52 protein-coding genes, 1 rRNA gene and 1 pseudogene are annotated in these 55204 nt (G+C 66.9%); 29 read left to right on the top strand and 25 right to left on the bottom strand.

What is annotated here, in order from left to right:
• The 8 genes from AB4Y40_RS15280 to AB4Y40_RS15315 form a co-directional block, all read right to left on the bottom strand.
• Nucleotides 1–217 (bottom strand): 16S ribosomal RNA (locus tag AB4Y40_RS15280); the annotation flags it as partial.
• Between the two features lie 511 nt (nt 218–728).
• Nucleotides 729–1283, bottom strand: a complete 555-nt coding sequence (locus tag AB4Y40_RS15285) for a phosphonate degradation HD-domain oxygenase (protein ID WP_368688427.1) — start codon at nt 1281–1283, stop codon at nt 729–731.
• A gap of 73 nt (nt 1284–1356) precedes the next feature.
• The gene (locus AB4Y40_RS15290; RefSeq protein WP_368688714.1) at nt 1357–1968 is read right to left on the bottom strand and encodes a GntR family transcriptional regulator; all 612 of its coding nucleotides are present in this window, start codon (nt 1966–1968) and stop codon (nt 1357–1359) included.
• 157 nt (nt 1969–2125) lie between these two features.
• A complete protein-coding gene (phnV, locus tag AB4Y40_RS15295; RefSeq protein ID WP_368688428.1) occupies nt 2126–3001 on the bottom strand; it encodes a 2-aminoethylphosphonate ABC transport system, membrane component PhnV in 876 nt (291 codons plus the stop codon).
• Nucleotides 2991–3905: a 2-aminoethylphosphonate ABC transporter permease subunit gene (locus AB4Y40_RS15300; protein WP_368688429.1), complete on the bottom strand. Its 915-nt coding sequence runs from the start codon at nt 3903–3905 to the stop codon at nt 2991–2993. Before AB4Y40_RS15300 ends, phnV begins: the two co-directional genes overlap by 11 nt.
• Complete coding sequence (phnT, locus tag AB4Y40_RS15305) at nt 3883–4992, bottom strand: 2-aminoethylphosphonate ABC transport system ATP-binding subunit PhnT (RefSeq protein ID WP_368688430.1); 1110 nt, start codon at nt 4990–4992, stop codon at nt 3883–3885. The genes AB4Y40_RS15300 and phnT overlap by 23 nt, the downstream gene beginning before the upstream one ends.
• Nucleotides 4993–5070: 78 nt before the next feature.
• Nucleotides 5071–6153 carry a 2-aminoethylphosphonate ABC transporter substrate-binding protein gene (phnS, locus tag AB4Y40_RS15310; RefSeq protein ID WP_368688431.1) on the bottom strand — a complete coding sequence of 361 codons (1083 nt, stop codon included), beginning with the start codon at nt 6151–6153 and terminating at the stop codon, nt 5071–5073.
• Nucleotides 6154–6584: 431 nt separating this feature from the next.
• Complete coding sequence (locus AB4Y40_RS15315; RefSeq protein ID WP_342918881.1) at nt 6585–7340, bottom strand: DeoR/GlpR family DNA-binding transcription regulator; 756 nt, start codon at nt 7338–7340, stop codon at nt 6585–6587.
• Nucleotides 7341–7530: 190 nt separating this feature from the next.
• Here AB4Y40_RS15315 and AB4Y40_RS15320 point away from each other — a divergent pair, with 190 nt between their 5' ends.
• The gene (locus AB4Y40_RS15320) at nt 7531–9105 is read left to right on the top strand and encodes an ABC1 kinase family protein (protein WP_368688432.1); all 1575 of its coding nucleotides are present in this window, start codon (nt 7531–7533) and stop codon (nt 9103–9105) included.
• 201 nt (nt 9106–9306) lie between these two features.
• Nucleotides 9307–10221, top strand: a complete 915-nt coding sequence (locus AB4Y40_RS15325) for a DMT family transporter (RefSeq protein WP_368688715.1) — start codon at nt 9307–9309, stop codon at nt 10219–10221.
• Nucleotides 10222–10262: 41 nt separating this feature from the next.
• On the opposite strand, the gene AB4Y40_RS15330 is transcribed toward AB4Y40_RS15325, so the two are convergent.
• Nucleotides 10263–11444, bottom strand: coding sequence for a L,D-transpeptidase (locus AB4Y40_RS15330; RefSeq protein WP_368688716.1), 1182 nt, complete (start codon nt 11442–11444; stop codon nt 10263–10265).
• Nucleotides 11445–11717: 273 nt separating this feature from the next.
• Here AB4Y40_RS15330 and nadE point away from each other — a divergent pair, with 273 nt between their 5' ends.
• Nucleotides 11718–12596: an ammonia-dependent NAD(+) synthetase gene (gene nadE / locus AB4Y40_RS15335; RefSeq protein WP_368688433.1), complete on the top strand. Its 879-nt coding sequence runs from the start codon at nt 11718–11720 to the stop codon at nt 12594–12596.
• Nucleotides 12597–12613: 17 nt separating this feature from the next.
• Here nadE and AB4Y40_RS15340 read toward each other — a convergent pair whose 3' ends face one another.
• Nucleotides 12614–12883 carry an RNA-binding protein gene (locus tag AB4Y40_RS15340; protein ID WP_368688434.1) on the bottom strand — a complete coding sequence of 90 codons (270 nt, stop codon included), beginning with the start codon at nt 12881–12883 and terminating at the stop codon, nt 12614–12616.
• A gap of 354 nt (nt 12884–13237) precedes the next feature.
• Nucleotides 13238–13792, bottom strand: a complete 555-nt coding sequence (locus AB4Y40_RS15345) for a hypothetical protein (RefSeq protein WP_368688717.1) — start codon at nt 13790–13792, stop codon at nt 13238–13240.
• Nucleotides 13793–14185: 393 nt separating this feature from the next.
• On the opposite strand from AB4Y40_RS15345, the gene AB4Y40_RS15350 reads away from it, so the two are divergent.
• The gene (locus AB4Y40_RS15350; RefSeq protein WP_342918887.1) at nt 14186–14692 is read left to right on the top strand and encodes a DUF1993 domain-containing protein; all 507 of its coding nucleotides are present in this window, start codon (nt 14186–14188) and stop codon (nt 14690–14692) included.
• A gap of 88 nt (nt 14693–14780) precedes the next feature.
• Here AB4Y40_RS15350 and AB4Y40_RS15355 read toward each other — a convergent pair whose 3' ends face one another.
• Complete coding sequence (locus tag AB4Y40_RS15355; RefSeq protein WP_368688435.1) at nt 14781–15407, bottom strand: LysE family translocator; 627 nt, start codon at nt 15405–15407, stop codon at nt 14781–14783.
• Nucleotides 15408–15543: 136 nt separating this feature from the next.
• Here AB4Y40_RS15355 and AB4Y40_RS15360 point away from each other — a divergent pair, with 136 nt between their 5' ends.
• From AB4Y40_RS15360 to AB4Y40_RS15370, 3 genes are all read left to right on the top strand, one after another.
• Nucleotides 15544–16008: an Lrp/AsnC family transcriptional regulator gene (locus AB4Y40_RS15360; protein WP_368688436.1), complete on the top strand. Its 465-nt coding sequence runs from the start codon at nt 15544–15546 to the stop codon at nt 16006–16008.
• A 38-nt stretch (nt 16009–16046) separates the two neighbouring features.
• A complete protein-coding gene (locus AB4Y40_RS15365; protein WP_069261806.1) occupies nt 16047–16280 on the top strand; it encodes a hypothetical protein in 234 nt (77 codons plus the stop codon).
• Between the two features lie 100 nt (nt 16281–16380).
• On the top strand, nt 16381–16785 hold the full coding sequence (locus AB4Y40_RS15370; RefSeq protein WP_368688437.1) for an NUDIX hydrolase: 405 nt from the start codon (nt 16381–16383) through the stop codon (nt 16783–16785).
• Here AB4Y40_RS15370 and AB4Y40_RS15375 read toward each other — a convergent pair.
• On the bottom strand, nt 16782–17969 hold the full coding sequence (locus AB4Y40_RS15375; protein ID WP_368688438.1) for a pyridoxal phosphate-dependent aminotransferase: 1188 nt from the start codon (nt 17967–17969) through the stop codon (nt 16782–16784). The two genes, AB4Y40_RS15370 and AB4Y40_RS15375, sit on opposite strands and share 4 nt — an antisense overlap.
• 196 nt (nt 17970–18165) lie before the next feature.
• On the opposite strand from AB4Y40_RS15375, the gene AB4Y40_RS15380 reads away from it, so the two are divergent.
• On the top strand, nt 18166–18912 hold the full coding sequence (locus tag AB4Y40_RS15380) for an IclR family transcriptional regulator (RefSeq protein ID WP_368688439.1): 747 nt from the start codon (nt 18166–18168) through the stop codon (nt 18910–18912).
• 35 nt (nt 18913–18947) lie between these two features.
• On the opposite strand, the gene AB4Y40_RS15385 is transcribed toward AB4Y40_RS15380, so the two are convergent.
• Complete coding sequence (locus tag AB4Y40_RS15385; RefSeq protein ID WP_368688440.1) at nt 18948–19943, bottom strand: LacI family DNA-binding transcriptional regulator; 996 nt, start codon at nt 19941–19943, stop codon at nt 18948–18950.
• A 302-nt stretch (nt 19944–20245) separates the two neighbouring features.
• On the opposite strand from AB4Y40_RS15385, the gene AB4Y40_RS15390 reads away from it, so the two are divergent.
• On the top strand, nt 20246–21079 hold the full coding sequence (locus tag AB4Y40_RS15390) for an oxaloacetate decarboxylase (RefSeq protein WP_368688441.1): 834 nt from the start codon (nt 20246–20248) through the stop codon (nt 21077–21079).
• A 5-nt stretch (nt 21080–21084) separates the two neighbouring features.
• Here the strand turns inward: AB4Y40_RS15390 and AB4Y40_RS15395 are convergent, their stop codons facing one another.
• Nucleotides 21085–22056, bottom strand: a complete 972-nt coding sequence (locus AB4Y40_RS15395) for a LysR family transcriptional regulator (RefSeq protein ID WP_368688442.1) — start codon at nt 22054–22056, stop codon at nt 21085–21087.
• Between the two features lie 103 nt (nt 22057–22159).
• Here AB4Y40_RS15395 and AB4Y40_RS15400 point away from each other — a divergent pair, with 103 nt between their 5' ends.
• On the top strand, nt 22160–22846 hold the full coding sequence (locus tag AB4Y40_RS15400) for an NADPH-dependent F420 reductase (RefSeq protein WP_368688443.1): 687 nt from the start codon (nt 22160–22162) through the stop codon (nt 22844–22846).
• 202 nt (nt 22847–23048) lie between these two features.
• Here AB4Y40_RS15400 and AB4Y40_RS15405 read toward each other — a convergent pair whose 3' ends face one another.
• Nucleotides 23049–23483, bottom strand: coding sequence for a hypothetical protein (locus AB4Y40_RS15405; protein WP_069261799.1), 435 nt, complete (start codon nt 23481–23483; stop codon nt 23049–23051).
• 145 nt (nt 23484–23628) lie between these two features.
• A complete protein-coding gene (locus AB4Y40_RS15410) occupies nt 23629–25110 on the bottom strand; it encodes a methyl-accepting chemotaxis protein (protein ID WP_368688444.1) in 1482 nt (493 codons plus the stop codon).
• A gap of 262 nt (nt 25111–25372) precedes the next feature.
• Here AB4Y40_RS15410 and AB4Y40_RS15415 point away from each other — a divergent pair, with 262 nt between their 5' ends.
• A complete protein-coding gene (locus AB4Y40_RS15415) occupies nt 25373–25954 on the top strand; it encodes a cytochrome b (protein WP_368688445.1) in 582 nt (193 codons plus the stop codon).
• A gap of 12 nt (nt 25955–25966) precedes the next feature.
• Here the strand turns inward: AB4Y40_RS15415 and AB4Y40_RS15420 are convergent, their stop codons facing one another.
• Nucleotides 25967–26866 carry a LysR family transcriptional regulator gene (locus AB4Y40_RS15420; RefSeq protein ID WP_368688446.1) on the bottom strand — a complete coding sequence of 300 codons (900 nt, stop codon included), beginning with the start codon at nt 26864–26866 and terminating at the stop codon, nt 25967–25969.
• Nucleotides 26867–27000: 134 nt separating this feature from the next.
• Between AB4Y40_RS15420 and AB4Y40_RS15425 the strand changes: the two genes are divergently transcribed.
• The 6 genes and pseudogenes from AB4Y40_RS15425 to AB4Y40_RS15450 all read left to right on the top strand — a co-directional run.
• The gene (locus tag AB4Y40_RS15425) at nt 27001–28455 is read left to right on the top strand and encodes a M20 family metallopeptidase (protein WP_368688447.1); all 1455 of its coding nucleotides are present in this window, start codon (nt 27001–27003) and stop codon (nt 28453–28455) included.
• A gap of 26 nt (nt 28456–28481) precedes the next feature.
• A complete protein-coding gene (locus AB4Y40_RS15430; protein ID WP_368688448.1) occupies nt 28482–29762 on the top strand; it encodes an MFS transporter in 1281 nt (426 codons plus the stop codon).
• 232 nt (nt 29763–29994) lie between these two features.
• Nucleotides 29995–30318, top strand: a complete 324-nt coding sequence (locus tag AB4Y40_RS15435) for an ArsR/SmtB family transcription factor (RefSeq protein WP_368688449.1) — start codon at nt 29995–29997, stop codon at nt 30316–30318.
• A gap of 108 nt (nt 30319–30426) precedes the next feature.
• Complete coding sequence (locus AB4Y40_RS15440) at nt 30427–31488, top strand: alkene reductase (RefSeq protein ID WP_368688718.1); 1062 nt, start codon at nt 30427–30429, stop codon at nt 31486–31488.
• 270 nt (nt 31489–31758) lie between these two features.
• On the top strand, nt 31759–31959 hold the full coding sequence (locus AB4Y40_RS15445) for a DUF3562 domain-containing protein (RefSeq protein ID WP_368688450.1): 201 nt from the start codon (nt 31759–31761) through the stop codon (nt 31957–31959).
• 264 nt (nt 31960–32223) lie between these two features.
• Nucleotides 32224–32454 (top strand): annotated as a pseudogene (locus tag AB4Y40_RS15450) (DUF2866 domain-containing protein); the annotation flags it as partial.
• Nucleotides 32455–32653: 199 nt separating this feature from the next.
• Here the strand turns inward: AB4Y40_RS15450 and dapA are convergent.
• Nucleotides 32654–33508: a 4-hydroxy-tetrahydrodipicolinate synthase gene (gene dapA / locus AB4Y40_RS15455; protein ID WP_368688451.1), complete on the bottom strand. Its 855-nt coding sequence runs from the start codon at nt 33506–33508 to the stop codon at nt 32654–32656.
• Between the two features lie 451 nt (nt 33509–33959).
• Between dapA and AB4Y40_RS15460 the strand changes: the two genes are divergently transcribed.
• On the top strand, nt 33960–35255 hold the full coding sequence (locus AB4Y40_RS15460; RefSeq protein WP_368688452.1) for an aspartate carbamoyltransferase: 1296 nt from the start codon (nt 33960–33962) through the stop codon (nt 35253–35255).
• Nucleotides 35256–35330: 75 nt separating this feature from the next.
• Here AB4Y40_RS15460 and AB4Y40_RS15465 read toward each other — a convergent pair whose 3' ends face one another.
• Nucleotides 35331–36410 (bottom strand): zinc-binding dehydrogenase, encoded by a 1080-nt coding sequence (locus AB4Y40_RS15465; protein WP_368688453.1) that lies wholly within the window; start codon nt 36408–36410, stop codon nt 35331–35333.
• Nucleotides 36411–36474: 64 nt separating this feature from the next.
• Here AB4Y40_RS15465 and AB4Y40_RS15470 point away from each other — a divergent pair, with 64 nt between their 5' ends.
• Together AB4Y40_RS15470 and AB4Y40_RS15475 are read left to right on the top strand one after the other, a co-directional pair.
• Entirely contained in the window at nt 36475–37443 is a 969-nt protein-coding gene (locus tag AB4Y40_RS15470; protein WP_368688454.1) for a LysR family transcriptional regulator, read from the top strand.
• 161 nt (nt 37444–37604) lie between these two features.
• Entirely contained in the window at nt 37605–39257 is a 1653-nt protein-coding gene (locus tag AB4Y40_RS15475) for an FAD-dependent oxidoreductase (protein ID WP_368688455.1), read from the top strand.
• Nucleotides 39258–39390: 133 nt separating this feature from the next.
• Here AB4Y40_RS15475 and AB4Y40_RS15480 read toward each other — a convergent pair whose 3' ends face one another.
• Nucleotides 39391–39591, bottom strand: coding sequence for a hypothetical protein (locus AB4Y40_RS15480; protein WP_368688456.1), 201 nt, complete (start codon nt 39589–39591; stop codon nt 39391–39393).
• A gap of 20 nt (nt 39592–39611) precedes the next feature.
• Here AB4Y40_RS15480 and AB4Y40_RS15485 point away from each other — a divergent pair, with 20 nt between their 5' ends.
• The 6 genes from AB4Y40_RS15485 (at nt 39612) to AB4Y40_RS15510 (ending at nt 46099) form a co-directional block, all read left to right on the top strand.
• Nucleotides 39612–40328 (top strand): (2Fe-2S)-binding protein, encoded by a 717-nt coding sequence (locus AB4Y40_RS15485; protein WP_368688457.1) that lies wholly within the window; start codon nt 39612–39614, stop codon nt 40326–40328.
• Nucleotides 40329–40344: 16 nt separating this feature from the next.
• Nucleotides 40345–41361, top strand: a complete 1017-nt coding sequence (locus tag AB4Y40_RS15490; RefSeq protein ID WP_368688458.1) for a xanthine dehydrogenase family protein subunit M — start codon at nt 40345–40347, stop codon at nt 41359–41361.
• Nucleotides 41358–43589, top strand: coding sequence for a xanthine dehydrogenase family protein molybdopterin-binding subunit (locus AB4Y40_RS15495; RefSeq protein ID WP_368688459.1), 2232 nt, complete (start codon nt 41358–41360; stop codon nt 43587–43589). Before AB4Y40_RS15490 ends, AB4Y40_RS15495 begins: the two co-directional genes overlap by 4 nt.
• Before the next feature lie 154 nt (nt 43590–43743).
• A complete protein-coding gene (locus AB4Y40_RS15500; RefSeq protein WP_368688460.1) occupies nt 43744–44331 on the top strand; it encodes an NTP transferase domain-containing protein in 588 nt (195 codons plus the stop codon).
• A 126-nt stretch (nt 44332–44457) separates the two neighbouring features.
• Nucleotides 44458–44607, top strand: coding sequence for a hypothetical protein (locus tag AB4Y40_RS15505; protein WP_176732810.1), 150 nt, complete (start codon nt 44458–44460; stop codon nt 44605–44607).
• Nucleotides 44608–44869: 262 nt separating this feature from the next.
• Complete coding sequence (locus AB4Y40_RS15510; protein WP_368688461.1) at nt 44870–46099, top strand: PepSY-associated TM helix domain-containing protein; 1230 nt, start codon at nt 44870–44872, stop codon at nt 46097–46099.
• Nucleotides 46100–46116: 17 nt separating this feature from the next.
• Here AB4Y40_RS15510 and AB4Y40_RS15515 read toward each other — a convergent pair whose 3' ends face one another.
• Nucleotides 46117–47217 (bottom strand): porin, encoded by a 1101-nt coding sequence (locus AB4Y40_RS15515; RefSeq protein ID WP_368688462.1) that lies wholly within the window; start codon nt 47215–47217, stop codon nt 46117–46119.
• A 443-nt stretch (nt 47218–47660) separates the two neighbouring features.
• On the opposite strand from AB4Y40_RS15515, the gene AB4Y40_RS15520 reads away from it, so the two are divergent.
• From AB4Y40_RS15520 to AB4Y40_RS15530, 3 genes are read left to right on the top strand one after another with little or no spacing between them, the layout of a single operon-like run.
• Entirely contained in the window at nt 47661–48548 is an 888-nt protein-coding gene (locus tag AB4Y40_RS15520) for an N-formylglutamate amidohydrolase (protein WP_368688463.1), read from the top strand.
• An 8-nt stretch (nt 48549–48556) separates the two neighbouring features.
• Nucleotides 48557–49327 carry an IclR family transcriptional regulator gene (locus AB4Y40_RS15525; protein WP_368688464.1) on the top strand — a complete coding sequence of 257 codons (771 nt, stop codon included), beginning with the start codon at nt 48557–48559 and terminating at the stop codon, nt 49325–49327.
• 23 nt (nt 49328–49350) lie between these two features.
• Nucleotides 49351–50808 (top strand): YfcC family protein, encoded by a 1458-nt coding sequence (locus AB4Y40_RS15530; protein ID WP_368688465.1) that lies wholly within the window; start codon nt 49351–49353, stop codon nt 50806–50808.
• A 72-nt stretch (nt 50809–50880) separates the two neighbouring features.
• On the opposite strand, the gene AB4Y40_RS15535 is transcribed toward AB4Y40_RS15530, so the two are convergent.
• From AB4Y40_RS15535 to aepX, 3 genes are read right to left on the bottom strand one after another with little or no spacing between them, the layout of a single operon-like run.
• Entirely contained in the window at nt 50881–51948 is a 1068-nt protein-coding gene (locus AB4Y40_RS15535) for a 2-aminoethylphosphonate aminotransferase (RefSeq protein ID WP_368688466.1), read from the bottom strand.
• Between the two features lie 10 nt (nt 51949–51958).
• The gene (gene aepY / locus AB4Y40_RS15540) at nt 51959–53158 is read right to left on the bottom strand and encodes a phosphonopyruvate decarboxylase (RefSeq protein WP_368688467.1); all 1200 of its coding nucleotides are present in this window, start codon (nt 53156–53158) and stop codon (nt 51959–51961) included.
• Nucleotides 53155–54846 (bottom strand): phosphoenolpyruvate mutase, encoded by a 1692-nt coding sequence (aepX, locus tag AB4Y40_RS15545; protein WP_368688468.1) that lies wholly within the window; start codon nt 54844–54846, stop codon nt 53155–53157. Before aepX ends, aepY begins: the two co-directional genes overlap by 4 nt.
• Between the last annotated feature and the right edge of the window lie 358 nt (nt 54847–55204).

Below are 55204 nucleotides of genomic sequence, written 5' to 3' on the forward strand. Positions count from 1 at the left end.
TAGCGCGAGGTCTTGCGATCCCCCGCTTTCATCCAAAGATCGTATGCGGTATTAATCCGGCTTTCGCCGGGCTATCCCCCACTACTGGACATGTTCCGATGTATTACTCACCCGTTCGCCACTCGCCGCCAGGATTGCTCCCGCGCTGCCGTTCGACTTGCATGTGTAAGGCATGCCGCCAGCGTTCAATCTGAGCCAGGATCAAACTCTTCAGTTCAATACCTGTTACTGTTTTCGGTCTCTCTCGAGACCGGTCGCTCACTCAAAGCTGACAGGAATTTGAATTGCTTCAAAAACCTGACTTACTTTAGTGTGAGACTCTTGATACTTTTGCTGCTCCTGATTCCGCTCCGAAGAACGACATCAGGTCGCCACCGCATCAAGCGCCCACACTTATCGGCTGTAAATTTTTAAAGATCGATCGCGAAAGCGCCGTTAAAACATCGAACTACCCGGCGTTTTCTGCGTTGCTGCGTCAGCAGCAGAGAAGCGAGATTATGAAGACTGCCCGGCGATCTGTCAACAGGTTTTTTTACTTCGTTCAACCTGCCGCTCAACTTCCAATCACCCGCAGACCCAGTCGCCACAAGGCTTTCGCCCCAAGCTTCCCGTCTCCCCGCGCCTTCATCGAAAGCGCGAAAGACCGGAATTCTAGTCACGCAGATGACATCTTGCAAGCGGTTTTTTGACTCGCGTGAAAATCGGAGAAACGCGTCAGCGCAATCGCCTCAAACGTGGCGTTGCATGACGCGTTCGACGAGCTGCAGATAGTGGTCGAGATCCGGTGTCGGCTTGCCGGCCACCTTCGCGAGGTCGTCCCAGCGGCGCAGGCGCACCGCGTCTTCCGCGTGGGGGCGCGCAGCGAAATCGCGCGCCTCATCGGCATTGAAGATGCCACCCTGCAATTCGAGGCTGCGCACCGAGTCTGCGGAAAGGCAGCCGAAATACGCTTCGTCGACGGCGCAGAGGTAGCGCTTCGCATCGACATGCAGGCGGATCGGTTCCAGCACGCTATCGGGCAACACGGGCCGCAGGAACGGCAGCGCATAGTACTGGTGCAGATCGTCGATGCCGCGTTCGGTCGGCGTTTCGCCCTGACGATTGAGCAGGTGGCCGAGATCATGCAGGAACGCCGCGGCGGTCAGTTCTTCGGTCGCGCCATCTTCTTCTGCCAGCGCACCGCTTTGCAGCGCGTGTTCGAGTTGCGTGACCGGTTCGCCGCTATAGGCCAACGCGCCATACGTCTCGAACAGCCCACGAATATCCGCGAGGCTCAGTGCCATCTTCTTCAACTCCTCTATGACGTGAATACGGCGACGCCCCACATCAGAGCGTCGCCCATCGTTCCATCTGCTCTCAGTCGCAGCACGATTCGCGCATGCGCCTGGCCGATTCGTCGGCGTCGCGCGACGCGAGCGCGCTCAACAGCGCCCGATGCCCTGCATACGATGCATCCATAGCGCTGTGCGTCGGCGCTGCACACTGCGAAGAGAGCCGCAATTCGCTCACGGTCCCCTCATAGGTCTCGCGCAGCCTCGCGTTGCCAGCCGCTGCGAAGAGCGACGCGCGAAACGCGTCGCGCGCTTGCAGAAACGCCTCGCCCTGCTCGGCGACCACCGCGTCGCGCATCGCGTTGAGGTGCTCGCGCAACTCCGCGACCTGCGCCGCGTCGATGCGCGGCGCCAGCATCCGGCACGCCGCTTCGCGCAACGCCGCGCACACTACGCCCAGTTCCTGGGCCTCAGCCGCGCCGACACTGCGCACGAACACACCGCGATGTTTCTCGTTGCGCACGAGGCCTGCCTGCTCCAGCGCGCGAAACGCTTCGCGTACCGGTCCGCGTGAGACGGCGAGGCGTGCTGCCCAGTCGGCTTCGTTGAGCTTGTCGCCGGGTGCGAGCACGCCCGCCGCGATGCGTCGCTCGATCTCGTCGCGCACCAAGGCGGTCAGCGAATGCTGGCGCACCATGGCAAGCGGCGTCGTGTCGGACAACCCCTGCGCATCGCGATCAGGATCGCCCGCGTTGCCGCTACTCGCATGCTCATCGCTCATCGGATCTTGCACGTCCTGCCTTGGCCGTCTGTTGCGCGGCTGCGGCGCATCGAACCGCATGGCATCCATCCGCTCAGTCCGCTCGCCGGCGCGGCACACGCGCCGCGATCAGCAGCAGCGCCCCCAGCGAGACGAGCAACAGGACCAGCGAGAGCGCCGAAGCCGGCAGGTAGTAACCGCGCTCGACTGCGCCCACCACGACGATCGGCACCGTTGCAAAACCCGGCGGATACACCGTGAGCGTCGCGCCCAGTTCGCCGAGCGACAGCGCGAAACCCAGCGCGAGACTCGCGCGGATCGCCGGCACGAGCTGCGGCAGCACCACGCGGCGCAGCACCATCGAAGGCGGCGCACCGAGACTCGCTGCCGCTTCGCGCAGCACGGTCAGCTCGGGACGCAGCGCGGCCGAAGCGCATCGATAGCAAAACGGCAGTACCAGAGCGAGCTGTACGAACACGACGATCGCAGCCGAACTCGACAGATCCACGGGCGCCTTGTGATAGGCGATCAACACCGCGAGGCCGAGCACCACGCTCGGCACGCCGTTGGGCACCATCGCGAGCGTGTCGACGACTGCACCCAGACCGCGCCGGTCACGCCCTTCGAGCGCGAGTGCGAGCCACAGACCCAGCGCGGTGCCGAGCACCGCCACGCCGAAGCCGACTTCGAGACTCGTTGCGAGCGCATCGAAGTCGGTAGAGCCGAGGCGCTCGAACCAGCGCGTACTGAAACCGTCGGGCAAGATCGTGCCCGACCAATGCGACGCGACGCTCGACAGCGCGACGACGATCACCGGCAACACGAAGAGCCAGAAGCACAGCAGCGCTGCGAAGCCAAGCAGTGTCGCGCTGACGATGCGCGTGAAGAGGCTGCGCTCGACTGGCCGCGCGCGAAGATGCTTGGGCGGCAGCGCGATACGGTCGGAACCGGCGGCAGGATTAGTTGACATTGCGCGCGCCTCCATGACTGCGGCGATTCACGCGCCGATACAGCGCATACAGGGAAAGCGACATCGCGAGCATGACCACGGCGCCTGCGGCGGCCGTCGGCAGATCGAGGTCGACCGTGGCCGAACTGTAGATCGCCACCGGCAGTGTGATGAGGTGCGCGCTGCCGAGCACGAGCAGAATGCCGAACTCGTTGAACGTCAGCAGAAAACACAGGATCGTGCCCGCGGCGATGCCCGGCCACGCGAGCGGCAGAATCACGCGCAGGGCGACCATGCGGCTATTCGCACCGAGACTGCGTGCGGCTTCGATCAGGCGCATGTCGAGCAGCGCGAACGCGGCGAGCGTCGGGCGCACGACGAACGGCGCGTAGAACACCACTTCCGCGAGCACCACCCCGCCGATGCCAAACAGGAAGTCGAGCGGCGGCGCCTGCAAATGAAAGAGCCGTTGCAGCCCGATACTCACGGAGCCCTGCGAACCGTACAGAAAAATCAGCGTGAACGCGACGAGGAACGACGGGAACGCCACGAACAGCTCCAGAAACCGCGTGACGAGCTGCGCGCCCGGAAACGGTTTGAAGAACAGCAGCGCGGCGAGCGCGACGCCGAGCACGGAAGCCAGACCCGCGCTCAGGAACAGGATCCACAGCGTCGTGGCGATCACGCCGCGCGAATCGGGATTGCCGAAGAAGGTCTCGTACGCGTGGAAACTCAAGCCATGCGCGCCCGACAGGCTCAGCAGCACGAGCCGCACGAGCGGATAGACCACGAGCGGCCCGAGCACGAACACGAGCAGAAACGCGATATGCCATTGCGCACGCCGTTCGCGGCGGCGCACGGCGGCCGCGTGCGCGTCGGCGCCGGGCAGCCCCACGGCGGAATCAGGGGTTGATAAGGACGACATCGTCAGCCTCGTAACGCAGGGACACACGCATGCCTTTTGCCGGCGTCATGCCGTGGCCGCGCTGCATGGTGACGAGCACCGGTTCGTTCGGCATCGCGTCGAGCAGCACCGGCACCGAGAGCACCGAGCCATACCACTCGACCGATTCGATCGTGCCGTGCAGCGAGCCTTCGCCGAGCGGCACGATGCGCAGGCTTTCGGGGCGCAGGCACGCGAGCTTGTCGCGCACGTCGTGGCGCGCGTCGCCCACCGGGAACGCGACGTTCGGCGGCAGCAGGTTCGCCGCGCCCAGATAACGGGCCACGTAGGCGTCGTTGGGCGTGTCGTAGAGTTCCTGCGGCGTGCCGAGCTGCGCGATGTGGCCATCGCGCATCAGCAGCGTGCGGTCGGAGAGCACGAGCGCGTCGTCCTGATCGTGCGTCACGCAGACGATCGTCAGGTCGGGCAGGCGCTCGTGCAGCGCCTTCAATTCGGAGCGCACCGAAGCGCGCAGATTGGCGTCGAGTGCCGAGAGCGGCTCGTCGAGCAGGAGCACGTCCGGCTCGATCACGAGCGCGCGCGCAAGCGCCACGCGCTGCTGCATGCCGCCCGAGAGCTGCGCGGGCATGATGTGCCCCGCGTCGCCGAGCTGAACGAGCTTGAGCGCGTCGGCCACGCGCCGCGCGATGTCGCGCGACGGCACGCGGCGCGCCTTCAGCCCGAACGCGACGTTCTCGAACACCGAGAGATGCGGAAAGAGCGCATAGCTCTGGAACAGCAGACCCAGGTTGCGCTGATGCGGCGGCACATGGGTCAGATCGTGGCCCGCCACGGTGAGCGTGCCTGCGAGTCCATCGGCTTCGATGAAGCCGGCGATGAAGCGCAGCAAGGTGGTCTTGCCGCAGCCGCTGCGGCCCAGCACGGTCAACAGTTCGCCGCGTCGGATCGTGAGCGACAGATCGTCGAGGACAGTACGCGCGCCGAAGCGCACGCTCAGGTGGTCGATCTGCACGCCCGCAACGCCGGAGGCGTCCGTGGAGTCAGTCAGTCCGGACACATCCGGCAGCGCGCGGGCCATGCCGGCCGGCGCGAGGCTTGCGGTATTCACCGGGTTCATCTCCTGTCGACCAGAGCAGGCGTTTTAACGCCTTACTCTGGTCCCATACAAAGTTGCAGATACAGTTGCTTACTTCGGCTTCACGACTTCGAGCTGCTTGCCCGACGAGCCGATCACTTCGTTCTTCCAGCGCGTCGTCCAGTCGGCCTTCTTCGCCATCACCTGGTTCCAGTCCACCGGAATCAGCTTCACGCCCTGGATGGCCTGCTTGACGGCTTCGCCGTTCTTGCCCGTGAGCGCCACGTCCGTGCGGCCCGGAATACCGAAGATATCCGGCACCTTCGACTGCACGTCCGTCGACATCAGGTAGTCGATCAGCTTCTTGCCTTCAGCCTGGTTCGGGCCGTTCTTGATCAGGCCGATTGCGTACGGCAGCTGGAACGTCGTGGGATGTCCGCCGGCGTCGGCCGCGAGGAAGATCGGCTTGAGCGAGAGGCCGCCGTTGGCTGCGTCGTCGAGATCCATCTGCAGGTCGCCGTTGGCCACCGCGATTTCGTTGCGCGAGAGCAGCACGTCGAGGTAGCCCGTGCCCTTGGTGTGGAACTTCGCGCTCTGCTCGAGCTTCTTGAGGTAGTCGAACGCCTTGTCTTCGCCCATCAGCGAGGTCGTGAGGATGATCACGGCCATGCCGTCGCCAGCCGTGGCCGGGTTCGAGTACGCGACCTTGCCCGAGTAGTCCGGGTGCAGCAGGTCAGCAAACGTCTTCGGCTCGTTCTTCACGACATCGGGATTGATCGCGAACGAGAAGTAGTTGTTCACGAACGTCGCCCACGAACCGTCAGTCGCCTTCGCGATGGCCGGCACGTTCTTGTAGTTCACGCTCTGGTACGGCTGGAGCAGCCCGCTTTGCTGCGCCGTCTGGATGAACGGCGGCAGCGTGACGATCACGTCGGCCTTCGGCGAGTCCTTCTCGACGTTCGCGCGGTTCACCACTTCGCCGCTGCCCGCCGTGACGATGTTGACCTTGACGCCTTCCTTCTTCTCGAAGGCCGGCAGCACGTCCTTGTAGAGATTTTCGAGGCCGTCGGCCGTGTACAGCACGACGGCGTCGGCGGCGTGCGCGCTCGCTGCTGCGCCCAGCAGCGCCGCGGCGGCCGCGATCGGCAGCAGCTTGCGTGCAAAACCCGCGCGATGGGAATTCGTGTGGTTCATGTCACTCTCCGAAGGCAAAACCAGGTGCTCGGGATACCCGATGCGTTTGTGATTGAATGGATCGAACTGAGCTGAACAATCCGAACTTCGGCGGACTGCGCCGCCTGTCATTGCCCGCCTCGCAGTGGTCTCGTATCGCGGATTGCAGATTGTCTACAATCTGCCACTTTCCACCTGACCCGGCCGGCCCGGCGAAGCCGCGGAATTGCCGCTCGCCTCGCTGACCGGCCCATCTGGACGGGCCCCGCAAGAATCACAGGTTTTGATGACACGCGCATGACGATTGTGGCGTTTGTCAAAAAATTCCACAATTCGCCAATATTCGACAAGCCACATATGCGTGCTGATTCCGCCGGCAAGGTGTCGACGGCAGCCATGCAGACGTGTAGACGGGCGAGCGCAGCGCGCGCCACGCCGCGCCGCAGGAAGACTCAGGCGATGACGAGTTCGGGCCCGCGCGCCGTAATCGCGCGCGCGATGCTTTTTTCGGGCGCAAGCTCGGTGATGACGTAGCGCGCCTGCTCGAAGCCGTTGATGCGCACGGGCGTGACGCGCCCGAACTTCGAATGATCGGCGACGACGATCGCGCAGGCCGTGGCCGCGAGCATGCGGCTGCGCACCTCGGCGACCATGCGCGAGTAGTCGGTGAGCCAGCCGTCGGTGGTGATGCCGCCCGCGCCGACGAACGCGAAATCGGCATGGTACTGGGCGAGTTGCTGCACGGTGTCGAGGCCGAAGGTCGCTTCCTCGTGGTCGGACAGCTCGCCGCCCAGCAGCGTGACGCGGTTTTCGTTGCGGCGGCCGAGCAACAGCGCGATGCGCCAGTCGTTGGTATAAACCGTGAGCCGATGGCGATCCGTGAGCGCGCGCGCGAGCGCATGCGTGGTGCTGCCCGAATCGATGATGACCGAGGCGCCGTCGGGCACGAACTCCGCCGCACGTTCGCCGATTGCGCGCTTGGCGCTCGCGTTGGCGGCTTCGCGCACGTCGAGATCGGGCTCGCGGCGGTCGCTCGAGAGCGCGCCGCCGTGGGTCGTGACGAGCAGCCCGCGCTCCGCGAGCGTATTGAGGTCGCGCCGGATCGTCTCGCGCGAGACGCGCAGTTCGCGCACGAGATCCGCCACGGAAAGCGCGCCCGTCCGGTTCACTTGCGAGAGGATGTATTGGTGACGTTGTTCTGCGAGCATCTCGATGGGTGCGGGTCGTACGTGGAAAAAACGCAGGTAAGGAAGTGAATCCGACGTGAATCCGGAAAAGCCGCCGTATTGTAGTACGCATGCGCTGAACGAGCCTGCCCTGCCATCGCGTGCGCATCCCTGCTAATCTCGTGGAGACCGCGCGCTCACGCGACGCTCGCTTCGCCGAACATTGGAATTCATGCGTTCACGACTTCGTCAATTGCGCCTGCTGTTTTGTGCACTGCGTTATGGCTTCAGGCTGATCTGGCTCGCCGCGCCCGAGCATCACAAGCTGCACTGGTTCCTCACGCTCGCCTCGAATCTGCACGGCGACCCGCGGCTCGCCTCGCGCCTGCACGGTTCGCTGCCGCGTCTCGCACCGCTCGCCGCGGCCTTCGCGCAAACGCTCGCCACACGCCCCGAACTCGCGGGCGCGACCTTGCACGACGCGATCGACGCCATCGAGCATTTCGAAGAGCCCCTCGCGGGCGAGGCGCTCGACACCACGCTGCGCGCCGCACTCGGCAAGCCGCCCGAGACGGTGTTCACGTGGATCGACCCCAAGCCGGCCCATAACGGCTGGTGCGAGCAGACGCACATCGCGCGGCTCGCGCTGCCGGTGAACGGCCATCAGACGATCACACTGCGCGTGCTGCGCGCCAAACAGGTCCAGGAAGTCGACGACGACGCCGCGCTCCTGTGCGCCGTGGCCCGCTGGATAGAGCGCTTTTCGCGCGCCGCTCGCAAGCTGCAGCTGCACGCGCTCGCGCAGGCGCTGCGCGACGATCTGAACCGCCGCTTCGACCTGCGCGCCCAGGCCGCGAACCTGAGCCAGAGCGGCCATCAGCTCGGCGATGACCCGCGCATCGTCGTGCCCGACGTGATCTGGGACCTCTGCACCCCTCAGACGATCGCGGTGCAGCACATCGACACCGTGCGCGCGACCGATATCGCCGGGCTTGCCGAGCACCACATCAACGTCACGCAGGTGGCGGCCCATCTGATCGAAGTGGTCACGCGCCAGGCGTTCGAGCACGGGTTCTTCCATGCGGCCCTCGACGCCAGCCGGGTCGCGGTGAGCGTCGAACCCGAGACGCGCGGCCGCCTCGTGCTCGCGAGCGCGGCGCTGATGACGAGCCTTTCTTCGCCTGAACGCGAATTCTTCGTGCACGGCGCGACCGCGTTGTTCGAACAGGACTACGGGCGGCTCGCCACGCTCCATCACGTGGCGGGTCATGTGCCCACGCATGCACGCACCGAGCAGATCGAGGCCGAGTTGCGCACGCGCAGCGAAGCGCATTTCGCGAGCGACACCGACGAGCGCAGCGCGGGGGCGCTATTCCATCATCTGCTGCACTCGGTGCAGCCGTTCGGGGGCGAAGTCTCGCCGCGCCTCGTGGCGGCGCAGCGCGCGTTCGGCCAGGCCGAGCAGCTGGCCCGCACGATTCATCCGGGCGTCGACGCATGGGGCATCGCCCGGCACACGCTCGCCGACATCGCGCGGCAGGATCTCGGCCACCACGGCTGGATCCGGCGGCTCTCGCAAGAGTTGCCTCATCTCGCGCAAATCGCCCCGCGCGTGCCGCAGATGGTGTTCCGCTTCCTCGAGCATCACGCGAAGGGCGGACACGGTCCCGCCGCGGGACAGGCCGCGCAGCAGGCCGCCTTGCTCGATGCCTGGCGCCGCGAGCATCGGCGCACGCGCGCGCTGCTGCTCGCCTGCGCGGTCTGCGGCGGCTTGATCGGCGTGACGGCGGTGTTGTTTGGAAGCTAGCGGACGCTAGTGTTTCCGGTCTGGCGATGCTTGCATTGGCTGGCGCCGCACGGGCTGGGCGGTTAGTTGCGTTCAAATCATCGAGCGGCACACGTCGTGGCCAGTGCAGTCCTGAACAAGACCGCCACCTGCGCGTCGCGCGATACTTCGAGCCTTTCGTGTTCCTCCGCGCGCAGCGTCAGCGCGCCCTCTTCGACACCGATGCTCGCCACCTTCGCACCCACCGTTTTCGTCTTCCTGTGGTCGACGGGTTTCGTCGTCGCGCGCGCCATTGCGCCCTACGCCGATCCCAACCTTTTCCTGCTCGCGCGCTTCGCAGGCACTGCGGCGCTGTTCACGATCGTCGCGCTGGCGATGCGCGCGCCCTGGCCGCGCGGACGCGAAATCGGCAAGCACCTCTTCGCCGGCGCGCTCCTGCAGGGCGTCTATCTGGGCGCGGGCTACTGGGCGGTTGCGCAAGGCTTGAGCGCGGGGGTGATGGCGCTCCTCGGCGCTCTCCAGCCGCTCCTGACGGCTGCCGTCGCGGCACGCATGTTCGGCGAGCGCCTGCCGCCGCGGCGCTGGTCCGGCATGTCGCTCGGCCTTGCCGGCGTCGTGCTGGTGCTGAGCCCGAAGTTGTATGCCGCCATGCACGCCGCCGGCGGCGCGATCGCCGATGCCGCTGCCGCTACTACAGCCACGCACGCTCACGCGAGCCCGCTGCTCGTGGTGGTGGTTGCGGTGGTATCGGTCGGATCGATCACGGCGGGCACGCTTTACCAGAAGACTTCGCTCGCGCAAGCCGACATTCGCAGCGCGAGCGCCGTGCAAAACCTGGGCGCGGCCATCGTCGCCGCCGTACTCGCGCTCGTGCTCGGCGAGACGCGCTGGATCTCAACGCCGACCCTGTGGTTCTCGCTGGCGTGGGGCATCGCGATGCTCTCGGGCGTGGGCGTGACGCTGCTCGTCTGGATGGTGCGCCACGGCGACGCCGCCCGCGCCACGGCGCTGCTCTTTCTCGCGCCGCCGCTCGCGGCGCTCGAAAGCTGGCTGCTGTTCGGCGAAACGCTCACGCCCGTGCAGATGGCGGGCTTCGGCGTCGCGCTCGCGGGCGTGCTGCTCGCGCGGCGGGCGTAGCGCCGGCGCATCCGCTGGCGCGCCCTCGCCGGTTTGCGCGCTCAGTCCGCGGTGTCGGCGCCGGCCGGCACCTTGGCGCGCGCCTTGCCGCCGGGTGCGGGCGTCCACGCCGGGCGCGTCTTGCGCTCCGAATCGACCACCACGACGAAGCGGCCCGCCCACGGCGTGATCTCGCGGTCCGAGTGGAGCACCCAGAGCGACTTGCCCGCATCGACCAGCGCCTGGTATTCGGCGTCGATGATGCCGTAGTGGTCGATGAACGCGTTGAGCGTCGCCGGAATCCGCACGCAGCCCTTCGAGTGGCGGATGCCGAGCAGCGGCTCGAGGCGGTCGGGGTCGGTGGCGTGCATCTGGAAGCGCATCTGCGAATAGCCGCCCTTGCCCCAGCCGCGTTCGCCGTCCACCCAGCCGAAATCGTAGATGCGCATGTCGCGCCGGCCATAACCGCGAATGTTGTTCTGGTTCATGGTGCCTTCCGCGCGGAAGTCCATGTTCAGCGGCGTGTGCTCGAACACGCCGAGTGGCGTGAGGAAGTGGTCGTACTCGCCGGGGCGTCCCGTCGCGACCGGCGACGCGCCGATCATGAGCCACGGCTCGTCGGGCATCGCGCGGAAGTAGATGAAGAGCGCCTGCACGTTCGCGCTGCGATCGACGAGGATGACGAACTCGCCCGCCAGCGCACCGAGGTTCTTCTCATCGAGCGCAGCCTGCAGGCGCTGGCCGTAGGCGCGCTGCTCGGCCAGCGGCACATGCAGGCGCCGGTTGACGTCGCGCGCGAAGCGCTTGCGCATTTCGAGCGCGCCGCGGGTTTCTTCGGCGGCCTCCTCCGGCGTGAGCATCCGGTGAATCGGCAGCACGAGCGCGGGAGGCGCGGAGGCGGCTTCCGCGGCCGAGGCCGCGGAAGCCGGCTGAGCCGACGAAGCGGCAGACGCACTCGAAGCGCCGGAAGCCGCTGAAGCCGGTGCGGGCATGGAAGCAGCGGATGCCACTGAAGCCGCCGGGGCCGCCGAGGCCGCTTTGGCAACCGGCCGGGCGGCCGAGGCGCCCGCAGCAGCGGATGCAGCCGATGCGCCCGGAGCGGCGGGCTTCGACGCCGCCTGCGCCGGCGCGCTGCGCACGGCACCTGAGGCAACGTGCGCGCCGGAAGCCGTCACGGCGTCGGAAGCGTAAGCGGCGCGAGCCGCCCACGAAGCGCAAAACCAGCTGCAGAGTGCGATCGCTATTGCGCGGCGCGCCGGCGCGCCCGGCCACCGCGTTCTATGATGGGGAAGTTTCGGGGCGTCGCCCCGGACGCCACCGCGTACGCGAGCGCCCTTGCGCCGCGAAAAATTGTCATTCATCGTGAGTCCGGCCGATTGTGCGTCTTGTCTGAAGTCGGATACGTCGGGCGCCGTGCCGTGCGGCGTCGCTGACAGCGCCACGACCACCCGACATTAGACCAGACAACGCAGACTGCGCGCATATGTCGCGCGCGCAGCCAATTTGAGGAACCGCCCATGCCCACCCGATCGGACGCCAACCCCGAAACCGACCGCCTCGCCCGCCAGCACCGCATCATCGCGGAACTGAACGTCGCCGGGCACTTCGACGCACACGCCGAAATCGAGCGGCGCGTGCGCTTTCTCGGGCAGCGCCTCCAGGCGAGCGGGCTGCACACGCTCGTGCTGGGTATCAGCGGCGGCATCGACTCCGCGACGGCAGGGCGCCTCGCGCAACTGAGCGTGGAAAGCCTGCGCACGCAGGGCCAGACGGCGGCACGTTTCATCGCGATGCGTCTGCCCTACGGCAGCCAGCGCGACGCAGCGGACGCCGCCGCCGCGCTCGCCTTCATCGCCGCGGACGACATCCTGACTGTCGACATGCGCCCCGCCGCCGACGCGATGCTCGCCTCGCTCACGGCGAGCGGTCTCGCCTTCGCCGACGAGAGCGTGCAGGACAAGGTTCAGGGCAACATCAAGGCGCGCGAGCGGATGGTCGCGCAATACGCGGTGGCCGGCGCGCGAGCGGGACTGGTGATCGGCACGGATCACGCGGCGGAATCGCTAATGGGCTTTTTCACGAAGTTCGGCGACGGCGGCGCCGACGTGCTGCCGCTCGCGGGCCTGAACAAGCGGCGCGTGCGCGCGCTTGCGCGGGCGCTGGGCGCTCCGGCCACGCTGGTGGAGAAGACGCCCACTGCGGATCTGGAAACGTTGCGCCCGCTGCACCCTGACGAGGACGCCTACGGGATCGGCTATGACGAGATCGACGACTTTCTGGAAGGCAAACCGGTGAGCGAACGCGCCTACGAGACGATCTTTCGCTTTTACGAGTCGACGCGCCACAAGCGGGCGCTGCCCTATACCCCGTACGACACCGCCGACGACGGCCGCTGAAGCGCGGCGCGAACGGCTCAGCCGCGTTGCGGCGGCTCTTCGTCTTCGAACGGAGGCGCGCTCACCCTCAGCGCAACGCCTGCGAGGCGACGGGATTGAAGTTCGCGCGCCACGGCGTCGGCCACATAGGGCACTTCGGAATCGAGTTCGAGGTCCGCGTGCGCGTTGGGCGTGCCCGCGTCATAAACGGTGATGCCCTTGGCGTACTTGCCGAGTTCGCGCTCGAAAAAGCTGCGCACATCCTGCTCGCTGCAGGTTTCGGGAACATTCCAGACAGTCAGGTGCATGACGGCCTACCTCGCGGGATATTCGGACCCGGCGTGCTGCGTTTAGCGGAACCGGCGGGGTTGCGTCGCGCGTACGCGCACGGGCTGAAGGCTCGCACGAGCGCGAGCACGGGTCCATGCCACCTGGCCGAACACGGCAGCGACGCCAAGCAATAAAAGGCTGGACGTAAGCATTGTTGTGACTCCCTGTTGTTGATGAATGTCAGCATAGTCGCATTTGCTGAGCAGTGCGCTGCGGCATATTGTCTGGCGGCAGATGGCTAACCGATGGCCGCCCGACTGCCTGCTGCGCATATGTGATCCGGGCCGCAATCGGCGTGCCCGAGGCGGCAAAGGTGCGCGCGAAACGGCGCGTCAGGACCCGTCGTCGCGGCTCGCCGAGGTCGTCTCGTCGGCCGACCCGCCGCAGTCCATGCGGGTGAGGCGATCGTACTGGTGCACCCAGTTGCCGCTGATCGCGGCCTGCGCCTGGGCCAGCGTCATGCGCCCTGCGCACACGCAGCGCTTCAGGCGCACCGTGAGCAGCGACTTGCGGCGCTCGCCGGCGTGGCCGCCCCATGGGATGAGGTCGAAGTTGGCTCTGGCGTCCGGCGACCCGCCGAGGACGATCGGCACGTGCCGGTCGAGCGCGTAGCCCACGCCGTCGTCGGCGTCGATGCCGCGCGCCGCGAGCATGCGGTCCTTCAGCGCCATGGTCTCGTCGAACGGCGGCGCCACGGTATCGGCGTAGCCCGGACGACAGATCGTGTCCGTCACCGACTCCTGCGTGACGCGTGTATCGAGTAGCCGTGGATCTTGCGCGGATGCGGCCTGCGCCGCGCTGCCTGCAACGAGCGCCAGCAGCGAAACGCGCACCACTCGCGCGCGCCACCGCGGCGCGCCAGTGCGACAAACAATGCCTTCTGCCATGCGGCGCGCGATGCGGCGTATTGCTGCCTTTTCTGCGTTCATGGTTGAGCGCATCGTGCAGCACGATGCGGAATGGATGGTTGGTGCCGGGCTATTAAACCACAATCAAATATTGTCAGGGCAATTGCGCACATCGGGCCGCAGGCATGCAGTCGCGCGTATCGCGCGCCGCGCGTCACTCGCTCGCCGCAAGCGCTCGCAACCTCAAGGTTTCACAAGGAATTTTTGCTCTGTAATCCCAGGTAATTGATGCGCCTGGCGAGAGGCCTGATCGTCGCGCTCATGCTGGCCATTTGGCCGATGGCAGCGCGCGACGCGATAGCGCATAATGGGCCGCCCGGTCAGCTCCAAAGCGGAGTGCATCGCGCGCATTCGAAGAAACGAGGAAACCCCATGTCCATTTCCATGTATCAAGCATCGGTGCCCGTGCTCGTGCGCGGCCTCACCAATCTGCAAAACATCATCGGCAAGGCGCAGGCGCATGCGGCGGAAAAGCAGATCGACCCCTCCGTGCTGACGGGCGCGCGGCTCTTCCCCGACATGCTGCCGCTCATGCGTCAGATCCACATCGCCACCGACACCGCAAAGGGCTGCGCGGCGCGCCTCGCCGGTGTGGAAGCCCCGAAATTCGACGACGTCGAAGTCACCTTCGACGAATTGCACGCCCGTATCCAGAAGACCATCGACTATCTGAACGGGTTCAAGCCGGAGCAGATCGACGGCACGGAAGCGCGCAGCATTACGCTCAAGATGCGCAGCGGCCCGATCGAGTTCACGGGCCAGAGCTATCTGCTGGGCTTCGTGCTGCCCAACTTTTTCTTCCATGTCACCACGGCCTACGACATCCTGCGTCACAACGGCGTGGAGCTGGGCAAGCTCGACTACCTTGGCGGGCGCTAACGCGAGCCGCTAAACGCGAGCAATAAAAAAGCGTGCGGCGCCTTGCGCGCCGCACGCCTTCTCGCAACCGTCTTTCCCGGCGGCGGCGTCAATCGAGCGAGAGCCGCAGCGCGAAGCCGATCAGCGCGGACGAAAACGCCCATTTCTGAACCGTCTGCGCGAGCGGATTGCCGCGCAGCCACACGGCGATGCGCGCCGCGCCCAGCACGTAGATCACGTCGAAGAGCGCGCATATGGCAACCAGCAGCACGCCCAGCACGGATACCTGCAGCCAGACCGAGCCCGCCTCGGGCCGGATGAACTGCGGCAGCAGCACCGAGCAGAACAACAGCGCCTTCGGGTTCAGCAGGTTCGTGAGCAGGCCCTTGGCGAAATCGGCGCGGCGCGGCCGCGCGATGGTCACGCCCTCCTGCTCGGGCATCGCGAACGCCGGCGCACGGAAGATCTGCACGGCGATCCACGTGAGATACGCCGCCCCCACATAGCGCACGACTTCGTACAGCCACGGCGCGTTGCGCAGCAAGGCCGCGAGACCGCAGGCCGACAGCGTCACGTGGGTCGCGCGCGCGAGTCCCAGGCCGCAGGCCGCCGCGAAGCCGCTGCGCGTGCCGCGGCTCATGCTGGTCTGCATCACGAGCGCCATGTCGGCGCCGGGCAGCGCGCAGACGATAATCAGGGCGACAATGAACATCAACAGCAGGTGGGCGGAAATCATGTTGGCCTCGCGTGAAAGAGGCTCTATCTTGCCGCTACATGCAGAGCGATTTCTGGCGATTTTCATACCACTTTAGCCGATGATTGGCGGAATGCGCTAATATTTCCGAATCCGCACCAGAACTCCCCTAACCGCCATGAGCGACCTCGACAAACTCGACCGTGCGATCCTCGGCGCGCTGCAAACCGACGGGCGCATGCCGAATGCACGGCTCGCCGAAACGGTGGGCCTGAGCGAAACGCCGTGCGCGCGGCGCCTCAAGCGCCTCGAGCAGGACGGCTATATCGAGCGTTACCGGGCCGTGCTCTCGCGCCGCGCGCTCGGCTATGGCGTGGTGGGATTCGTCTCGGTGCGCTTCGCCGTGCACGACCGCGCGCTCGCCGACCGCTTCGAGCGCGAGGTGCTGGCGATCGAGCGCATTCTGTCGTGCCACAACGTAGCCGGCACGGCGGACTATATTTTGCAGGTGGTGGCCCGCGATCTCGACGACTATGGCACCTTCATGCGCGACCAGCTGCGCAGCTTGCCCGGTGTCACCTCGGTCGAATCGGCGCTGTCGCTGCGCGAAGTGAAGGCCGAGGGCGGACTGCCCCTGCCCTGAACACACCCAACCCCATTCACGTAACAACGGAGCTTTCGATGACCCCAGAACAGGCACGAGCCGAAGAAGCCGCCGCCATGGAGCGCGTCCTGACCGCGACCCAGCGCGTCAAGTCGGCGTTCACCTCGCTGCAGTCGCAGTTTCCGCCGGAAGGCGATGGCAAGCCGTCGCAGTTCGCGCTGCAGACCTTCGACATGGCGCTCCAGGAACTGGAAGACGCCCAGGCCGCCTTCGACGAGATGCTCAACGATCTCTTCGACGGCGAACGCTGAGCCTGCGCGCGTTTGCTGCGCGCCCCGCAAAAGCAGAACGGCGTGCAGCACGCGACCGGCTTCACCCATGATTCGGATTCCAGATCAACATCGACACGGCATGACCGATGACATGAACGCGCCCGTCACCGTGCTCGGCGTGGGCGTCGTCGTCCGTAACGGCGATGCGTGGCTGCTCGGCCTGCGCAAAAGCACATGGGGACACGATACGTGGGCGTTCCCCGGGGGCAAGGTCGACCCCGGTGAGGATCCGCTAACCGCGGCCGCGCGCGAGCTGCGCGAGGAAACCGGTCTGGAAATGATCGAGGCGCAAGCCGCCGGCTGGGCCAGCGGCTGGCTCGAAGCCGGCCGCGTGCGTCATGTGACGCTGTTCGTCGAGGCCGCCGCGCCGGGCACGCCCGTCGTCGCGGAGCCCGACAAGTGCGCGCGGTGGGCGTGGTTCACACGGGATGCCTTGCCCGCCGATCTGTTCGAGCCCACGCGCCTCTACTTCGAGACCCGCTAGCGCGTCGCGGCTGCGGCGCCCTCCCGTGCGAACGCCGCGATCCGCTCGCAGGCCTCGACGAGCCTCGCTTCGTCCACGACGAAACCCAGCCGCACATAGCCGTTTGCGGTCTCGCCGAACGCGCTCGCGTCGAGCACGGAAACCTTCTGCGCCTCGAACAGCTGCCAGGTGAACGCGTGCGTGTCGAGGCCCGTGCCGCGGATGTCGATCATCATGAACATGCCCGCTTCCGGTAACAGGCACTTGAGCCCCGGCACGCCCGCCAGCCGCTCGTAGACGATGTCGCGCCGGCGGCGATAGATCTCGCGCATTTCAGCGACGATCTGCGCGCGGTTGTCGAGCGCCGTGATCGCCGCCTCCTGGATGAAACCGGGCAACCCGTAGAGCATGCAGAGCGCGAGCCGCGCCAGATGCGCGATCATCGTTTCCGGCGCGACCACCCAGCCCAGGCGCCAGCCCGGCATGGCATGCGACTTCGAGAGGCTGCCGAGCGTGACCGTGCGCTTCGCCATGCCGTCGAGCGCGGCGATGCTCACGTGCTCGCGCTCGAACGTGAGGTCGGCATAGACCTCGTCGGAGAGTACCCACAGGTCGTGCCGCTTCGCCAGCCGCGCGACGCGTTCGAGGTGCGCGCGCGGCATCACCGCGCCGGTGGGGTTGCACGGCGTCGCGAAGAAGATCGCGCGCGTGCGCGGCGTGACAGCAGCATCGAGCGCGTCGCAGTCGAGATGAAAACCGTTCCCGGGATCGACGGGCACCGGCACGAGCGTCGCGCCCGACGCGCGGATCGCGGCCTCGTAGGTCAGGTACATCGGCTCGGGCACGAGCACTTCGTCGCCGGCCTCGAGCAAACAGAGCGACGATGCGAACAAGCCGTTCTGCGCGCCCGCGCAGAGAATCACGTTCTGCGCGCCGACCGCGCGCCCGCTTAGCTGCGCATGCTCGCGCGCGATCGCCTCGCGCAGCGGCTCGCGGCCCATGATGGCCGAGTAGTGCGTATCGCCTTCACGCAGCGCGGCCACGGCGCGCTCGACGATGGGCGCAGGCGTGCCGAAGTCGGGGTCGCCCACGCTCAGCACGATCACGTCCTCGCCACGCGCCGCGGCCTGCACCGCTGCGTGATGGATCTCCCATGCCGTCGTGCGACGGCCCTGCAACCGCTCGACCAGATTCGAATACTTCATCTTGCGCGACTCTCCCGAACATACGGCGCGCTGCGCGCCGTGGCGTTCAAACCGTTCCCGTTGATGCGTGTGTGCAACGATACCAAGGAACGCTGCCGCTGAGAAATGTCGATGCGCGCCAGCGCGTATCCAACGTGGTGTTAGTATTTCCAGCCTGTTGGATGATCTTTTGCCGGCAAACCCGGCGCGCAGCTCCATGTCCTCACCCTACGAAGTCCCGGCGCTACGGCGCATACACGACATTCTCGACGTGCTCGCACACGCTCAAGGCCCGATGCGTGCGGCGGCAATCGCACAGGCCACCGGCCTCTCGCGCAGCACGCTCTATCTGATGCTCGACTCGCTCGAACGCCGGCGCTGGATCGAAAAGCGCGCCGACGGCTATATCGTCGGCCTCACGTTGTTCGAGCTAGGCAGCGCCTACGTGCGGCACGATCGGCTCCAGGAAGTGTTCCGCCAGGAGGCGACCGTATTCGTCGCGACGCATAACGAAGTGGTTCAGCTCGCGGTGCTGGACGGCGCAGAGGTCGTGTATCTCGCGCGCGAGGACCCAGCGCGGCCCGTGCGTCTCGTCTCCGATCTCGGCTCGCGGCTGCCCGCGCACTGCAGCGCGCTGGGCAAGGCGCTGCTCGCCAGCCTTACCGACGATGAGGTCAACGCCATCCTGCCGCGCCAGCTTCCCGCTGTGACGGCCAACACCATCACGCGCAAGCAGGACCTCATAGCGGCGCTCGCCGCGATACGCCGCTCCGGCCTCGCGCACGAGCGGGAAGAAGTGACGGCGGGTATCGCGTGCTTCGCGGCGTTCGTCGGCGTGACGGCGCTCGGCAAGCGTGTGGCGGTCAGCGCGAGCCTGCCGCTGGAGCGGCTGGACGCACGCCGCGAGAAGCGGCTCGCCATCGCGGTGGTCGAGATGGCGCAGCGTATCGCCAAGGGGCTTTGACGACGCGAGCGCTGGTGCACACTCGCGTCGCGTGCTCAAGCGCTCTCGCGCGGCATGACGGTGTACTGAATGCGTGTCTTCACGGGATGCGACGCGCTCGCGCCGTCCGCTGCCGCGAGGGCGGCGATGATCGCCTCGCCGGTGCGCTGGCCAATGCCGTAGGCATCGACCGAGATCGTGGTGATCGCCGGATGGCAGCACGCCGCGATCTCGAAGTTGCCGAAGCCGGCAACCGCCATATCGCGGGGCACGCTCAGGCCGCGCCGCTGGCACTCCATGATCGCGCCGAACGCCGACATGTCGCTCACGCACATCACGGCCTGGGTGTCGGGCCAGCGTTCGAGCAGCTCGGCCATGGCGGGCGCGCCGTGGCTCATCGTGACCGGCGAGTCGCCGAGCTGCACGACGCGGTGCCTTTCGAGCGCGAGCGCCTTCATCTCCATCTGAAAGCCCTTGAGGCGGTCGAGGCCGCGCCGGTCCAGGTCGCCCGCGCCGCCAAGAAAGCCGATGCGGCGATGGCCCTTGTCCGCGAGATAGCGCACCATCTCGCGCGCGGCGCTCACGTTGGAAAAGCCCACGGCCATGTCGATCGGCTCCGTCGGCAGGTCCCACATCTCGACGACCGGTACGCCCGAGCGCTGCAGCAGCGTGCGCGTGGCGTCCGTATGCTGCGCGCCCGTGAGCGCGATGCAGCGCGGCTGGTGGCGCAGCATCTGGCGCACGAGACGCTCCTCGCGATCGAGGAAGTAGTCGGTGTCGCCGATCAGCAGTTCGAGCCCTTGCGGTTCGAGCACGGCGGTGAGGCCGCTCACGGTGTCCGAGAAGTTGGAGCTGGAAAGCGACGGCACGAGCACCGCGACGAACGACGAGCGCCCCGAGGAAAGCGCGCCGGCCGCCGCGTCGGCCACGTAGCCCAGTTCGTCGATGGCGCGCTGCACGCGCTCGCGGGTCGCCTCCGACGCGCTGCGCCCCGCCATCACGCGGGACACCGTCATCTTCGAAACGCCCGCGAGACGGGCGACATCGGACATGCGGGGCGGCGTGGCTTTCGGAGCGCTGGTTTTTGACATCGCGGCTGGGCGGCAAAATAAAAAGAACGCATATCATAACGGCTGCGCCCTTCTTTTCCTCGTTTCGCGCGGTTGCATGTCATCGCCATCGTAGGCGTTCATTTAATTCGCTATCCTTAGCGTCGTGCGAAATCGCTGCGCAAGCGAGCGCCGTTCGATTCGGGAATCCAGGAATTCGGTCACAATCGATGACCGGCGCCAGAGGATGCGCACGCCCGCGCAGACGCCCCGCCGCCCACCCACGAGCCAGGAGGAAACTTGCCATGTCAGGACCCGCCCGCACGATTGCCGAGAGACGCGCCGAGTTTCGCGCGCTGCACGCCGCCGGTTGCTTCGTGCTGCCGAACCCGTGGGACGTGGGCAGCGCGCGCTATCTCCAGAGCCTCGGCTTCAAGGCGCTCGCGACCACCAGTTCCGGGTTCGCCTGGTCGCGCGGCCACGCCGACAACAGCCTGCCGCGCGACGCGATCCTCGCGCACCTGCGCGAGATCGTCGCGGCCACCGACCTGCCCGTGAACGCCGACTTCGAAAGCGGCTTCGGCGCCGATCCCGAAGGCGTCGAAGCAAGCGTGGGCCTCGCCGTCGAGACCGGCGTCGCCGGGCTTTCCGTGGAAGACTCGACCGGCGACGACGCCGCGCCGCTGCTGCCGATCGAGGTCGCCGCCGAACGCATGCGGGCGGCGCGGCGCGCCATCGACGCGCGCGGCGGCGACACCGTGCTAGTTGGCCGCGCGGAGAACTTCGTGGCGGGCGTGCCCAACCTCGACGACGCCATCGCGCGCTTGCAGGCGTACGCGCAGGCGGGCGCGGATTGCCTCTATGCGCCCGGCATCCAGACACGCGAGCAGATCGTGGCCGTCGTCACCGCTGTCGCGCCGAAGCCCGTGAACGTGCTGATCGGCGCGAAGTCGGCCTTCACGCTCGACGATCTCGCCGCGCTCGGCGTGCGCCGCGTGAGCGTGGGCGGCGCGCTCGCCCGCACCGCGTGGGGCGCTTTCATGCACGCGGCGCAACGGCTCAATGAAGGGCGTTTCGACGGTTTCGAAGGGGCGGCCCCCGGCGCGACGCTCAATGGCGTCTTCCGCAGCGAGAGCTAATCACGCTACTTGCGTGGCGCGCGCGGCTTGCGCGCCGAACGACGAACACGCGGCGACGCCGGCGCCCGCGCGCCGGTGACGCTGCCGCCTTCGCCAAAGCACGCCAGCGCCCACGCCACGAACGCGCGCTGCTTGGGGGCCTGCGCGCGGCGATCCGCGTAAAGCAGATGCATGGGCCGCACCGGCGCGGCATACGCCTCGAGCAGCGGCACGAGCCGCCCCGCCGCCACCGACGGCGCGAGGTTCGGCTCGCCCGCCAGCACGATTCCCACTCCCGCCTCCGCCGCCGCGATCAGCGCGCGGGTGTCGTTGCTGCGCAGCTGGCCGCGCGGCTCGACTTCGATCTGCGTGTCGCCGTCCTTGAAGATCCACGTCTGGGGCGCCGGAAAGCTGTCGAACGCGTAATCGAGGCACACGTGCTGCGCGAGTTCGCGCGGGTGCGCCGGCGCTCCGTGTGCGGCGAGATAGGCCGGCGCGGCGCACGGCACGAGCCGATAGGGCGCGAGCGGCCGCGCGACCAGTTGCGAGTCGGGCAGCACGCCGATGCGAAACGCGACATCGAAACCGTCCTGCAAGAGGTCGAACTGCCGGTCGCTCAGCACGAGATCGACCTTCACGTCGGGGCAATCCGCGAGAAACGCCTTGATTTCATGTGCGAGCCGGAATGCGCCGAACGAGACGGGCGCCGTCACGCGCAGCGTGCCTTGCGGGTGGGCGGTCTGCGCGAGTGCGACGGCCTCGGCGGCGGCCGCCTCTTCGAGCACGCGGCGGCAGGCTTCGAAGTAAGCGCGGCCGGCCTCCGTAAGCGCGTGCTTGCGCGTCGAGCGCTGCAGCAGGCGCACGCCTAGCGTCTTTTCCAGCGCGTCGACATGCTTGCCCGCCATCTGCGGCGTCATCGCGAGCATGCGTGCCGCCGCCGTGAACGAACCGGATTCGGCGGTCTTCACGAACACGGTCATGCTGGTCAATTTGTCCACGATTGGAAATCCACCGTTTCGAGTCTTTCACCTGGATAGCAGATTATCGCATGGGAGTTTCGGCGCTACGCTGGAGTCTCCATTGCAAACCACGGGGCTTCCCATGAACGAACATCGATTGGCTGTCGGCATTCTCGGCGCGGGCGAGATCGGCTCGACGCTGGGCAAACTGCTCGCGCAGGCGGGGCATGAGGTGATGCTCTCGTCGCGCGATCCGAAGGCGCGCGCGGCAGAGGCGGCGGCGCTGGGCTGCAGGATCGGCTCGCTGGAGCAAGCCGCGGCGTTCGGAGAGATCGTGATCGCGGCACTGCCGCTGGCCGCGCTCGGCGAGATACCGGTCAAAACGCTCGCCGGCAAGGTCGTCATCGACACCATGAATTACTATCCGGCGCGCGACGGCGCCATTGCGGCGTTCGACGAACACCGCGAGGCGACGAGCGAGCGCGTTGCGCGGCAACTGGATGGCGCACGGGTGGTCAAGGCCTTCAGCGCGATTCTTGCGTACGACCTGCCGCGCGAAGAGCGTCCGGCTGTCGAAGGCGGACGGCGCGCGCTACCCGTCGCCGCAGACGACGAAGCGGCGAAGGCGCTCGTGGCCGCGCTGCACACACAGCTCGATTTCGACGTGCTCGACGCGGGTTCGCTTGCCGATAGCTGGCGTTTCGAGCGCGCGAAACCGGCCTATTGCATTCCACTGAACCACACGCAGCTTCTTGTCGCGCTCACCGCGGCAGAGCGCGACAAGGAGCTGCCACACGGCTCATGGCGACGCAAAGCGCGGCAGGATTGAGGTTCACCGATACCGGTGAAATCGCCTGGCATACCGAATCAAGCAGCGCGAAGCCGCCGCGATCCGACACCCGGATGAGGTCTAACTCAAGCAGGGAGGAAGTTACGCGCGTGCCAGAACGGCCCGGCGAGCGCCGCCGGATGCGGCGGCGCGAAATGACGAGGCGCAGCGGCGCGCTGCCGTTGCGCCCGGCAAACCGTGCTTAGTCGTAGTGACGGTGCTTGTGGTGCTTGCCGTGATAGCCGCGCGAATAGTCGTCGGCATACGAGTTCGAACGCGAGACATTGCCGCCGAGCGCCGAGCCTGCGCCGCCGCCCACGGCCGCGCCGATCAGGCCGCCCGTGCGGCCCCCCATGGCGTTGCCCGCCGCCGTGCCAGCGCCGCCGCCGAGCGCGCCGCCGATGATGGCGCCCGTGCGCTCGCGACGGTTCGAGGTGACCGCGCCACCCGCGCCGCCGCCCACCGCGCCGCCGATCACCGCGCCGGTGCTGCCGCCCACGGCGCCGCCCAAAGCCGCGCCGGCGACGCCGCCGAGCGCGCCACCCAGTGCGTTGTTCATATCGCCGGCGAGCGCCGGCAGCGAGGCCGCAGCAGTCAGCGCGGCAACGGCAACCATCTGGATGATTTTCTTCGACATAGTTGTTCTCTTACGTTTTTGAGACGGAACCGAGTATAGCGGCCAACGCGAAAGGGCTTTGTAACGCCACAGGCCAAGCCCCGTAAGAGGTGTAACAAAATGGTCTGCCTCGGGGTCGCGCCCCGAAAACGCGTCGTGATGCCCCTCAATCCAGCCTGAACACCTTGACCGCGCTGGCGAGCAGCTCCGTCTGGCGATGCTGCTGCCTGACCTGCTCGACCGTGTCGGCGACATGCGCCGCGTTCTCGCGTATCGCCGCGTCGATGCCGGCGATGTTCTCGCCCATCTGGTCGATGCCTGCGCGCTGCGCGCCGGTGGCCGTCGCCATTTCGTGAACGATGGCCGACAGGCGCGTGACGCTTTCGAGCACCTCGCCCACCGTGTTGCCCGCGCTTTCGACGAGACCATTGCCCGTGCGGGCGCGCTCGACCGACTCGCCGATCAGCGCCCGGATCTCCTTCGCCGCCGAGGCGCTGCGCTGGGCCAGCGTGCGGACCTCCTCCGCCACCACCCCGAAGCCGCGCCCCTGATCGCCCGCGCGCGCGGCCTCGACCGAAGCGTTGAGCGCGAGAATGTTGGTCTGGAACGCGATGCCGTCGATCACGCCGATGATGTCGGTGATGCGTTCGCACGAGCGATAAATGTCGCCCATGGTCTCGATCACTGCCTTGATCGCCCCGCGCCCCTGGGTCGCGACCTCGCTCGCCGAGCCCGCCAGCGCGCTGGCCGCCATTGCGTGATCGACGCTCTCGTGCACGCTTTGCTTGAGCTGCTCCATCGCCGCGACCATGCTTTCGAGCGAGCGGCGCTGCTGCCCGGTCCGCTCCGAAAGGACAGCGTTACGCGCGCTAGTTCCTGCTACGGATTCCGAAACTTCACTCACGCTGTCGCGCACCTGCAGCAGCGTCTTGCGCACGGCCGCAAGCGTGGCGTGGAAGGCGCCGGCCACATCGCTCGCGGACCGGCTCGCCTGCTCGCTCAGCGTGATGTAGCCCGAAGCCTGGCCGATCCCCTCCGACATGGCCGCGAGTTCGCCCGCAACGTTCGCGTCGCGCTCCTGGCGCGCGGAAATCGCCGCGATGAACAAGGTTTGCAGCCAGAGGAACGCCCAGTGCTGCGCCACGACGTCGAAGCCCGTTTGCGAAAATACCCGGACCGGCCAGCCCCACGCCTGCAAATAGTTGAACGCGAGTTGCTGGACGGAGATGAAGCCGGTAGCGAGCAGCACGACCTGCACGTCGCGATAGGCGAGCAGCAGCGAGAGCAGGATGAATACGACGAAGTGAAACTCGTCCTGCCCGCCGCCCACGTCGATCAATAGGGCCGCGCCGCCCATGAAGGTGAGCGCGGAACCCATCCTGGTGAACTTGTGCCCAGGCAGGGCAAGTGCGAGCAGCGTGGACACGAGCGCGAGCGGCAATCCGACGACGAGCACCGGCGTGAGCGCGTCGAAATGCCAGCCTATCCCCAAGGCGGCCGCCAGAAGAATCCAGTTGACCAGCGCGCAAGCCCTGTCGGCTCGTTTGCGCGCGTTCATGAGCGGGCTTTCGACGGCCGCTCCCCGGCGAGCGGCATTGGCCGGGGCGTACGCCCCGCCAAACGGGGCTTCTGCGAAATTGCTGGACATGGAATTCCCGACTCCTGATTGACAATGCAACTTACGGCCAAGTCGAAGCAGACGGACCGGATCACATTCCGCAGTTATCGGCAGGTCAACCGGCAGCTAGATAAGGGAAATCCATTGAAGAATTATTGTTGACTTATCATCCAATGTCATTTTGGTGACAGCCGTTGTAACCTGAGCTAACAAAACGGCATCGGCCGAGGATGTTCCGCACAGCCGTTTTTGTGGCAGGCTTGGTCAATTCGACCGCGAAAAGGCCTTTACCATGTCCCGAAGCCCACACTCCATTTCTGCGTTGTCGTTCGCGCGTCCCACCTACGGCTTGACACTGCGCGTGCTGCATTGGCTGACCGCGCTATGCATGTTCGTGGTGATCCCGGTGGCGTGGTACATGACGACGATGGACCGTCATGACCCGTCGCACGGCAGTTGGGTGAATTTTCACAAATCGATTGGCCTGACTGTCCTGTTGCTCACGCTGATCCGCGTGGTGACACGGCTTGCGGGCAATGCGCCGCCGCTGCCGCAACGCATTCCGGCGTTCGAGCAGAAGCTCGCGCATATCGGTCATGGCTTGCTGTATCTGATTCTCTTCGCCATGCCGATCAGTGGATATATCAACTCGTATGGCGGCGGCCATCCGGTGAACTGGTTCTGGCTGTATCAGGTGCCTGCCGTCGTGCCGGTCGACAAGGCGCTCGGCCATCTCGGCTCGAAGATCCACTATTGGCTGGCGTACCTGACGTACGCACTGATCGCCGGGCACGTGCTTGCGGTGATTTACCATCAACTGGTGCAGCGCGTGGACATCCTGGGACGCATGACGGGGCGCGCCGGCAAACGCTGACGCGCCGTCACATCACAACGCGCGTTCGATCGCGGCGATCAGCGCCACCAGCACCCCCTCGATGGGGCGCGAAAGCCGCCGGTCTCGCATCGTCATCACACACAGGTTGCGCTGGTTGAGCGTCGGTTCGTCGAAGCGTTTCGCCACCAGCGAAAGATCGTCCGCGAGGCCCGAAAGCGAGAGCCGGCTGCCGAGCGTGATCGCACCCGCCAGCGCGGCGAACGCATGCAAGGCGCTCGAATTGTTGCTGGTGAGAATGGGCTCGAGCTTGATGCCGTGCCGCGCGCAGCATTCGTCGAATAGCTGGCGCGCCGTGTTGCCGCGCTCGAGCAGCGCGACGGGATAGTCGCGCAGGTCCGCGAGCGTGAGCGAGTCGCGCTGCGCCAGCGGATGCCCCGGATCGAGCAGCGCGCAGACCGGCGCCTGTGCGCTGTACTGCACGTAGACCTTCGCAGGGTCTCCACTCGAAAACGCCAGCCCCAGGTCCGCCTCGCCCGTAGCCACCCACTGCTCGACCTGCGAAGGCGTGCCCGAGCGCAGATTGAAATGCACGTGCGGCGCGGCGGCGTGATGCTGCGCGAGCACGTGGGGCAGGAACGAGCGCGTAAAGCCCTCCGTGCAGCCGATTCGCACAATGCCGTGCCCGAGCGCCTTGGCCGTAGCGATCTCGGCGAGCACGGCGTCGCCCTCCAGCAGCGCGCGCCGCGCATGCTCGGCCAGCCGCTCGCCCGATTCGGTCAGCACCATCCCCCGCGGCATGCGCTCGAAGAGCGCCGTGCCCACGTCTTCCTCCAACTTGCTGATCTGACGGCTGATCGCCGAAACGGCGACGTGCAGGTTCTCGGAGGCCGCGGCCAGCGACCCCGTGCGCGCGACCTCGACGAAGTAGCGCAAGGCGATTCCATGAAGCATCGGTTTTTCCGTCCAGTGGGCGCCTGGTGCGTTGCCATTTCGGCAATGCTATCCGCAAAATTTGAAATTGTTGCGAATTTTTGACGTTCCTAGACTGCTTTCATTCCCCGCACCCAGGCACGAGAGGAGCCCTTTTGAACGAGACCCGACAAACCGCCATCGACCGCGCCGTGCGCGTGTACGATTCCGGCGCGTTCTTCACCGACCTCCAGCGCCGCGTGGGCTTTCGCACCGAGAGCCAGAATCCGGCGCAGGCCCGCGCGCTGGTCGCCTATCTCGCCGACGAGGTGATGCCCTCGCTCACGCCGCTCGGCTTCACATGCCGCGTGGTCGAGAATCCCGCGGGCTCCCGCGCACCGTTTCTGATCGCCGAGCGTATCGAAGACCCCGCGCTTCCGGGTGTGCTGACCTACGGCCACGGCGACGTCGTGCGCGGCTACGACGAGCAGTGGCGCGAGGGTCTCGCGCCCTGGAGCGTCACCGTGGAAGGCGACCGCTGGTATGGCCGCGGGACCGCCGACAACAAGGGCCAGCACTCCGTGAACTTCGCCGCGCTCGCCGCGGTGCTGGTCGCGCGCGGCGGCAAGCTCGGCTACAACGTGAAGCTGATCTTCGAAACCGGCGAGGAAATCGGCTCGCCGGGCCTCGACGCCGTGTGCGCCGCCCATCGCGACGCGCTCGCGGCGGACGTGTTCATCGCCTCCGACGGCCCGCGCGTGCTGGCCGAACGCCCCACGCTGTTCCTCGGCTCGCGCGGCGGCGTGACGTTCGAACTGCTCGTCGATCTGCGCCGTGGCGCGCATCACTCGGGCAACTGGGGCGGCGCGCTGCGCAATCCGGCCATCGTGCTGTCGCACGCGATCGCGAGCCTCGTCGACCGGCGCGGCGCCATTGCCGTGGACGGGCTGCGTCCGCCGCCCGTGCCCGCGAGCGTGCGCGAAGCGCTTGCCGACATCGTGCTCGGCGGCGACGAAGACGCCCCCGCGATCGATCCCGACTGGGGCGAGCCAGGCCTCACGCCCACCGAGCGCGTGATCGCCTGGAACACGCTCGAAGTGCTCGCGTTCAAGAGCGGCAACCCCGACGCGCCCGTCAACGCGATCCCGCCCACGGCCAAGGCCACCTGCCAGCTGCGCTTCGTGGTGGGCACCGACGCCGCGCGTGTAGGCGAGCATCTCGAAGCGCACTTCGCGCGGCTTGGCTTTGACGACGTGCAGGTACGCGTCATGCAGACGTCCGCCGCGACGCGGCTCGACCCCGACGACGCCTGGGTGCATTGGGCGCTCGATTCGCTGCGAGCATCGACTGGCAAGAAGCCGGCGCTGTTGCCGAACCTCGGCGGCACGGTGCCGAACGACGTATTCGCATACACGCTCGGCCTGCCGACGCTCTGGGTCCCGCACTCGTATCCGGCCTGCGCACAGCACGCGCCGAACGAACACCTGCTCGGCTCCGTCGCGCGCGAGGCGCTCGCCGTGATGGCCGGACTCTGGTGGGACCTCGGCGACGACGCCGCGCGTCTCGCCGCAAGCCGCGCATCGGCGCAAGCGCAAGCACGCGCGACGCAACCCACCGACGCCCTCGCCTGACGACCCAAATAAAGGTGCCTGCCGCCATGTCCGCCAAACAACCCGTGAGCCTTGTGAGGCTCGTCATCGCCACCTCCGCCGGCAACGCGCTCGAATGGTTCGACATCGCCATTTACGGGTTCTTCGCGGTGTACATCGGCAAGCACTTCTTTCCGGCGGTCAACGAAACCGTTTCGATGCTGCTCACGTTCGGCACCTTCGGCGCGTCGTATCTCGTGCGGCCGCTCGGCGGCGCGGTGCTCGGCGCCTATGCCGACCGCAGCGGACGCAAGGCCGCGCTGATGCTCTCGGTCAGCCTCATGATGGTCGGCACGGCGATCATCGCGCTGATTCCCGACTACGCGGCGATAGGACTCGCCGCGCCGCTCGCGGTGTTCGCCGCGCGGCTCATCCAGGGCTTTTCGGCGGGCGGCGAGTTCGGTGCGTCCACGGCCATGCTGATCGAGCATGCGCCGCACCGGCGCGGTTTTCTCGCGAGCTGGCAGTTCGCCACGCAAGGCCTCGCCACGCTGCTCGCGGCGTCGTTCGGCTATGGTCTCGCCCGCCTCATGGCGCCCGCCGACCTCGCGGCCTGGGGCTGGCGACTGCCGTTTTTCTTCGGATTGCTGATTGGTCCGGTGGGCCTCTATCTGCGCCGCTTCATTGAAGACGCCGAGGACTTCAAGCGCGCCGCGCGCACCGAAACGCCCGTGCGCGAAGTACTGGGCCAGCAAAAGCGGCTCGTGCTCACGGCGATCGGCCTGCTGACCGTGTCGACGGCGGTCAACTATCTGCTGCAGTACATTCCCACGTTCGCGATCCGCCAGCTGCATCTGCCGGCGGCTACCGGCTTCGCGGCGACGATGGCGGGCGGCGTAATTCTCACCATGGTCACGCCGTTCGCGGGGCATCTGTCCGACCGCATCGGGCGGCGCACGCAGATGACCTGTGTGGCGCTGCTCTTTCTCGCGAGCGCCTACCCCGGCTTCGCCTGGGCGACCAGCCATGAGAGTGCGGTGCCGCTCTTCGTACTGATCGCGTGGCTCGCGCTCCTCAAGTCGATCTATTTCGGCGCCCTGCCCGCGCTCATGGCCGAGATCTTTCCGGCCGCGACGCGCGCCACCGGCATGTCGATCGGCTACAACATCGGCGTGACCGTATTCGGCGGCTTCACCCCGGCCATCGTTACGTGGATGCTGAGCGCCACCGGCGACAAGAGCGCGCCGAGCTACTGGCTGATCGCGACCGCCATGATCAGTTTGTCCGCGCTGGCGTATGTGAGCCGCGTGCGAGTTGCGGCCACGGTTGCGCAGCGGGCGACGGCGTAGATCGAGCGAGAGTGTGCGCCGCCAACGCAGCGGCGCACCCCCACGATGCAGCGGGCACTGGCCCGCGAATCAACCGGCTCCCAAGCATGGCTTCCCGGTGTTTTGCATAGCGCGAGACCACGCAAAAGCGGGGAGGGAAAGCGCGATGTACCGACAACCCTATTGAAATCAGTGTCATCGCCCATATCGTAGAATCACGATATATGATTCGGACAGTTACGATGCAGCCGCGATGAAGCATTCCCCTACCACTCCCGCTCTAGACGTCGACGCGATCTGCAAGGCGCTCTCCAATCCGGTGCGCCGCGAGATTCTTGCGTGCCTGCGCGAGCCGCAGGTGCACTTCGGCGACCAGGAGCTGCCGCTCGAAAACGGCGTTTGCGCGGGCAAGATCGACGCGCATTGCGAGCTTTCGCAATCCACGGTGTCCGCGCATCTGGCCGTGTTGCAGAAGGCCGGGCTCGTCACGTCCAAACGCGTGGGGCAGTGGGTGTTCTTCAAGCGCAACGAACCGGTCATCGAGGCGTTTATCGCCCATATGAACGCGCAGTTGTGATTCTTCAGCGACGAAACATCTGCTGAATACGCATCGTCCGTTTCGATTCCCGTATCGCTTTTCAGCCCGCGGGCCGCGCCCGCAGACAAGGTGACCCTACACATGGCAATGGCAACGCTTTTCGACCCCATCCAGATCGGCGACCTCACGCTGCCGAACCGCATCATCATGGCCCCGCTCACGCGTCAACGCGCAGGTGAAGTGCGCGTGCCCAACGAACTCATGGCGAAGTACTACGCCGAGCGCGCCACGGCCGGCCTCATCATCAGCGAGGCGACCTCGGTGACGCCGCAAGGCGTCGGCTATGCCGAAACGCCGGGCATCTGGTCGCAGGAACAAGTGGCAGGCTGGAAGATCGTGACCGATGCGGTGCATGCCGCGGGCGGCCGCATCTTCCTGCAGCTGTGGCACGTCGGCCGTGTGTCCGACCCTGTGTTCCTGAACGGCGAGCTGCCGGTGGCGCCCAGCGCCGTTGCGCCGCAAGGCAACGTGAGCCTCGTGCGTCCGCAGCGCGGCTTCGTCACGCCGCGCGCGCTCGAAACCGAAGAGATCGCGGGCGTGATCGCCGCGTTCCGCCAGGGCGCCGTCAACGCGAAGGCGGCCGGGTTCGACGGCGTGGAAATTCACGGCGCGAACGGCTATCTGCTCGACCAGTTCCTGCAGGACAGCACCAACCAGCGCACGGACGCCTATGGCGGCTCGATCGAAAATCGCGCGCGCCTGCTGCTCGAAATCACCGACGCGTGTATCGACGTGTGGGGCGCGAATCGCGTGGGCATGCATATCGCACCGCGCGGCGACGCTCACACGATGGGCGATTCGAACCCGGCGGCGACGTTCGGTTATGTGGCTCGCGAGCTGGGCAAGCGCAAAATCGCGTTCCTCTTTGCGCGCGAATCGCTTGGCGACAACCGTCTCGGGCCGCAGCTGAAGGCCGAATTCGGCGGTCCGTTCATCGCGAACGAAAAGTTCTCGCTGGAATCGGCGCAGGCCGTGCTCGCGGCAGGCGAAGCCGACGCGGTCGCGTGGGGTCAGCTCTTCATCGCGAACCCCGACCTGCCGCGCCGTTTCGAACTGAACGCGCCGCTCAACGCGCCGAATCCGTCGACGTATTACGCGCGCGGCGAAACGGGCTACACGGACTACCCGTCGCTCGAAACCGCGGCGTAAAGCTGACATAAGCAGCACGCGTGCGGCCCATGGCCGCATGCCATCAGGCGGCCACGGCGCGGACATTCTGTCTCGCCGTGGCCGTTTTGCGCTGGAAGCCCTGAAAATACAGGGCTCGAGCGAGCAGGCGCCAAAGCTCAGACAGATCACGCCTGCGACCCGCTTGCGGCGTTTTTTGCCCGATAGGTGGATTCAATTGGTATCCCGCGCCCGGATGTCCTTGAATGGAAAGCCCCCCGCCAACCCCTCCTCGCTGACCGGAGCCAAGTCATGCCGAAGACCGCCGATGCTGCCGAGATCGTCCATACCATCGCCGAAGAAACCAACACGCCGGAGGAAACGGTCGCGCGCATCTACGCCGAAACGCTCAATGAATATCGAGCGCAAGCGCGCATCCAGGACTATCTGCCGCTTTTCGCCGCGCGCAAGACGCGTGCGACACTGCGGCAAAATGGCACGAAGCCGCACTAATCGCCGTCTGTCTGCTTGTCTTTGTGCCGGCCATACGCAGGCCGGCCGCTCCACCCCGCCGCATTTTCCTGCATGGTGCAAGCCCGCATAGGGCTCGCGCCGCTCCATCCATTGGCCGCGCCGGTCACACCCGGGCTGCCATCGCCCCAGCCCCTCTCTTAAGGTTGGTTTAATTCTTTGCTGCAACCATAGGCTCAACCCCTGTTGAGCCGCCGGAATATCGGCGGCATTTTTTTGCGCGGCAAGCGTAGGAGGAGCGAGGTCATGGTTGAAGACGATGTGCTAGTGCACCTGCAGTCCCTGCTGCGCGACGGCGCCGCTTCGACGGTCGCGTCGTGCCGGGTCTCCACGCCGCTCCAGCATCCCTGGGGCCGCGCTTACCGCCTCGTCGAATGGACGACGCCGCTCGACGACAGCGCCCGCCGCCAGGTCGTGCCCGCCGAAAGCACGGCGCTCGATATCGCGCGCCTCGTTGCGCAGCACGTGCCTGGCCGCCGCATTCTGCTGAACGGCGAACCCGCCGCAGTCGAACGCCCCCGCACGCGCCGCCGCCGCGCGTCCAGCACCGCGAACGCACGCGCGGCGCGCTAGACGCGCCGCTTCCGGGCGGCGTACTCACGGCGGCACAAGCCGCACTTTGTACTTCCACCGCCGCCATCTCATCCCGCCACGCGCGCTTCCCGCACGGGCAGCGTCAAATCACGAGGCGCGCCAGCGACGCCTCCAGTTCACCGCTCACACGCGTCATCGGCGCGCGCAGTTCATTGCGGATCCGCCCGCACGCAGCCAGCCCCGCCTTCACCGGCCCCGGATTCGGCTCCGCGAATGCGGCGCGCACGAGCGGCACCAGCGTGTGCCAGATCGCGCGCGCATCGGCGAGACGCCCTTCCTGCAACGCACGCACCATCCCCACGAAGCGCTCCGGCCGCCAATGCGCCGACGCCGCAATCGCCCCGCTCGCGCCCGCGCACATCGCGCCGAACATGTCGATGTCCTCGCCGCAAAGCACCTGCAAACGGCCGTCGAGAATCAGCGCGAGCGTCTTGTCGAGCGAGCCGCCGCAGTCCTTCACCGCGACGATGCGCTCGTGCGCGGCGAGTTCGAGCAGGCTCGGCAACTCGATGTGCACGCCCGTGCGCGCGGGGATGTCGTAGACGATCAGCGGCTTGCGGCTCGCATCGGCGAGCGCGGCGAAGTGGCCGATCACACCCGCCTGCGATGGGCGGATGTAGTAAGGCGCGGCCGCCAGCACGCCCGCGACGGGCCGCTCGTTGAGCGCCGCGATCCGCTCGCAGACGGCCGCCGTGTGATTGCCGCTCACGCCCGCCACGACCGGCAGCCCGCCCGCCGACGCCAGCACGGTGGCGAGCACGTCGTCCGCTTCCGCGTCGCTCAGCGCGGCGGGCTCGCCGGTCGTGCCGAGCGCGACGAAGCCGGCCACGCCGGCCTCGACGTAGTGGCGCACGAGCGCGTCGAGCGCAGCATGATCGACTGCACCGGCGTTGAACGGCGTGATGAGCGGAATCCAGATACCCGAAAACTCTGACATGACTTTCCCTTGAACTCGACCGTATGGAAGGTCCGTTCAGCGGTGCGCAGGAGGGAAGCAAGCCGGGAGTGGGGCGGAAGGCAGGGCGCCTTCGGCTGGCTGTTCCGTCGCACATCTGACGGAACAGCAGACTCCGGTCAGATGAGCGGCTGTTTTTTGGCTTTGGCTTTCACCCACACCGATGCGGCCTGCGCAAGTGACGACACCGCGCGCGTGGCGGCGGTGAAATTCGGCAGATCGTGGCGGAGCGGGTGACGTAGCATGTCGCGCAGTGTAACCGGGATCGCGCGGTTGCGGGCGGGCGCCAGCAGGCGGCGTGCTGCGCGAGGGTACGCGCTCACTCGTGCCCGCAGGGTCTCTCGAGCGCTCTTCCGACAAAAGAACTTGACTTCTCGCGCCACCGAACTAATATACGCACCGCGTACATTAACCAGAAATCACGGGTGCCAGCATGAGCGTTCCGCAACAAGCCTTCCTCCGTGACGCCATGCGGCGTCTGAACATGACCCGCGACGCATTTGCGAGCCGCATCGGCGTGTCGCGTCGTGCGCTCGACACGTGGCTGCTGCCCGAGGAGTCGCAGGAATCGCGCGCCATGCCGGAGATCGTCGAGCGCTTCGTGTCGGAAATCGTCGGCAGCGGCGAGCCGCGCGAAGACTATACGCAAAGCGTAGACTCGGCGCGTTCGCTCGCCAGCCAGATGCAGTTCGAGGGCAAGCCGCAACTGCTTTCCGTGGACCAGTTCTCGCGCGACTCCGTCGAGGCCCTGTTCCGCGTGGCCGATATCATGCAGCCCATCGCGCGCCGCCGGAAAATCTCGCGCGTGCTCGAAGGCGCGGTGCTCGGCAACCTGTTCTTCGAGGCCAGCACGCGCACGCGCGTGAGCTTCGGCGCCGCGTTCTGCCGCCTGGGCGGTTCGGTGTGCGACACGACCGGCTTCACGTTCTCCTCGATGGCCAAGGGCGAATCGATCTACGACACGAGCCGCGTGATGGCCGGCTACGTGGATGCGATGGTGATTCGACATCCTGATCAAGGCTCGGTGGCCGAATTCGCGCGTGCAGTGAACATCCCCGTGATCAATGGCGGCGACGGTCCCGGCGAGCACCCGAGCCAGGCGCTGCTCGACCTCTACACGATCCAGCGCGAGTTCTCGCGTCTGGGCAAGATCGTCGACGGCGCGCATATCGCGCTCGTGGGCGACCTCAAGTACGGCCGCACGGTGCACTCGCTCGTGAAGCTGCTCGCGCTCTATCGCGGCATCAAGTTCACGCTTATTTCGCCGCCGCAACTCGAAATGCCGGCGTACATCGTCGACAAGATCTCGACCAACGGCCATGTGGTCGAGCAGACACACGATCTGCGCGCAGGCCTGCGCGGCGCGGACGTGGTGTACGCCACGCGCATCCAAAAGGAGCGCTTTGCCGACGAGTCGTTCGAAGGCTACACGCCCGAATTCCAGATCAACCAGGCAACGATGGACGAGTGCTGCAGCGCTGAAACGCTCGTGATGCACCCGCTGCCGCGCGATAGCCGCCCGGGCGCCAACGATCTCTCGACCGATCTGAACCACGATCCGCGCCTCGCGATCTTCCGCCAGACCGACAACGGCATTCCGGTGCGCATGGCGATTTTCGCGGTGCTGCTGGGCGTGGAAAATCTCGTGCAGCATTCGATGCGCGACGCCGTGTGGCGTCCGCCCGCGTACCTCGGCCCGGACGACGCCGTGTTCCACGGCATCGACTGAGCCTCGTTGCACTTGCAACGTCATCGGCCCGCAAGCGTCAAGTCGCGCTTGCGGGCCGATTTGCTGATGGCGTGCTCAAACGCCTGACGACGTGCAAACCGTCACGCAGGTCAGCCCTTGTGCCTTTTCCGCCGCGTCGATCGCGCTCTCCAGTGCATCGAACGCGTGGCGCTGCACGTCGATCGCATCGAGCGGCAATTGCCCGGACTGCACGAGCGCGATCAGCGCACGGTAGTCGGCGCCGCTGTACATGAAGTGGCCCATCAACTCCCAGTTGTTGATGAGCATCTCGCCATACTTGATCGGCAACTCCACCTCCATGCTGCCCATCAGCACCATGCGGCCGTTGCGGCGCAGGCTGCGCAGCGCGGCGAGCGTGGCGCCCGGGTCGGTGGCGTGGCCCACCATGTCGAAGGCGAGATCGGCGCCGCCGTTCGCGGCCGCGCGGATGGCCTCCACGTCGCGCGCCATCTCGCCGCTGAGCGCGACGGTGACCACACGTCCGCCGCCGAGCTTCGCGAGCGGCGCCAGCGCCGCCGCGCGCCGCCCGAACGCCACCACACGGCCCGCGCCGAGCGCGAGCGCATCGAGCACGGCCGCCGAGCCGAACGCGCCGGCCGCACCGTTCACCACCACGGTTTCGCCTGCCGCGAGCCGGCCACGCCGCAGGCCGCCGAACGGCACCACGAGCTTGCCGAGCGCCGCGAGCTGCGCCGAGGGCACGTGATCGAGGCCATCGAGCGGGAACACCGTCGAGGCCGGAAACTCGACCGCCTCGCGCAGCGTGCCGTGCGGGAAATCGTCGAGCATGGGCCCGCTGTCCGGGCTGATCGCCGTGAGCCCGAGCAGCGCCTGGGCGGGCTCGCGCAGCGCCTCGTCGGCGATCCAGTAGGGGCTCAGCGCCACGCGTTGGCCGACGCGATAGCCGTACACGCCTGCACCGACCGCGAGCACCCGGCCGATGCCGTTGGTGCCCGGCGAAAACGGCCCCTGCGGGTAGCCGTAGGGCAGCTTGCCCTGCACGTACTGGCGCGTATAGCTCAGGAGCGGCACGGCCTCCACGCCCACCAGCAGCGCGCCGCGGCGCGGTTCGGGTTGCGGCACGTCGCGCAACGCGAGCGGCAGGCCGGGTTGATCGAGCATCCAGGCTTTCATGGCTTCTCCTAGTGGAAAGGGTGTGCATCTGACGGATTGAACTCTAGGCGAGCGAGACGTATTCTTGAAATCAATTGCCGACATTGCACCTATCATCGTGATTGATCTCTCTGGCGTCGACCTGAACCTGCTCGTGTCGCTCGACGCCCTGCTCGCCGAGTCGAACGTGACGCGCGCCGCCGCACGCCTGAATCTCACGCAGCCGGCCGTGTCGGCGCAGCTCGCGCGGCTGCGCCAGTTCTTCGACGACCCGCTGCTCATCCCCGCCGCCAATGGCCGCGGCATGACGCCCACGGCGCGCGCGCTCGAGCTGATGGCGCCGCTGCATGCGGCGCTCAAGACGCTCGAAACGGTGGTGCGCCGCGAGCCGGCATTCGATCCGCTCACGGGTAAGCGGCGCTTCGTGGTCGCCGCGAGCGACCAGTGCGTGGCCGTGCTCGGCCTGCCGCTGATGATCGCGTGGCCGCGTCTGGCGGGGCCTGGGCTGCAACTGGCGTTCATCGCGATCGAATCCGGTTCGCTCGCGGAGCGCTTCGAGCGCGGCGAAATCGATTTGCTGCTCGGCTCCGCGCAGCAGGTGCCGCCAACGCTCAAGGCCAGAAAGCTCTATGACGAACGCTTCGTCGTGGCGCAGCGCAAAGGGCACCCGCGCGGCGCGGCGCCGTTCGACCTGGACAGCTATTGCGCGCTCGAGCACGTGCTCGTCTCGACCAGCGGCGCGAGCTTCTTCGGCTTCATGGACGAACATCTCGAAGCGCTCGGCCGCCGCCGCCGCGTGGCGCACTCGGTGCAGCACTTCACGCTCGTGCCCGAGGTGCTCACGCGCACGGACTACGTGGCGACGCTGCCCTACCGGCTCGTCGCACGCTACCAGGACCGCGTGGACCTGTTCGAGCTGCCGTTCGAGGCACGCGGCTTTTCGATGCATGCGGCATGGCATCCGCGCAATCACGCCGATCCGGCGCTCGTGTGGCTGCGCGAGGCCGTGGCTGCGCTGGACACCGGTGGCATGGTTAGCGATCCTCTCGATTGACTCGCGCGCAATTCGTCAGTCGATTGATAAGGCGAATGTCCGCATGCGCACCGCCTATACTGCATGAGACGTCAAAAAAGCGGCCACGCCGCACCACGAAAGTACGTTCCCGCGCCGTTGTCCCGTCGTCGTTTCCTGCGTTCCCGCTGCGTTGCGAAGCCATGCTGACCACAGAAGAAATCCGCGCGGTCCCGCTTTTCTCCACGCTCCCCGAAGCCGAACTCGAACGCCTCGCGCACACCTGCGCCGACCTGCGCCTGAGTCCCGGTGAGTACGCCGTGCACGAAGGCGGCGAGCGCGCGCTCTATGCCGTGCTGTCCGGCAAGATGGAGGTCGTCAAGCTGTTCGACGGCATCGAGCGCACGCTGGGATGGCGCTTGCCCGGCACGATCTTCGGCGAGGTGCCGCTCGCGCTCAGCTCGCCCTTTCCCGGCGCGTATCGCGCAGCCCTTCCCTCGCGCGTGATGCGCGTGGACGCACAGCATTACTACGCGCTCGCTGCCGCCTCCCCGGACGTCGCCACGCGCATGGGCGCGCTCGCCCGCGAACGCATCGGCGGCTTGCAGGGCCTTTCCGCGGAACCGCCGAAAACACGCGTCACGCTCGTTGGCGCGCGCTGGGACCCGGCGTGCGCGAACCTGCGCCAGTTTCTCGCGCGCAACCAGATCAGCTGCGAGTGGATCACGCCCGACGCGCCCGAACTCAAGACACGCTGGAACGGCCCCTGCCCCGAAGAACAGCATTGCCCCACCTTGCGCCTCGCCGATGGCACCCTGCTGAGCCGCCCCGCAACGCGCGACCTGGCGGAGCGCCTGGGGCTGCAAACCCAGCCGCGTCTCGCGGAATACGACACGCTGATCATCGGCGGCGGCCCGGCGGGTCTTGCCGCGGCGGTCTATGGCGCGTCGGAAGGACTCCGCACCATCGTGGTCGAGCGTGAAGCACCGGGTGGCCAGGCCGGCACCTCTTCGCGCATCGAAAATTATCTGGGCTTTCCTGGCGGCATATCCGGCGACGAACTGGCGAGCCGCGCGCTGCAGCAGGCGAAGCGCCTCGGCGCCGAGATCCTCGTCACGCGCGCGGTTGCACGCGTCGATACCGCGGCGCGCGAAGTCCACCTCGACGGCGGCGACGTGGTGCGCGCGCACACGCTCATTCTCGCGACGGGCGTCACCTGGCGGCGGCTGGCGATCGAAGGCTTCGACCGCTTCATCGGCAAAGGCATCTATTACGGTGCGGCGCGCAGCGAAGCGAGCGGCACGCACGGGCTCGACGTCTATCTGATCGGCGGCGGAAATTCTTCGGGACAGGCCGCGCTGTACTTCGCCAATCATGCGCGCGCCGTGACGCTCATCGTGCGCGGCGAGTCGCTCGAGAACAAGATGTCGCGCTATCTCGTCGAGCAGTTGGTGGGAAAGGAGAACGTCCGCGTCGAACTGAACTCGAAAGTCGTCGGTGTGTATGGAGAGACGCACCTCGACGCCATCGACGTGCTCAATACGGCCAGCGCGAGCGTGAGCCGGCGCGAATGCGGCGGCTTGTTCGTGTTCATCGGCGCGGACGCGGAGACGGGCTGGCTCCCGCCGGAGATCGCCTGCGACAAGCGCGGCTACGTGCTGACCGGCGACGATGCCGTGAAAGCCGGGCGCTGGTCGCACCGGCGCGATCCCTACCTGCTCGAATCGAGCGTACCCGGCATCTTTGCCTGCGGCGATGTGCGGCTGAGCCCGGTCAAGCGTGTCGCCTCGGCCGTCGGCGAAGGCAGCATGGCGATCGCCTTCGTGCATCGTTACCTTCAGGAAGACCGCTCATAGCGTACGCGTTGCGCGGAGCGACTCGTCGCACAACCATCTTTCAATACGCTTTTCCCTCGCGCTGCATTGCGTTTCTGTCCACGGCGTCAGCTTCGCGCCGGACTCGCGTCAGCCATGCGACAGCGTTGCGCCATCAAGCAATATGCAGCGAAAAATTCACATGTAAGCGCTTTACTTTCGTGTTCGAGAAGTGCAATTTGCAGTTCTGCGATGCCCGGCCGAGCAACCGCGGCACCGGAATTGCTTCACGAAAGAGGCGCGCCGCTGCGCGACGAAGCCCTGCGCAACCCCGCGCGGCCAGCGCCTGAAGTCCCGGATTACGTTCCGTCTTCATCCTGGAGTCCGCAGATCGCCATGTCCAACGAACGTCCCCTCGATGCGCCGTGCGATTGCGACGACGCCTCCCAAGCTTCCCCCTCCCACGCGCCCGCCGACGTCACCCGCCGCCGCTTTCTGCAATCGGCCGCCGCCGCTGCCGCGTTGGGCGCGACGCCTCATCTGCATGCACAGAATGCGCCGCCTGCCACCGCCCCCACCGAAGCGCCGCCGCCCGCGCCCGCGCAACCGGTCAGGCTCGACATCAACGGCCGCGCATACGCGCTGCATATCGAACCGCGCGTCACGCTGCTCGATGCACTGCGCGACTATGCGGGCCTCACGGGCACGAAGAAGGGCTGCGATCGCGGCCAGTGCGGCGCCTGCACGGTGCTCGTCGAAGGGCGGCGCATCAACAGTTGCCTCACGCTCGCCGTGATGCACGAAGGCCAGCGCATCACCACCGTCGAAGGGCTCGCGGGCGTGGCCGCGTTGAGTCCCGTACAGCGCGCCTTTATCGAGCACGACGCCTTCCAGTGCGGCTTCTGTACGCCGGGCCAGTTGTGTTCGGCCACGGCATGCCTGAGCGAATTCGCGGCAGGCGCAGCGAGCGCTGCCACACCCGACGTGCGCACACGCCCCGCGCAACTCAGCGATGCCGAAATCCGCGAGCGCATGAGCGGCAACATCTGCCGCTGCGGCGCCTATGTCAACATCGTGGCCGCCGTGCGCGACGCGCATACGGCCGGCGCCTGAGCACGGAGGCACACAAATGGATGCCATCTCGTACCAGCGCGCCGCCGACGTGAACGGCGCGATTGCCGCTGCGCAGCGTCCCGGTGCCGTGTTCATCGGCGGCGGCACGAATCTGCTCGATCTCATGAAGGGCGGCGTCGCGCATCCGGTCACGCTCATCGACATCACGCGCATCGAAGCGCTCGATCAGGTTCAAACGCTGCCCAACGGCGGCCTGCGCATCGGCGCGCTCGTGCGCAACAGCGACGCGGCCAATCACACGCTCGTGCGCACGCGCTATCCGCTGCTCTCGCAGGCGCTGCTCGCCGGCGCCTCGCCGCAACTGCGCAACATGGCCACCGTGGGCGGCAATCTCATGCAACGCACGCGCTGTCCGTACTTCTACGACACCGCGTTCACCCAATGCAACAAGCGCGCGCCCGGCAGCGGCTGTGCGGCGATTGGCGGCTTCAACCGCATGCATGCAATCCTCGGCGCAAGCGCACAATGCGTGGCCGTTAATCCGTCCGACATGAGCGTTGCCCTCGCGGCGCTCGACGCGACCGTGCAGGTGAGCGGTCCGGGCGGCGCACGCACCATCCCGTTCGCGTCGTTTCATCGCCTACCCGGCGAGCGGCCCGATCTCGACACGACGCTTCAGTCAGGTGAACTGATCACCTCGGTCGACCTGCCGCCACCGTTGTTCGGCGAGCACGCGCACTATCTCAAGATCCGCGACCGCGCGAGCTATGCCTTCGCGCTCGTCTCGGTCGCGAGCGCGCTGCAACTCGACGGCCACCGCATCCGCACGGCGCGCATCGCGCTGGGCGGCGTCGCGCATCGGCCCTGGCGCGCGAGCGCGGCGGAGCAACATCTCGCGGGAAAGACGCTCAACGCGTCGACGCTGCGCGAGGCCGCCGCGGCGGAACTCGCGCAGGCAAAGCCGTTGAGCGGCAATGCGTTCAAGGTCGGGCTCGCGCAACGCGCGATCGTCCGCTCGACGATGCTCGCCGCCGCCGGCACGCAAGGCAACAACACCGGAGATTTCGCATGAGCACGCTGACCGGACAACCGATGGACCGCATCGACGGCATGCTCAAGGTCACGGGCGGCGCCCTCTACGCGAGCGATTTCCCCGAAACGCGGCTCGCGCATGCCGTGCTCGTCACGAGCACGATTGCGAGCGGCACGATCACGTCGATCGACGCGAGCCGCGCGCAGTCCATGCCCGGTGTGCTGCTCGTCATGACGTACCAGACCGCGATGCGGCTGCCCAACGGCGGGCGCTCGCCGCTCAAGCCGCCGGCGGGACGGCACCTCACGCTGCTGCAGGACAACGTCGTGCGCTACAGCAACGAGCCGGTTGCGGTCGTGGTGGCCGACACATTCGAACACGCCACCGATGCCGCGCGTCACATCAACATCGTCTACGCGCCGACCCAGGCCACGCTCGACTTCAACCGCGCGAAAGGCGACGCGCACGCGCCGCCCAGCCCGATGGGCCGCCCGGTCGAATCGACGCGCGGCAACGTCGAAGCCGGGTTGCACGAAGGCGCGGTGCGCTTCGAGGCGGTCTACACCACGCCCACGCAGTTCCACAACCCGATGGAACCGCACGCGACGATGGCGCACTGGGACGGCCCGGACCTCACGCTCTACGACGCCACTCAGGGCGTGAGCGGCGCGCGCAACGCGGTGGCGGCCGTGTTCGGCATCGCGCCCGACAACGTGCGCGTGATCTCGCCGTTCCTCGGCGGCGGCTTCGGCTGCAAGGGTTCGTCGTGGTCGCACGTGAGCCTGTGCGCGATGGCCGCGAAGCAGACGGGCCGCCCCGTGCGGCTCGCGCTCGCGCGGCCGCAAATGTTCGGGCCGGTCGGCTCGCGCCCGCACACGGAGCAGCATCTCTCGCTCGCCGCGCGCGCGGACGGCACACTCACGGGCCTGCGCCACGATACGCTCGCTCACACGTCCACGTTCGAAGACTGGCTCGAGATGTGCGGCCTCGTCACGCGCATCATGTACGCGGTGCCCAATTGCAGCACGAGCCATCGTGTCGTACCCCTGAATGTCGGCACACCGACCTTCATGCGCGCTCCCGGTGAAACCACGGGCTCGTTCGCGCTCGAATCGGCCATGGACGAGCTGGCGTGGCAACTGAAAATGGACCCGGTTGCGCTGCGCCTGAAGAACTACGCGGAAAGCGAGCCGCAGGACGGTAAGCCGTGGTCGTCGAAAGCGCTGCGCCAATGTTACGAGGCGGGCGCGCAACGCTTCAACTGGTCGCGGCGCGTCAACACGCCGCGCGCCATGCGCAACGGCAATACGCTCGTCGGCCTCGGCATGGCGAGCGCGACGTATCCCGCGAACCGCAGCGAAGCCGCCGCCGTGGCGCGCATCCTGCCCGACGGCTACGCGATGGTCGCGTCGGGCACGCAGGACATCGGCACCGGCACCTACACGGTGATGACCCAGGTGGCCGCCGACGCGCTCGGCTTTCCGCCCAACCGCATCCGCTTTGCGCTGGGCGATTCGACCTTGCCGGTCGCGCCGGTTTCGGGCGGCTCGCAGTCGGCGGCGAGCGTCTCGCCCGCCGTGCAGGCCGCGTGCACGGCCGTGCGCGACAAGCTCGTCGCGCTCGCGCGCGGCGATCGCGGCTCGCCCGTCTACGGACTCGCTGCGGACGACGTGACCGTGCAGGACGGCTGGGTCGTGAGCCGCAGCGACAGCTCGCGACGCGATCCCGCCGCGGCCGTCATCGCCCGCGCGGGCGGCCAGCCGCTCGAGGCGCAGGTCGCGACGAAGCCAGGCGCGGAGAAGCAGCAGTATGCGTTTCACTCATTCGGCGCCGTGTTCGCCGAAGTGCACGTCGATGCCGATACCGGCACGATACGCGTGGCGCACATCGTCGGCGCGTACGACGTGGGACGCGTGCTCAACGAAAAGACGGCGCGCAGCCAGTTGATGGGCGGCATGGTATGGGGCGTGGGCACGGCCCTGCACGAAGAGGGTCTCTTCGACACGCGCATGGGCCGCATTGCGAACAACAATCTCGCCGAATACCACGTGCCCGTGAACGCGGACATCGGCGAGCTGGACGTACTGTTCGTCGGCGAACCCGATCTGCGCTTCAATCCGCTCGGCGTGCGCGGCATCGGCGAGATCGGTATTACCGGCGTGCCGGCGGCCATTGCGAACGCCGTGTATCACGCCACCGGCGTGCGCGTGCGCGATTTGCCGATTACGCTCGACAAGGTCGTCCCGCAGACGAATTCGCTCGTGTAACCGAGGGTCTGCCGTGCAGGCTCTGCACAGGCACAGTGCATGAGCGGTCGCCAAATGCAAGACGAAGCAAGGCATATGCGGCGCGCGGGGCTTGCCTCACGCGCGCTTGCGCCGCACAATCACTGCTCACCCTCTTCGCGGGCGTACCACACCCATGGCCTATGCTTCGTTCGCCACCGGCGTGTTGCTCGCCGCCGGCACCGGTTCGCGCTTCGATCCCAACGGACTGCGCAACAAGCTCCTCGCCCCCCTCCCTGAAGGCACGTGCGTCGCGCGCGAGTCCGCGCAACGGTTGCTGCGCGTCGTACCCAAAGTGATCGCCGTGGTACGTCCCGGGGCCGAAACACTCGCGCATGTGCTCAACGACGCCGGCTGCGACGTGGTGTTCGCCCCCGACGCCGCGCGCGGCATGGGCGCGAGCCTCGCTGCGGGCGTGGAAACCGATCATGAAGCGGAAAGCTGGATCGTCGCGCTGGCCGACATGCCCTGCATTGCCGTCGAATCGATCGAAGCCGTGGCGCGCACACTGGATGGTGGCGCATCGCTCGTCGCGCCGTTTTATCGCGGGCAGCGCGGACATCCGGTGGGCTTCGGCTACGCGCATCGCGCAGCGCTCGTCGCGCTCGACGGCGACACGGGCGCCCGCGCCCTGCTGAGCACCCACCCGCTGACGCGCGTCGAAGTCGACGACCCGGGCATTCTGCGCGACGTCGACACGCCGGCCGACCTCAACGGGCTCTGATTCGCGCGCACTCGCGACTCGCCCGCGGCGATTGTTCAATTGCGAGTGTCAGGCATGCAATCGATCGCCTACGCTATAGGGTGACGCGCACCACACGGCCGCACGCTAGCGCAAGAGGACCTCGCGATGATCTGCTCGCACACGAATCCGCTTCCCGATCCACTCGCCGATCCGACCCGGGACCCCGAACGCGACCCGCTCACCCCGCCGGCACCGGGCCATCACAAGGACGAACCGCAGCAGCCCGAGGGGCCGCCGGACAAGGACCCCGTGTGATCGCACGCCCGGTCGCCACGGCCGGGCATCGCGTCTGATGGCTGTAGCGGCACTCGCGACGACGTCTCGCGAGCGCCGCGGCCGATTCTGCGCGTTCCGCGCTTCTTCCGCCCCCATATCCCCCCTTTCGCAAAGCTTGCGCCTTCGACGGTCGATCCGTAGAATGCAAACGATTCCTATTTGCAGTATTTTTCAAGATTGCCGTGAGCCCAATCGTGATCGCGTTCGCCCCCGCGCGCCGGCCGGCGAGCCGAGGTTTTGCATGAGACCGCTGCTGGTCCGCCTGCACCGCTGGTTCGGTCTTGGCACCGCGGCCTTCCTGTTCCTCGCCGGACTGACCGGCGCGGTGATCGCGTGGGACCACGAACTCGACGCGCTGCTCAATCCAACGTTCTTCCGTAGCGCGACGCCGGGCACGCCGCTGCCCGCGCTCGAACTCGCGAAGCGTCTCGAGGCCGCAGAACCGCACGCGGTCGTGACCTTCATGCCGCTTTCCGTCGAGCCCGGCCATACCTGGATCGCGCAGATGGCGCCGCGCCTGAACCCTGCGAACCAGACGCCCTATGCGCTCGACTTCAACCAGGTCGCGCTCGACCCCGTCACGGGCGAGGAGCAAGGCCGCCGCATGTGGGGCAAGGCTTCGCTTGCGCGCCAGAACCTGATCCCCTTCCTCTACCGGCTCCACTACACGCTGTTCATGCCGACGAAAATGGGCATCGACTTCGGCGTGTGGACGATGGGCGTGGTCGGGATGGTATGGCTGCTCGACGGCCTCATCGCGATCGTGCTCGCCTTCCCGAGCCTGAAAAGCTGGCGCAAGTCGCTCGCCTTTCGCGTGAAGCGCGGCGGTTATGCGCTCACGTTCGACCTGCACCGCTCGGGCGGCGTGTGGCTCTGGGGACTCCTGATCGTGGTGGCCGTCACGTCGATTTCGATGAACCTCGGCGCGCAGGTCGTGCGCCCCGTGGTGTCGGTGTTCTCGACGCTCGCGCCGGACCCGTTCCGCATCGTCGCGCCGGGCCCCGCGCTCACGCCCGCCGAGGCAGCGGCCGCGCGCGAACGCATCGTGGCCGAAGCCGCCGCGATGGGCCGCCGCGAAGGCATCACGGCGCCGCCGGGCGGACTGTTCGGGCTGCCCACCTCCGGCGTGTATGGCGTGGGCTACTTCGAGGCGGGCAACGATCACGGCGACGCGGGCCTCGGCAATGCCTGGCTCATCATGAACGCGCGGACGGGCCAGGTGCTCGGCAGACAGATTCCGGGCCGCGGCAGCGCAGGCGACATCTTCATGCAGGCGCAATTCCCCTTGCATTCGGGTCGCATCGCCGGGCTGCCGGGGCGCATCGCCATCAGCTTTACCGGCGTTGTCGTCGCGATGCTCAGCGTGACCGGCGTGCTCATCTGGCTCAAGAAAGCCCGTGCGCGGCGCAAGCCCGCCAAGCAGGCGAAGGCGGCCAGCACGATCGGCACGCGCGAGCGCGCCGCGAACTGACCGCCCGGGTCAGTCGATCAGAACTTGTGGCGGATGCCCGTCACCGCGAGGAACTGATTACTGTTGCTCGATGCGCCCGACGTCCCTTCGATCTGCGCCACGGCATTCGTCGCGCGCTGATAGATGAGGTCGAGATAGACGTCCGTGCGCTTCGAGAGGAAGTACTGCACAGCGCTGGTCGTCTGCCAGTAATGCCAGCTATCCTTCTGGCCGTTCGCATTCACGCCCGTCCAGGTCTCGCCGATGGCGGCATGAATGGACGGCGTGATCGCATAGCGCAGGCTGACTTCCGCGTTCTGATAGTGCTGGTACTGGCTTTGCGGCGTCAGATCGAACGCGACGTTCGTGTACATCGCGCCCACGCCGAGATTGCCGAACGTGTAGACACCGCCCGCGCCCCAGATACGCTGCTGCGTAATGCCCTTCAGGAACGTGAAGTAGTTGTCCGAAGGAATCGCACCGGTCGTGTCCGTGGCCGGATGATCGAGCTGCACATACGCTGCGCCGAACTGCAGCGGCCCGCCCGCATAGCTCGCGCCCACGCTCCATGAACGGTTCGTCCCGAAGTTGCCCGCGTTGTTGCTGAAGCCGTACATCGAGTTGATCGTCAGGCCGTGGAATTTTGGCGTGACGTACTTGACGGAGTTGTCGGTGCGGAACGTGTTGTTCAGGTCGTCGGTGTCGAATGGGTGCGTACCGTACTGCGACGTCTCCACGGCCATTTGCAGCGGTTCGAGCGAGTCCTGCGCCGCGTTGTACTGGCGCCCGAACGTGAGCGAGCCCCAGCGGTCGCTCGCGAGCCCCACCCACGCCTGGCGGCCGAAGATGCGGCCGTTCGCGCTCGCGGTGCCGGTCTGCAGGTTGAAGCCGTTCTCGAGGCGGAAGATCGCGCGATTGCCGCCGCCCAGATCCTCGCTGCCGAGCAGGCCCCAGCGCGAGCCCTGCTCGCTGCCGGCCGTCGCCTGGAAGTTCGACTTGCCACCCTGGTTGCTCGTGTAGGTGAAGCCGCCGTCGGCGATGCCGTACAGCGTGACGCTCGACTGCGCGTTGGCGTGCGAGGCCGCGAGACCGAGACCGCCGATGACGAGTGCGAGGGTGCGCCGGGATGCTTGAAACATGCGTTTTTCTCCTTCTGGCATTCGATGTGCCGTGTGTTGGTGTTGATCTCCAGATGCGCGCCGGGAGGTGCGATCTATCTTTTGCAATCCTGATGAAATGGCATCGCTGCGCGGCGCGGAGCAACGGCTACCCGCTTGCGCTCCCCCGTTGACGATGGCTTGCCTCATCCGCTTGTTTTATTGTTTAAAACAGCGTATTATTTATTATTCGGGTCGGCTTTCCGTCCCGTCAAGAAGCTGTCAAAAACCCGCGACACGAAGTGGGGCGTCGCGGCGTCCGCCTAAATCGCTGTAATCCTTTACAGCCGGTTCAATTCGCTATTCTTACCGAGCCATTCCAGGGGAAACCCCAATCGGCCCAATTTTTACCGCGCGCTACGCTATCTCTTGAAATTAAAACGCTGTTTTATTCACTAAAACATGCGGCAAGTAACTGACTAGCGATGACGAACACCAGCCCACTTTCCTCCCAGGCAGACGAACACGCGCCTTGCTTCACCGTTGCGGCACAGGCCGAGCCGCTGCCGATCGTGTTCGACTCCCCGCATAGCGGTATCACGCTGCCCGACGACTTCGGCACCGTCGCGCCGCGCGAGGCGATCCTCACGTCGTGGGACGCGTTCGTCGACGAACTGTGGGGCGGCGTGCCCGCGCGCGGCGGCGTGCTGATCGGCGCACGCTTTCCGCGCGCCTATATCGACCCGAACCGCGCCATCACCGACATCGACGCCGAACTGCTCGCCGAGCCGTGGCCCGAGCCGCTCGCGCCCGAGCCGTACACGCGTCGCGGCATGGGCCTGATCCGCCGCTACGCGCTGCCCGGCGTGGCGCTCTACGATCGCAAGCTTTCCGTCGATGAAGTCCGGCACCGCATCGACGCGTACTACCGCCCCTATCGCGCGGCGCTCGCGCAGGCGGCCGAGGCGGCCTACGCGCAGCACGGCGCGCTGTGGCATGTGGACTGTCACTCCATGAAATCGCGCGGCAACGAAATGAACGTCGACTCGGGCGAGGCGCGCCCCGATTTCGTCATCAGCGACCGGCGCGGCACGACATCGGATCCGGCGTTCACGCAATGGGTCGCCGATCACTTTGCGGCCACCGGCTATCGCGTGCAGATCAACGAGCCGTACCAGGGCGGCGACCTGCTGCGCGCCGTGAGCGATCGGGCGCGCAACCGCCACAGCATTCAGATCGAACTGAACCGCGCGCTCTACATGGATGAGGCCGCGTTTTCGAAGCATGCGGGTTTCGACACGCTCAAGCGTGACCTCGACGCCTTCGCCGACGCCCTCGCCGACTGGGTGCGCGCGCGACTCAACGCAAAGTGAGCTTAGCCATGACCTATATCGTCGATGCCGTCGACAACGCGCTCAAACTGCTCAGCTATGTGGCCGAGCATCCGGGCCTTGGCGTCACGGAACTGTCCACGCAGCTGGGCATCAATAAATCGCGCACCTATCGCATGCTCTGCACGCTGGAGCTGCACCGCTATGTCGTGCAGGACGCACAAACCTCCACCTACGCGCTCGGTCCGCAAGCCTTCGTGTTGGGCGTGGCGGCCACGCAGCAGAACACGCTCGTGCGCTCGGCCTCGCGCCACATGCTCGCGCTCAACCAGGCGATCAACGAGACGATCGTGCTGCGCGTGCGCGAGGGCCTCGAGACGGTTTGCGTCGCGCGCTGCGAGACCACGCACCAGGTGCGCGCCGTGGGCGCGGTGGGCAACCGCCGGTCGATCAATCACGGCGCTTCGGGCAAGGTGCTGCTCGCGTTCGCACCGGGTGCCGTACGCACCGACTATCTCGCGCGCATGAAGAAGATGCCCGAGGCGCCGGACCTGATCGCGCTCGTCGAGGAACTCGATGCGATCGCGCGCAAGGGCTATGCCGTGAGTCTCGGCGAAGTGACGGCAGGCGCGGTGGCGATCTCCGCGCCGGTGCGCGATATGTCGGGCGCGACGGTGGCCGCCGTCGCCATTTCGGGGCCGGAAATGCGCATCGGCCGCGCCGAGATTCCCGACTACCTCGAACGCCTGCAGGCCTGCGCCGATGCGATCTCCGCCGAACTCGGCTATACAGGCGCACGCGCCGCGGCGCTTTCCGCCTGAGCACGCATGGAGGATTCCTGATCATGATCGTCGCTCCGCCCTCCTCCCCGCGTGAAGACACGCCACCCGCAGAAGGCGCAAGACAGGAAACCCGACCGCACGGCAAGATGCTGCACCCTGTCGTCATGATGCTCTGGGTGCTCGCCGCCGCATTGGCGATGACCTGGTTCGTCGACGCAGGCCGCTTCGAGCGCCACGACAAACTCGTGATTCCGGGCACTTACCACGTGGTGCCGAAAAGCGGCGATCTCGCCACGCTCGTCGCGCCCGCAGTGACGAAGAGCACGCCGGACCATGCAGCGCCCGCGAGCCTCGTCTCGGTGTTCGTCGCCATCCCGAACGGGCTTATCAAGAACGCGCCGCTCATCGTCATGGTGATGTTCGTGGGCGGCATGTTCGGCGTCATGAAACGCACGGGCGTGGTGGACGCCGGCATCGACCGCCTGCTCCAGCTCACCGCCGGCAACGTCTACGTGCTCGCGCCGCTGCTCATGATCCTGATCGGGCTGGGCAGCACCCTGCTCGGCTTTATTTCGGAGTACCTGGTCATCATTCCGATGGTGATGCTCCTCGCGAAACGGCTCGGGCTCTCGAATCTGTTCGCGGTGGCGCTCGTCGCGATTGCCGCGAAGATCGGCTATATCGCGTCGGTCACGAATCCGCTGTCGCTCGCGGTGGCGCAGCCCATCGTCGGCGTGCCGCTCTTCAGCGGCCTGGCGTTGCGGCTCGGCGTATTCGTGGTGTTTCTGACGATCGGTGTCGCGTATCTGCTGCTCTATGTGCGTCGCAGCGGCTATCGGCGTGAGGTCGCCGTCGAGGCGCTGCATGCGCCCACGCCGCTCTCGCGCCGCCACAAGGCGACGCTCGTCATCCTCGCCGTCGCGGCCGCCGCACTCGTGTTCGGCACGCGCGAACTGAGGTGGGGGAACGTCGAGCTTTCCGCGTTCTACGTGGCGATCAGCATCGTGACGGCGCTCGTGGGGCGGCTCGATTCGCGCAGCGCGTCCGAGGCCTTCGTCGACGGCATGAAGGGCATGGTGCTCGCGGGTCTCCTGATCGGGCTTGCGGCATCCGTCGAATTGATCCTCCAGAACAGCTTCGTGCTCGACCCGCTGATCGACTACTTCACGCGCCTCGCGCACGGCCGCTCGAGCGTGTGGGTCGCCAACGGACTCATGGCCGTGCAGATGCTGCTCGACGTGTTCATTCCTTCGGTGTCGGGCAAGGCAGCGGTGAGCATGCCGATCATCGGGCCTATCGCACAGCTTTCAGGTGTGAGCGGCCAGACCTCGGTGCTGGCATTCGTGCTGGGCGGCGGCCTCACGAACATGGTCACGCCCACCTCCGGCATGCTGCTCGCGTATCTCGCCACGGCGCGCGTGGGCTTTGGCGAGTGGCTACGCTTCATCCTGCCGCTCTTTCTCGTGCTGCTCGTGCTGTCTTCGGCAACCCTCGCGTTCGCGGTGCTCACGGGCTATTGAAACACGGCCGCAAAAGCAAACGGGCGGCCGAAGCCGCCCGCCAATTGCTTTCGCACTCTTCGAAATACGCCCTTAGCGCGTCACTTCATCGAACGCCGCCAGCAAGCGTTCGACGTCGGCGGCATGAATGTCGCCCATCGTCGAAATGCGGAACAGTTCCGCCGACAAGCCGCCCTGCCCCGCATAGATCACGAAGCCGCGCGCCTTGAGCGCGTCATGCAGCGCGGGATAGTCGACGCCCGCGGGCAAGCGGAACGCGCGCAGCACCACCGACGACTCTTCCTTCGGCAGCACGCTCTCCATGCCGCGCGCGGCGAGCCCTGCACGCACCTGCTCGGAAAGCGCCGCGTAGCGCGCGTGACGCGCCTGCCAGCCGCCTTCGTCGGCGAGTTCGCGCAGCGCCTCGACGAGTGCGTAATAGGCGTGCACGGAAGGCGTGAACGGCGTATTGCGCTGATCCTGCAGCGTGGCAAGACGCTTGAGGTCGAGATAGTACGTGCGGCTATGCGCTTGCGCGAGCGCGGCGCGGCGCACCACCACGAAGGCCGCGCCGGGCACCCCGTGCAGGCACTTGTTTGCCGTCGCCGCCACCGCCGCGATGCTCGCGTCGCCGAAGTCGAGCGCTTCGGAGCCGAAGCTGCTCACGCCGTCCACGAGCATTTGCACGCCGCGCGCGCGGCACGCTTCGCCCAGTGCGCGCAGATCGTTCAGGCGGCCCGTGGTCGTTTCGTGATGAATGATCGCGACGTGCGTGACCGCCTTGTCGGCGTCGAGCGCGGCCGTGATGCGCGCGAGGTCCGGCGCCTGCATCCAGTCGTGCCTGACGACCTCATGCGCGATGCCGTACTGCTTCGCGATCGCGGTGATGCGCTCGCCATACACGCCGTTCTCGACGATCAGCAACTTGCCGTTCGCGGGCACGAGCGTCGAGATCATGCTTTCGACCGCAGCCGTGCCGGAGCCCGTCATGAGCACGGCCTGCCATTGCGCGGGGTCGAGATCGTAGACGCCCACGAGACGCGTGCGCGCCTCTTCCTGTACGTCGAAGAACTCGCTTTCGCGATGGCACAGGTCTTCCTGGAGGAGGCTCTGGCGCACGCGTTCGGTGAGCGTGACCGGGCCGGGATTGAGCAGCAGCATCGGTAGTTCCTTATTTGGCGGACGTGTCGGCAGCGGCGCCGATGTGGCGCATGAGGCGCGTCTTGACATCGGGCGGCGTGATCGTGGGGCGCGGCAGGCCGTCGGGTGTGCCGCGGCGAATCGTCAGGCGTACGAAGCGCGTGCCTGCGACACCCGAGGCGCCCTTCGCGCGTTCGCGCGCGGCGGCGAGCACGCTGTCGAGCACGGCGACATCGTCGCCTTCCGCGGCGTCGGCGTAACCGCACGCGGCGGCCACGTTGGCGAACGACACCTGCCCCGACACGGTCGCCTGGCCACCCGTCGAATCGTGTGCGCCGTTGTCGAGCAGCACGTGCGTGAGGTTCGCGGGGCCGTAGGCGCCGAGCGTGGCAAACACGCCCATGCGCATGAGCGCCGCGCCGTCGCCGTCGAGCGCGACCACGTTCAGGTCGGGCCGCGCGAGCGCGAGGCCGAGCGCGAACGGCGTGACGCAGCCCATCGAACCCACCATGTAGAGCTGGTTCGAGCGGTCGTCGAGCGCGTAGAGTTCGCGGCCGCAGAAACCCGTCGACGCGACGACCACCGTCGACTCGGCAGGCGTCGCGGCGATCACGCGCTCGAGCGCCTGCTGGCGCGTGGGCAGTTGCTCAGGCGACCGTCCGGTCCACTTGGCCTGCGCGACCGGCAGCGCGTGCTTTGCCGGCATCGCGCCGCCGCCCTCGAGTTCGTACGGCGCGACGCTGCCCTTCTGCATGACGAGCGCGTACGGGCGGCCCGTTTCGTCCATGTGCCTGATGGCGCGATCGAGCGCCGCCGCAATCTGGTCGGCTTCCGTGGGGAACGTCTCCCACGGAATCTCCATCGTTTCCAGCATCTGCGGCGTGACCGGGCCCATCAGCGCGTGCTGCGGCTCGTCGGGCACGCCCGGCTGGCCGCGCCACGTCACGATCAGCAGTTGCGGCAGGCGGAACGTCCACGTCAGCGAGGTGAGCGGGCTCACGGCGTTGCCGAGGCCCGAGTTCTGCATCATCGTGATGCCGCGCTTGCCCGCGAGCGCCACGCCCGCGATGACCGCGACCGCGTCGCCTTCGTTGGCCGCGCTCACGTAGTGCAGCGAGTCGTCCTGCAGCACGTAGTTGATGAACGGCGTGAGGTACGAGCACGGCACGCCGGCGTACCACTCGAAGCCGCGCGAGCGCGCCGCTTCGACGAACTGTGCGGCTTCGATCATGCCTGGCCCTCCGCGCCCAGCGGCGTTTGTGCGTGGGCAAAGTCTCCCGCGCGGCGGAAGTCTTCGAGGTCGTTCACGCCGCGCCAGTGGCCGTGCACGTATTGCACTTCGATTTTCTCGCCGTCTGCGATCAGCGCATTGAGCAGCGCCGGCATGTCGAGCGTGTCGAAGTCGGCGCGCGTTTGCAGCTGCGCGAGCTTCTTCGCGAGCTTCGCGCGGCCCGCGCCGCGCACGTTCACGAGGCCGATCCAGCGGCCGTGCGGGGCCGCGCCGTTCGCGGCCGGATCGCTCGCCACACGCTCGAGCAACACCTTGCTGCCGAACAGATCGCGCTCGTCGGCGGCCGAGCACCATGCGAAGTCGCGCGTGCTGCTGTTCTCCGGCTCGGGCGACGAATCCACCACCACGCTGAAGTCCGCTTCGCTTTCCACGAGATCGCGCAAGATATAGCTGCGGAACACCAGGTCGCCGTACGAGATCACCGTGTCGTTATCGAGCGCGCCGACCGCGCACGCGAGCGAAGCGAGTTCGTTCGTCTGCGCGAAACGCTCGTTGCGCACGAGCTTGATGCCCGCCGTATCGATGGCTTCGGCCTTGTAGCCGCCCACCACGGTGATGTCGTTGACCGACTGCTTCTTGAATGCATCGACGAGCCAGCGCAGGAGCGGCTTGCCCGCCACCGGCAGCATGACCTTGGGCTTGTCTTCCGTGTAGGCATCGAGGCCCGAGCCGCGGCTCGCGGCCAGCACGATTGCCGAGCCTGCGCCGCGCGACGAAGCGGAAAGATAGCGGTCTTCGGCTTCCGAGTATTCGTCGGCGTCCTGCAGACGGAAAATTTCGTTAACCGTAGCAATACGGTCTTCGACGTCGACGAGCGTTTGCGTGTCGTAAATCGTCCTGGTGACGGCCTGCATGGCCGAAACGGCCGCGCGGATCTGGTGGTTCGCCCAGATCACCGTGCTGATGCCCGCCTCGCGGAACACCTCGGTCGGCGTGCTGTAGTACTTGGTCGGCACGATCACAAGCGGGCCGCGGCCCGCCCACTCGCGCGCGAACGTGAGGATCTCGTCAGCTTTCGAAAGCTTGCTGTGGATGAGGATCGCGTCCGCGCCGGCCTGGCGATACGCTTCGGCGCGCTTGAGCGCTTCGTCCATGCCCCAGCCCGCGATCAGCGCCTCGACGCGCGCGACGATCGAGAAGTGCTCGTCGGTCTGCGAGTCCTTGCCGGCCTTGATCTTGCCGCAGAACTCGTCGATGTCGGCAAGCGGTTGCGCTTCGCCGCCGATGAAACTGTTGGTCTTCGGGAACACCTTGTCTTCGATGCACACGCCCGCAATGCCGCGCTGCTCCAGCTTGCGCACGAGCCGGCGCACGTTGTTGAAGTTGCCGTAGCCGGTGTCGCCGTCGAGCAGGATGGGCAGGTCGCTCGCGTCGGCCATGAACTCGAGGTTGTCGACCACCTGGGTCCAGCTCGCCTCGTTGTTGTCGCGCACGCCGAACTGCGCGGAGATCGAGAGGCCCGAGCCCCAGATCGCCTTGAAGCCCGCCTCGCGCGCAATGCGTGCGGAAAGGCCGTTGTGCGCTTCCATCAGGAATTCGAGTTCGTTGCTGGTCAGCATCTGGCGCAGCCGCGCGCTGCGCGATGTGGCAAGAGCGGCGGGGACCAGGGCGGGTTCGCGTGCGTTCATTCTTGTTGCTCCAGTGGACGTCATGCGGGCGGCAGCGGGGGCAGCGCCGTGTGCGTCGCATCGTTGGGAAAGGTCCTTCATCCCGGCTTGATCGCAGGCCTCGAAGTCGGGCCGGCCGGGGGCAAAGTCGCGACTATATCGGAAATGATTCCTATCCGCAGTCGATCCCTGCAAACAGTGGCAAATCATGGAGTTACTGTGAAATTTGTGGCTTTTGTCGGCGCGTTCGCGGGCGTTTCAGCAGCGCGTCATATGCGCTAGATCAAGGGCTTTGTTTTGTATGAAGAAAAATCTGCCTAAGCAGGGTTCGCCCTGGGTCTCGCGCGCGTTTGCGTGGGCCGTAAACACAGTCTGGCGG

Origin of the sequence: Paraburkholderia sp. EG287B, from assembly GCF_040965595.1 — a bacterium.
Classification (GTDB): Bacteria; Pseudomonadota; Gammaproteobacteria; order Burkholderiales; family Burkholderiaceae; genus Paraburkholderia.

Excerpts from the sequence above, each read along its gene's own strand:
- AB4Y40_RS15490 (WP_368688458.1), top strand. The coding sequence starts at position 40,345 with ATGGATGCCATCTCGTACCAGCGCGCCGCCGACGTGAACGGCGCGATT.
- AB4Y40_RS15510 (WP_368688461.1), top strand. The coding sequence starts at position 44,870 with ATGAGACCGCTGCTGGTCCGCCTGCACCGCTGGTTCGGTCTTGGCACC.
- AB4Y40_RS15420 (WP_368688446.1), bottom strand. The coding sequence starts at position 26,866 with ATGCTTCATGGAATCGCCTTGCGCTACTTCGTCGAGGTCGCGCGCACG.
- AB4Y40_RS15430 (WP_368688448.1), top strand. The coding sequence starts at position 28,482 with ATGTCCGCCAAACAACCCGTGAGCCTTGTGAGGCTCGTCATCGCCACC.
- AB4Y40_RS15535 (WP_368688466.1), bottom strand. The coding sequence starts at position 51,948 with ATGCTGCTGCTCAATCCCGGCCCGGTCACGCTCACCGAACGCGTGCGC.
- AB4Y40_RS15400 (WP_368688443.1), top strand. The coding sequence starts at position 22,160 with ATGAACGAACATCGATTGGCTGTCGGCATTCTCGGCGCGGGCGAGATC.
- AB4Y40_RS15380 (WP_368688439.1), top strand. The coding sequence starts at position 18,166 with ATGTCCTCACCCTACGAAGTCCCGGCGCTACGGCGCATACACGACATT.
- AB4Y40_RS15515 (WP_368688462.1), bottom strand. The coding sequence starts at position 47,217 with ATGTTTCAAGCATCCCGGCGCACCCTCGCACTCGTCATCGGCGGTCTC.
- AB4Y40_RS15325 (WP_368688715.1), top strand. The coding sequence starts at position 9,307 with ATGCTCGCCACCTTCGCACCCACCGTTTTCGTCTTCCTGTGGTCGACG.
- AB4Y40_RS15345 (WP_368688717.1), bottom strand. The coding sequence starts at position 13,792 with ATGGCAGAAGGCATTGTTTGTCGCACTGGCGCGCCGCGGTGGCGCGCG.
- AB4Y40_RS15415 (WP_368688445.1), top strand. The coding sequence starts at position 25,373 with ATGTCCCGAAGCCCACACTCCATTTCTGCGTTGTCGTTCGCGCGTCCC.
- AB4Y40_RS15475 (WP_368688455.1), top strand. The coding sequence starts at position 37,605 with ATGCTGACCACAGAAGAAATCCGCGCGGTCCCGCTTTTCTCCACGCTC.
- AB4Y40_RS15520 (WP_368688463.1), top strand. The coding sequence starts at position 47,661 with ATGACGAACACCAGCCCACTTTCCTCCCAGGCAGACGAACACGCGCCT.
- AB4Y40_RS15385 (WP_368688440.1), bottom strand. The coding sequence starts at position 19,943 with ATGTCCGATGTCGCCCGTCTCGCGGGCGTTTCGAAGATGACGGTGTCC.
- dapA (WP_368688451.1), bottom strand. The coding sequence starts at position 33,508 with ATGTCAGAGTTTTCGGGTATCTGGATTCCGCTCATCACGCCGTTCAAC.
- AB4Y40_RS15405 (WP_069261799.1), bottom strand. The coding sequence starts at position 23,483 with ATGTCGAAGAAAATCATCCAGATGGTTGCCGTTGCCGCGCTGACTGCT.
- AB4Y40_RS15355 (WP_368688435.1), bottom strand. The coding sequence starts at position 15,407 with ATGATTTCCGCCCACCTGCTGTTGATGTTCATTGTCGCCCTGATTATC.
- AB4Y40_RS15365 (WP_069261806.1), top strand. The coding sequence starts at position 16,047 with ATGACCCCAGAACAGGCACGAGCCGAAGAAGCCGCCGCCATGGAGCGC.
- nadE (WP_368688433.1), top strand. The coding sequence starts at position 11,718 with ATGCCCACCCGATCGGACGCCAACCCCGAAACCGACCGCCTCGCCCGC.
- AB4Y40_RS15285 (WP_368688427.1), bottom strand. The coding sequence starts at position 1,283 with ATGGCACTGAGCCTCGCGGATATTCGTGGGCTGTTCGAGACGTATGGC.
- aepY (WP_368688467.1), bottom strand. The coding sequence starts at position 53,158 with ATGATCGAAGCCGCACAGTTCGTCGAAGCGGCGCGCTCGCGCGGCTTC.
- AB4Y40_RS15480 (WP_368688456.1), bottom strand. The coding sequence starts at position 39,591 with ATGAAGACGGAACGTAATCCGGGACTTCAGGCGCTGGCCGCGCGGGGT.
- AB4Y40_RS15375 (WP_368688438.1), bottom strand. The coding sequence starts at position 17,969 with ATGAAGTATTCGAATCTGGTCGAGCGGTTGCAGGGCCGTCGCACGACG.
- AB4Y40_RS15465 (WP_368688453.1), bottom strand. The coding sequence starts at position 36,410 with ATGAAAGCCTGGATGCTCGATCAACCCGGCCTGCCGCTCGCGTTGCGC.
- phnV (WP_368688428.1), bottom strand. The coding sequence starts at position 3,001 with ATGTCAACTAATCCTGCCGCCGGTTCCGACCGTATCGCGCTGCCGCCC.
- AB4Y40_RS15320 (WP_368688432.1), top strand. The coding sequence starts at position 7,531 with ATGCGTTCACGACTTCGTCAATTGCGCCTGCTGTTTTGTGCACTGCGT.
- phnS (WP_368688431.1), bottom strand. The coding sequence starts at position 6,153 with ATGAACCACACGAATTCCCATCGCGCGGGTTTTGCACGCAAGCTGCTG.
- AB4Y40_RS15290 (WP_368688714.1), bottom strand. The coding sequence starts at position 1,968 with ATGGTGCGCCAGCATTCGCTGACCGCCTTGGTGCGCGACGAGATCGAG.
- AB4Y40_RS15350 (WP_342918887.1), top strand. The coding sequence starts at position 14,186 with ATGTCCATTTCCATGTATCAAGCATCGGTGCCCGTGCTCGTGCGCGGC.
- AB4Y40_RS15460 (WP_368688452.1), top strand. The coding sequence starts at position 33,960 with ATGAGCGTTCCGCAACAAGCCTTCCTCCGTGACGCCATGCGGCGTCTG.
- AB4Y40_RS15530 (WP_368688465.1), top strand. The coding sequence starts at position 49,351 with ATGATCGTCGCTCCGCCCTCCTCCCCGCGTGAAGACACGCCACCCGCA.
- AB4Y40_RS15435 (WP_368688449.1), top strand. The coding sequence starts at position 29,995 with ATGAAGCATTCCCCTACCACTCCCGCTCTAGACGTCGACGCGATCTGC.
- AB4Y40_RS15410 (WP_368688444.1), bottom strand. The coding sequence starts at position 25,110 with ATGTCCAGCAATTTCGCAGAAGCCCCGTTTGGCGGGGCGTACGCCCCG.
- AB4Y40_RS15445 (WP_368688450.1), top strand. The coding sequence starts at position 31,759 with ATGCCGAAGACCGCCGATGCTGCCGAGATCGTCCATACCATCGCCGAA.
- AB4Y40_RS15370 (WP_368688437.1), top strand. The coding sequence starts at position 16,381 with ATGACCGATGACATGAACGCGCCCGTCACCGTGCTCGGCGTGGGCGTC.
- AB4Y40_RS15525 (WP_368688464.1), top strand. The coding sequence starts at position 48,557 with ATGACCTATATCGTCGATGCCGTCGACAACGCGCTCAAACTGCTCAGC.
- AB4Y40_RS15500 (WP_368688460.1), top strand. The coding sequence starts at position 43,744 with ATGGCCTATGCTTCGTTCGCCACCGGCGTGTTGCTCGCCGCCGGCACC.
- AB4Y40_RS15300 (WP_368688429.1), bottom strand. The coding sequence starts at position 3,905 with ATGTCGTCCTTATCAACCCCTGATTCCGCCGTGGGGCTGCCCGGCGCC.
- AB4Y40_RS15440 (WP_368688718.1), top strand. The coding sequence starts at position 30,427 with ATGGCAACGCTTTTCGACCCCATCCAGATCGGCGACCTCACGCTGCCG.
- AB4Y40_RS15315 (WP_342918881.1), bottom strand. The coding sequence starts at position 7,340 with ATGCTCGCAGAACAACGTCACCAATACATCCTCTCGCAAGTGAACCGG.
- AB4Y40_RS15495 (WP_368688459.1), top strand. The coding sequence starts at position 41,358 with ATGAGCACGCTGACCGGACAACCGATGGACCGCATCGACGGCATGCTC.
- AB4Y40_RS15390 (WP_368688441.1), top strand. The coding sequence starts at position 20,246 with ATGTCAGGACCCGCCCGCACGATTGCCGAGAGACGCGCCGAGTTTCGC.
- AB4Y40_RS15485 (WP_368688457.1), top strand. The coding sequence starts at position 39,612 with ATGTCCAACGAACGTCCCCTCGATGCGCCGTGCGATTGCGACGACGCC.
- AB4Y40_RS15505 (WP_176732810.1), top strand. The coding sequence starts at position 44,458 with ATGATCTGCTCGCACACGAATCCGCTTCCCGATCCACTCGCCGATCCG.
- AB4Y40_RS15340 (WP_368688434.1), bottom strand. The coding sequence starts at position 12,883 with ATGCACCTGACTGTCTGGAATGTTCCCGAAACCTGCAGCGAGCAGGAT.
- aepX (WP_368688468.1), bottom strand. The coding sequence starts at position 54,846 with ATGAACGCACGCGAACCCGCCCTGGTCCCCGCCGCTCTTGCCACATCG.
- AB4Y40_RS15360 (WP_368688436.1), top strand. The coding sequence starts at position 15,544 with ATGAGCGACCTCGACAAACTCGACCGTGCGATCCTCGGCGCGCTGCAA.